Annotated in this window: 50 protein-coding genes and 1 CRISPR repeat array; of the genes, 30 read left to right on the plus strand and 20 right to left on the minus strand. The window is 43.5% G+C overall.

Annotated features, from left to right (window positions below; translation table 11 throughout):
- The first annotated feature begins 566 nt into the window (after positions 1–566).
- From PSI22_RS12110 to PSI22_RS12125, 4 genes are all read left to right on the plus strand, one after another.
- Positions 567–1,340 (plus strand): protein bax, encoded by a 774-nt coding sequence (locus PSI22_RS12110; protein WP_273579973.1) that lies wholly within the window; start codon positions 567–569, stop codon positions 1,338–1,340.
- Positions 1,341–1,705: 365 nt separating this feature from the next.
- Entirely contained in the window at positions 1,706–3,127 is a 1,422-nt protein-coding gene (locus PSI22_RS12115) for an MBOAT family O-acyltransferase (protein ID WP_273579974.1), read from the plus strand.
- Positions 3,114–4,250, plus strand: a complete 1,137-nt coding sequence (locus PSI22_RS12120) for an SGNH/GDSL hydrolase family protein (protein WP_273579976.1) — start codon at positions 3,114–3,116, stop codon at positions 4,248–4,250. The genes PSI22_RS12115 and PSI22_RS12120 overlap by 14 nt, the downstream gene beginning before the upstream one ends.
- Entirely contained in the window at positions 4,237–5,448 is a 1,212-nt protein-coding gene (locus PSI22_RS12125) for an SGNH/GDSL hydrolase family protein (protein ID WP_273579978.1), read from the plus strand. Before PSI22_RS12120 ends, PSI22_RS12125 begins: the two co-directional genes overlap by 14 nt.
- Before the next feature lie 34 nt (positions 5,449–5,482).
- Here the strand turns inward: PSI22_RS12125 and PSI22_RS12130 are convergent, their stop codons facing one another.
- From PSI22_RS12130 to PSI22_RS12175, 10 genes are all read right to left on the minus strand, one after another.
- Complete coding sequence (locus PSI22_RS12130; RefSeq protein WP_273579980.1) at positions 5,483–5,884, minus strand: type II toxin-antitoxin system VapC family toxin; 402 nt, start codon at positions 5,882–5,884, stop codon at positions 5,483–5,485.
- A gap of 2 nt (positions 5,885–5,886) precedes the next feature.
- Entirely contained in the window at positions 5,887–6,150 is a 264-nt protein-coding gene (locus tag PSI22_RS12135; RefSeq protein WP_038185326.1) for an antitoxin, read from the minus strand.
- 100 nt (positions 6,151–6,250) lie between these two features.
- Positions 6,251–6,828: direct repeats of the CRISPR family, unit length 29 nt; unit sequence CGGTTTATCCCCGTACCTACGGGGAACAC.
- 227 nt (positions 6,829–7,055) lie between these two features.
- A complete protein-coding gene (gntU, locus tag PSI22_RS12140) occupies positions 7,056–8,396 on the minus strand; it encodes a gluconate transporter (protein ID WP_273579983.1) in 1,341 nt (446 codons plus the stop codon).
- On the minus strand, positions 8,393–8,932 hold the full coding sequence (gene gntK / locus PSI22_RS12145) for a gluconokinase (protein ID WP_273579985.1): 540 nt from the start codon (positions 8,930–8,932) through the stop codon (positions 8,393–8,395). The genes gntU and gntK overlap by 4 nt, the downstream gene beginning before the upstream one ends.
- A 221-nt stretch (positions 8,933–9,153) precedes the next feature.
- Positions 9,154–10,149: a gluconate operon transcriptional repressor GntR gene (gntR, locus tag PSI22_RS12150; protein ID WP_273579986.1), complete on the minus strand. Its 996-nt coding sequence runs from the start codon at positions 10,147–10,149 to the stop codon at positions 9,154–9,156.
- 146 nt (positions 10,150–10,295) lie between these two features.
- A complete protein-coding gene (locus tag PSI22_RS12155; protein ID WP_273579987.1) occupies positions 10,296–11,267 on the minus strand; it encodes a LacI family DNA-binding transcriptional regulator in 972 nt (323 codons plus the stop codon).
- 46 nt (positions 11,268–11,313) lie between these two features.
- Complete coding sequence (locus tag PSI22_RS12160; protein ID WP_273579988.1) at positions 11,314–12,624, minus strand: 6-phospho-beta-glucosidase; 1,311 nt, start codon at positions 12,622–12,624, stop codon at positions 11,314–11,316.
- A gap of 12 nt (positions 12,625–12,636) precedes the next feature.
- Positions 12,637–12,984 carry a PTS lactose/cellobiose transporter subunit IIA gene (locus PSI22_RS12165; protein WP_273579990.1) on the minus strand — a complete coding sequence of 116 codons (348 nt, stop codon included), beginning with the start codon at positions 12,982–12,984 and terminating at the stop codon, positions 12,637–12,639.
- A gap of 23 nt (positions 12,985–13,007) precedes the next feature.
- On the minus strand, positions 13,008–14,318 hold the full coding sequence (locus tag PSI22_RS12170) for a PTS sugar transporter subunit IIC (RefSeq protein WP_273579991.1): 1,311 nt from the start codon (positions 14,316–14,318) through the stop codon (positions 13,008–13,010).
- A gap of 27 nt (positions 14,319–14,345) precedes the next feature.
- Positions 14,346–14,651, minus strand: a complete 306-nt coding sequence (locus PSI22_RS12175; protein ID WP_273579993.1) for a PTS sugar transporter subunit IIB — start codon at positions 14,649–14,651, stop codon at positions 14,346–14,348.
- Positions 14,652–15,177: 526 nt separating this feature from the next.
- Between PSI22_RS12175 and PSI22_RS12180 the strand changes: the two genes are divergently transcribed.
- From PSI22_RS12180 to PSI22_RS12250, 15 genes are all read left to right on the plus strand, one after another.
- The gene (locus PSI22_RS12180) at positions 15,178–16,233 is read left to right on the plus strand and encodes a cupin domain-containing protein (RefSeq protein WP_273579995.1); all 1,056 of its coding nucleotides are present in this window, start codon (positions 15,178–15,180) and stop codon (positions 16,231–16,233) included.
- 109 nt (positions 16,234–16,342) lie between these two features.
- On the plus strand, positions 16,343–17,368 hold the full coding sequence (locus PSI22_RS12185; protein WP_273579997.1) for a pyridoxal phosphate-dependent aminotransferase: 1,026 nt from the start codon (positions 16,343–16,345) through the stop codon (positions 17,366–17,368).
- The gene (locus PSI22_RS12190; protein ID WP_273579998.1) at positions 17,352–18,251 is read left to right on the plus strand and encodes a hypothetical protein; all 900 of its coding nucleotides are present in this window, start codon (positions 17,352–17,354) and stop codon (positions 18,249–18,251) included. Before PSI22_RS12185 ends, PSI22_RS12190 begins: the two co-directional genes overlap by 17 nt.
- Before the next feature lie 5 nt (positions 18,252–18,256).
- Positions 18,257–19,132, plus strand: coding sequence for a hypothetical protein (locus PSI22_RS12195; protein WP_273579999.1), 876 nt, complete (start codon positions 18,257–18,259; stop codon positions 19,130–19,132).
- Between the two features lie 646 nt (positions 19,133–19,778).
- Positions 19,779–20,117 carry a helix-turn-helix domain-containing protein gene (locus PSI22_RS12200; protein WP_273580000.1) on the plus strand — a complete coding sequence of 113 codons (339 nt, stop codon included), beginning with the start codon at positions 19,779–19,781 and terminating at the stop codon, positions 20,115–20,117.
- A gap of 170 nt (positions 20,118–20,287) precedes the next feature.
- A complete protein-coding gene (locus PSI22_RS12205; protein WP_273580041.1) occupies positions 20,288–20,674 on the plus strand; it encodes a bleomycin resistance protein in 387 nt (128 codons plus the stop codon).
- Positions 20,675–20,744: 70 nt separating this feature from the next.
- A complete protein-coding gene (cas3, locus tag PSI22_RS12210; RefSeq protein WP_273580002.1) occupies positions 20,745–23,483 on the plus strand; it encodes a CRISPR-associated helicase Cas3' in 2,739 nt (912 codons plus the stop codon).
- Positions 23,483–25,084, plus strand: coding sequence for a type I-E CRISPR-associated protein Cse1/CasA (gene casA, locus PSI22_RS12215; RefSeq protein ID WP_273580003.1), 1,602 nt, complete (start codon positions 23,483–23,485; stop codon positions 25,082–25,084). The genes cas3 and casA overlap by 1 nt, the downstream gene beginning before the upstream one ends.
- Positions 25,077–25,628 carry a type I-E CRISPR-associated protein Cse2/CasB gene (gene casB, locus PSI22_RS12220; RefSeq protein WP_273580004.1) on the plus strand — a complete coding sequence of 184 codons (552 nt, stop codon included), beginning with the start codon at positions 25,077–25,079 and terminating at the stop codon, positions 25,626–25,628. Before casA ends, casB begins: the two co-directional genes overlap by 8 nt.
- Positions 25,629–25,655: 27 nt before the next feature.
- Positions 25,656–26,693, plus strand: coding sequence for a type I-E CRISPR-associated protein Cas7/Cse4/CasC (cas7e, locus tag PSI22_RS12225; RefSeq protein WP_273580005.1), 1,038 nt, complete (start codon positions 25,656–25,658; stop codon positions 26,691–26,693).
- 12 nt (positions 26,694–26,705) lie between these two features.
- Positions 26,706–27,458, plus strand: a complete 753-nt coding sequence (cas5e, locus tag PSI22_RS12230; protein WP_273580006.1) for a type I-E CRISPR-associated protein Cas5/CasD — start codon at positions 26,706–26,708, stop codon at positions 27,456–27,458.
- Positions 27,445–28,119 (plus strand): type I-E CRISPR-associated protein Cas6/Cse3/CasE, encoded by a 675-nt coding sequence (gene cas6e, locus PSI22_RS12235; protein ID WP_273580007.1) that lies wholly within the window; start codon positions 27,445–27,447, stop codon positions 28,117–28,119. Before cas5e ends, cas6e begins: the two co-directional genes overlap by 14 nt.
- A 364-nt stretch (positions 28,120–28,483) precedes the next feature.
- Entirely contained in the window at positions 28,484–29,503 is a 1,020-nt protein-coding gene (locus PSI22_RS12240; protein WP_273580008.1) for a hypothetical protein, read from the plus strand.
- Positions 29,503–30,654: a BamA/TamA family outer membrane protein gene (locus PSI22_RS12245; RefSeq protein WP_370689024.1), complete on the plus strand. Its 1,152-nt coding sequence runs from the start codon at positions 29,503–29,505 to the stop codon at positions 30,652–30,654. Before PSI22_RS12240 ends, PSI22_RS12245 begins: the two co-directional genes overlap by 1 nt.
- Before the next feature lie 8 nt (positions 30,655–30,662).
- Positions 30,663–31,790 (plus strand): DUF4056 domain-containing protein, encoded by a 1,128-nt coding sequence (locus tag PSI22_RS12250; protein WP_273580042.1) that lies wholly within the window; start codon positions 30,663–30,665, stop codon positions 31,788–31,790.
- Positions 31,791–31,857: 67 nt separating this feature from the next.
- Here PSI22_RS12250 and PSI22_RS12255 read toward each other — a convergent pair whose 3' ends face one another.
- Positions 31,858–32,331, minus strand: a complete 474-nt coding sequence (locus PSI22_RS12255) for a MarR family winged helix-turn-helix transcriptional regulator (protein WP_038197215.1) — start codon at positions 32,329–32,331, stop codon at positions 31,858–31,860.
- A gap of 342 nt (positions 32,332–32,673) precedes the next feature.
- Entirely contained in the window at positions 32,674–33,861 is a 1,188-nt protein-coding gene (locus PSI22_RS12260) for an MFS transporter (RefSeq protein ID WP_273580010.1), read from the minus strand.
- Positions 33,862–34,060: 199 nt separating this feature from the next.
- Between PSI22_RS12260 and PSI22_RS12265 the strand changes: the two genes are divergently transcribed.
- Positions 34,061–34,951 (plus strand): LysR family transcriptional regulator, encoded by an 891-nt coding sequence (locus PSI22_RS12265; protein ID WP_273580011.1) that lies wholly within the window; start codon positions 34,061–34,063, stop codon positions 34,949–34,951.
- A gap of 301 nt (positions 34,952–35,252) precedes the next feature.
- Here the strand turns inward: PSI22_RS12265 and PSI22_RS12270 are convergent, their stop codons facing one another.
- Complete coding sequence (locus tag PSI22_RS12270; protein WP_273580043.1) at positions 35,253–35,996, minus strand: ATP-binding cassette domain-containing protein; 744 nt, start codon at positions 35,994–35,996, stop codon at positions 35,253–35,255.
- Positions 35,997–36,732: 736 nt separating this feature from the next.
- On the opposite strand from PSI22_RS12270, the gene PSI22_RS12275 reads away from it, so the two are divergent.
- From PSI22_RS12275 to PSI22_RS12290, 4 genes are all read left to right on the plus strand, one after another.
- Positions 36,733–38,007, plus strand: coding sequence for a bifunctional O-acetylhomoserine aminocarboxypropyltransferase/cysteine synthase (locus PSI22_RS12275; protein WP_273580012.1), 1,275 nt, complete (start codon positions 36,733–36,735; stop codon positions 38,005–38,007).
- A gap of 327 nt (positions 38,008–38,334) precedes the next feature.
- Entirely contained in the window at positions 38,335–38,676 is a 342-nt protein-coding gene (locus PSI22_RS12280; protein ID WP_273580013.1) for a phytanoyl-CoA dioxygenase family protein, read from the plus strand.
- Positions 38,677–38,690: 14 nt separating this feature from the next.
- Positions 38,691–39,374 (plus strand): alanyl-tRNA editing protein, encoded by a 684-nt coding sequence (locus PSI22_RS12285; RefSeq protein WP_273580014.1) that lies wholly within the window; start codon positions 38,691–38,693, stop codon positions 39,372–39,374.
- Positions 39,364–40,281, plus strand: a complete 918-nt coding sequence (locus tag PSI22_RS12290; protein WP_273580015.1) for a DMT family transporter — start codon at positions 39,364–39,366, stop codon at positions 40,279–40,281. Before PSI22_RS12285 ends, PSI22_RS12290 begins: the two co-directional genes overlap by 11 nt.
- A 74-nt stretch (positions 40,282–40,355) precedes the next feature.
- On the opposite strand, the gene PSI22_RS12295 is transcribed toward PSI22_RS12290, so the two are convergent.
- Together PSI22_RS12295 and PSI22_RS12300 are read right to left on the minus strand one after the other, a co-directional pair.
- Positions 40,356–40,928, minus strand: a complete 573-nt coding sequence (locus PSI22_RS12295) for a helix-turn-helix domain-containing protein (protein ID WP_273580016.1) — start codon at positions 40,926–40,928, stop codon at positions 40,356–40,358.
- A gap of 998 nt (positions 40,929–41,926) precedes the next feature.
- Positions 41,927–43,327, minus strand: coding sequence for an RtcB family protein (locus tag PSI22_RS12300; protein WP_273580017.1), 1,401 nt, complete (start codon positions 43,325–43,327; stop codon positions 41,927–41,929).
- Between the two features lie 421 nt (positions 43,328–43,748).
- On the opposite strand from PSI22_RS12300, the gene PSI22_RS12305 reads away from it, so the two are divergent.
- Both PSI22_RS12305 and PSI22_RS12310 read left to right on the plus strand, forming a co-directional pair.
- Positions 43,749–45,173 (plus strand): hypothetical protein, encoded by a 1,425-nt coding sequence (locus PSI22_RS12305; RefSeq protein ID WP_273580018.1) that lies wholly within the window; start codon positions 43,749–43,751, stop codon positions 45,171–45,173.
- A 188-nt stretch (positions 45,174–45,361) separates the two neighbouring features.
- Complete coding sequence (locus PSI22_RS12310; protein ID WP_273580044.1) at positions 45,362–46,234, plus strand: phosphorothioated DNA-binding restriction endonuclease; 873 nt, start codon at positions 45,362–45,364, stop codon at positions 46,232–46,234.
- A 57-nt stretch (positions 46,235–46,291) separates the two neighbouring features.
- On the opposite strand, the gene potD is transcribed toward PSI22_RS12310, so the two are convergent.
- The 5 genes from potD to PSI22_RS12335 form a co-directional block, all read right to left on the minus strand.
- Positions 46,292–47,344 (minus strand): spermidine/putrescine ABC transporter substrate-binding protein PotD, encoded by a 1,053-nt coding sequence (gene potD, locus PSI22_RS12315; RefSeq protein WP_273580019.1) that lies wholly within the window; start codon positions 47,342–47,344, stop codon positions 46,292–46,294.
- 220 nt (positions 47,345–47,564) lie between these two features.
- Entirely contained in the window at positions 47,565–48,344 is a 780-nt protein-coding gene (gene potC / locus PSI22_RS12320; protein WP_273580020.1) for a spermidine/putrescine ABC transporter permease PotC, read from the minus strand.
- A complete protein-coding gene (gene potB / locus PSI22_RS12325; RefSeq protein ID WP_273580021.1) occupies positions 48,341–49,201 on the minus strand; it encodes a spermidine/putrescine ABC transporter permease PotB in 861 nt (286 codons plus the stop codon). Before potB ends, potC begins: the two co-directional genes overlap by 4 nt.
- Positions 49,185–50,300, minus strand: a complete 1,116-nt coding sequence (gene potA, locus PSI22_RS12330; RefSeq protein WP_273580022.1) for a spermidine/putrescine ABC transporter ATP-binding protein PotA — start codon at positions 50,298–50,300, stop codon at positions 49,185–49,187. The genes potB and potA overlap by 17 nt, the downstream gene beginning before the upstream one ends.
- A gap of 60 nt (positions 50,301–50,360) precedes the next feature.
- The gene (locus tag PSI22_RS12335; protein ID WP_273580023.1) at positions 50,361–50,525 is read right to left on the minus strand and encodes a hypothetical protein; all 165 of its coding nucleotides are present in this window, start codon (positions 50,523–50,525) and stop codon (positions 50,361–50,363) included.
- 645 nt (positions 50,526–51,170) lie between these two features.
- Between PSI22_RS12335 and fruB the strand changes: the two genes are divergently transcribed.
- The 4 genes from fruB (at position 51,171) to PSI22_RS12355 (ending at position 57,533) form a co-directional block, all read left to right on the plus strand.
- Positions 51,171–52,301: a fused PTS fructose transporter subunit IIA/HPr protein gene (gene fruB / locus PSI22_RS12340; RefSeq protein WP_273580024.1), complete on the plus strand. Its 1,131-nt coding sequence runs from the start codon at positions 51,171–51,173 to the stop codon at positions 52,299–52,301.
- Entirely contained in the window at positions 52,298–53,257 is a 960-nt protein-coding gene (fruK, locus tag PSI22_RS12345) for a 1-phosphofructokinase (RefSeq protein ID WP_273580025.1), read from the plus strand. The genes fruB and fruK overlap by 4 nt, the downstream gene beginning before the upstream one ends.
- 44 nt (positions 53,258–53,301) lie before the next feature.
- Positions 53,302–54,990 (plus strand): PTS fructose transporter subunit IIBC, encoded by a 1,689-nt coding sequence (gene fruA, locus PSI22_RS12350; protein ID WP_273580026.1) that lies wholly within the window; start codon positions 53,302–53,304, stop codon positions 54,988–54,990.
- A gap of 1,127 nt (positions 54,991–56,117) precedes the next feature.
- A complete protein-coding gene (locus PSI22_RS12355; protein ID WP_273580027.1) occupies positions 56,118–57,533 on the plus strand; it encodes a ParB/Srx family N-terminal domain-containing protein in 1,416 nt (471 codons plus the stop codon).
- Positions 57,534–57,671 lie beyond the last annotated feature (138 nt).

Consider the following 57,671-nt stretch of genomic DNA (forward strand, 5'->3'; position numbering starts at 1 on the left):
AATAAAATTTACAAACTGTATTTGCACCGTGCAAATACAGTTGATGATTATTCATTAATTGCTATTTTTATCATTCCTCATTTTTACATTGATTAAATTAATAAATTCCGTTACAAAAAATTTTACTTTATAGAAATACTATTCTGAATAGATGATTATCTGGGAATATCTTATTAAAATTGTCTTAATAGACTATGTTAATCATAATATTAATTTAATAATACCATTAGCTTAATAGAAGTAATAGACGATTAAACATAAATAAAAGCTCCTTTTCTAAAAATTAGACTTCAATCACAATAATGATCTATACAGCAAAAACCGCGTATTTACGCTGCTAATCCTATAAAAACATTAAATCAACAACACGATTAACCGGATAAAATCCTAATAATCATTACACTAATTTACTGAATAAAATGAAAAATATAGGTTATTGTCAGTAATGTGCTAGCATTCGTTATAGAAACGAACTTTATGAATGGTGAATAACGGTAGCCAGATATTGATTGTTCTGCTAATATTCGTATGTTTTTTATCCAGAGCAATAAAACGAGGAGAAGCAAATGCCCTCTTTAATCATGAGGACAACTGCCGTCTTCGCTTTCTTTCTCTCATTAATCTTTACCGGTCTGAGTTATGCTTCGACCAGTACCTCAAAAATGAAAGAATATTCTCACAATGGCATTCAGGAGAGTTTGCCGGATTTGCGACAATATCCTTCAGGTACACCCCGGAAGAAAGCGTTTTTAAACATTGTTGTCCCTGTCATTGATGAGCATAATCAACAGATTATGCAAGACCGAAAATGGCTGCTGTCACACCAGAAAACTCGTCACTGGTCTGTACAGGATATCAGTCGATTGCAGAAGATCTGCGCAAGTTACAAAATGGCCTGCACATCACCGAAACAGGTCAATTGGAATAAACTGCTAAGTCGAGTTGACATTATACCGACCCATTTTGTCGCTACTCAGGCAGCCGCAGAATCGGGCTGGGGAACATCAGAACTTGCCAAGAAAAACAATAACCTGTTTGGTATGCGTTGCAACTCATGCAGCAAAACCAAAGGAAAAATCAAAGGTTATTCGGTTTATCGCAATGTTGATGATTCCGTCATCGCCTACATGAAGAATATGAATACACACCGTGCTTACGAATCACTTCGTACTTCACGGGCAAAACAGAGGACAACACAAACGCCTCTGAATACCAGTAAATTGATCGATAACCTGAACGGTTATTCCGAGCTGGGAGCTCACTATAATCGCTATTTGCATCAGGTATTTAATGGCAATAAAAAGCTGATTTCACAGGCACAGGAACTGACAGACCCATAGAGACGGGTAAATTTATACCCTGCATCTCATTCTTTCAAGTTGCTGCTTTTGTTAGCTACGATCACTTACCACCGCACTGTAACTTGAAATCTATTGGGTATAGATTAACGTGCCAGAAATAATCACCTACGTATTCGTAATGCCTTTCGTATTGTTTAATGTTCAATCATTATTAAATAAAAAGGCAATGAACCTGCCTATACGGCAGGCTCCCAATAATCCGCTATGTATTAATTACACAGCGGATTATTTTTTTATGATTTCTCTGCCTGCTAACTATTGTAAATACAGGTAAATTCCATACTATAATAAACCTCAGAATCACTTCCTTTCTCTCAATGATAGATGGTTAGCCAGAGCCTAATATGAATTTCTTTTCTTTTGAGTTTCTTGGTTCGTTTGTTATTCTGTTTCTTGCCTATTGGCTTTTACAAAAAGCCCCTAAGCTACAGAATGGCTTATTAATTTTAGTTAGTTATTTATTTATCTTCTCTTTCGCAGCAAAATTTGCCTATATTCTATTCGCCTATACCCTGTTCATTTACTTTTTGGCGAATATTCTCAGTCGTTATTTGTCCAATAAGGCCATATTCACGCTCCTGATTTTCGGTATTGTGGGTTGTTTTACCGCCTTCAAATATTATTCTTTCTTTCAAGAGGCGATTCAGCAATCATTAGCCAATTTAGGAATTTCTGTCGAATTGCCCATACTTGAGCTGCTGATGCCATTAGGCTTGTCATTTTATGCCTTTCACTCCGTCAGTTACGTGATGTCGGTTTGCAAGAAAGAACTGCCTCCCGCTCCGCTGCTTGATGTTATTTTGTATCTCTGCTTTTTTCCAAGCATCGTGGCCGGGCCAATCAATAGAGCCAAAGATTTCCTGCCGCAGATCCAAGCTTCATCCAGAGTGATGCTGGAGCCATTCAAAGCGCTATTATTGATTGCACTGGCCATCGCAAAGCTGTTTCTGCTCAGTTCGACGCTCTCTGAAAATTTTGTTAATCCAGTCTTTGATGACCCCACTGGCTATCATGCGGGACAAGTCCTTGTCGCGATTTATGCTTATGCGTGGAATATTTATTTCAACTTTTCAGGTTATACCGACCTCGTGACGGGTATTGCCCTGCTGTTAGGTTTTAAAGTGCCACAGAACTTTAATGCCCCTTATCTTGCTGAGAATTTACAAGAATTTTGGCGGCGCTGGCACATCAGCCTATCGACGTTTATCCGCGATTACGTTTACATTCCACTGGGTGGTAATAAAAAAAGCACTATCCGTAAGAATATAAATCTATTCTCTGCAATGGTCATTTCCGGTCTATGGCATGGTGCCGGATTGAGCTTTATTATTTGGGGTGCCATTCATGGGCTAGGATTAATTCTCCACAATATTAAAAACTCACTGTTTCCCTCCGCTGGAAATCGCAATGAGATGCGAAGAAAAAACCCGATTTCATTATTTTTATCACGCGTGATGACATTCCATTTTGTCTGTTTTGCATGGGTATTCTTCCGCAGCCCAACATTTAATGATGCTCTGACTGTATTAAACCAACTATGCTCAGGAGATGTGTTGACGGCACTGTTATCCAGTAGCACTTTATTAATCGCTTTTTGGGGATTCTTTATTATCTACCCTTGGCTAGTGGATATCAGAAACACTATTGAAAAGAACCATAGCCTAATGTCATGGGTTTATTACCCAATTCCCTTAGCCCTGATCCTCACTTTGGTATTTATGCTGTCACCTTCTGGAATGCCGGGATTTATCTATGCCAATTTCTGAATTTATACCTAATCTTAAAAAAGTCGGACAGGTGATTTTTATTGTCACTTTAACCAGCCTGCTACTGATCTGGCTGAATCAACGTTCGCTGGATAATTTCTGGCAGCAGAAGTATCACCGTAATAGTCCGTGGACAACCTTTAAGGGAGAGCCAATATGGGATTTGGGCAGCAATATGCAGCAAGGTGCCATTGCCGCCAGTGAAACATTTATGGCATATGCAAGGGGGATTCATCAGGATAATAAGCTACAGGCCATAAATATTGATGCTACTCCAAGCGTGATTCTTCCTGATTTTCAGGTTGGTTTGCGTTTTCTGGAGGGATATGCGTACTCGCTCGAGAGCCGCTATTTGACGTTCCCTGATTTGCTGCAAAAAGATATCCGGCACGCTCAATCATCCTTATTACGAAATCATTCGCCATCAAACGCGGTTATCGAAATTACCCCAAAAACCAATGTCAGTCTGAGGAAAAAAGATCAGGTACTGTTTGCAGGGGATTCGATGATGCAAGGCGTTGCTCCGCATTTAAAACGCCGTCTTTACCAGGAACATGGCATCGCCAGTATTAATTTGAGCAAGCAGAGCACAGGGTTGGCCTATCCCGGTTTCTTTGATTGGCCCAAAACAATCGGCGATACACTAAGAAAAAATCCGGATATTAAATTGGTTGTGGTGTTTTTAGGCCCCAATGATCCGTGGGATATGCCGACAAAACGCGGGGGAACCTATTTGAAATTTGCGAGTGAAGATTGGGAAAACCTTTATCGTCAGCGAATCGAAACGATTTTAAATGATGCTCACCAGCATAAGGTGGATGTGATTTGGGTTGGCCCACCCAACATGCGGCAGAAAAAACTTTCCGGCGGCGTGGCTTATCTCAATAAATTGTATCAGGCAGAGGTGGCAAAAATGGGTGAGATCTATGTTTCAGTTAATGATATGTTCAAATATCGGTCGGAGAATTATTCAGACTATATTGGTGATGGCAGCAGTGCAATCAAACTCCGAAGTGGTGACGGTATTCATTTCAGTTTGAATGGGCAGCAGACCATCGCGAACGCTATTTTTTCATTGATGACATTTATTCAGGAGCCAGTTAAAGAAGATGCAACCATTTAGACAGCTCCGTTGGTTTTACCGGATAATGGGTGCAGGTCTGGTTATCGCGCTCTCTGTGAGCCTATTATCATGCCACGGCAAAAAATCCAAACCCTCATCTGAATTGCAGATGACACAAATACATCGTCAACAGCAACTGACGAATTTTGGCGATCCCAATTTACCATTACTGGCGGATAAACTGCGTTATAGCAATTCGCGTCAACTCCATTTCGTGCAACTGGGCGATTCACACACCGCTGCCGATTTTTTTACCGGCAAGCTGCGTAGTTTATTGCAGAATCGCTATGGTGATGCTGGCCCGGGTTTTATCAGCCCGATCAGCATCCCCGGCCAGCGCACCGCTACCATTAAATTCACGGATGATAAAAAAAACTGGTGGCTTTCGAGCAGCCGGAAAGATAACCGTGCTGATTATCCGCTGGGCGGTTTTATTGCCACACCAGAAAATGTCAGCAGCACAATACAGATGGATTTATCACCCTCTACTTTTGAGAAGTACGGGATAAGCGCGCTTTATCAATCCCATGAGGCAAGCCAAATCAGGACGCAGTTTAGCCAGTGGGATCTGCCGGCCACACAAAGCGAATGGCAGTTTTCGCAACAACACAGTGTTTCTTTCCCACTCAGGGTCAATGCACAGGATACGCATTTGAAAATCGGCGGCTGGCTGATCAAACGCCAGAGCTCCGGTATTATGTTATCCGCGTTGGGGATTAATGGCGCCACCATCAGTATGTTGGATAAATGGCAGCCACAGTGGATCAATACACTGGTTCAACTGAAACCAGATATGGTGATCCTTGCTTATGGCACCAATGAAGCCTTCAACGATTCACTGGATCTTGTTGCCTATCAGAAGGAATTAACGTCAAAAGTGCAGGAAATTCGCAGGGCGATGCCAGAAGTGGTTATCTTGCTGGTTGGGCCGAGTGATTCGCTGAAAAACAAAACCGCCGCAAGCTGTGCCGAACAACAACCCGCGCTGCTCAACGGCATAATTCAGGTTCAGCAGGTAGTTGCCAAACAGCAGCACACCCTGTTCTGGAATTGGCAGGAGTTTATGGGTGGGTCATGTTCAATCAGAAGTTGGCAGCAGCAGAACCTTGCCCGTCCCGACTATGTTCATCTCTCCGCCGCAGGGTATGAACGCAGTGCCGAAGCGCTTTATAGCCAGATGATTGGTTTGATTGAGTAGTGAAATATGATGGCAAAGGAAGCATATTGAGGAACTATCTATATGCTTCTTTTGTCCAATCCTCAACTAATAAGCCATTAACCATTACAAAAGCAGCATCATTAGTGACAATTACCAACCCTTTGCTGACAGCATGCGCAGCTATCAATTGATCCATTGTTCCCATGACACGACCCGTTTTTTCCATGTCGGCACGGAGTTCACCATAAATTTTTGCAACCTCGCTATCCCACTCATAAACAGTGACGGACTCAATAAAAGTATTGACCATTTTTTCCAGCGCTTTATTTTGGCGTTTGGCTATACCATAGCGCAACTCTGCTTCAGTAATACTGGAAATACATATTTTTGAGGGTGGCACAGTTTTTAATTTCGCTAGCACTGTGGGATTCTGGCGAAAGATATAGCTAACAGTATTAGTATCAAGCATATACATTGTTACTTGATTCCTTCAAATGGGTCACGTACCGAAACATCTTGATTTCGATCATCAACATCCAAAAAATCAGCTGGAATAGCTGTATTTTTGAGTAGTCCGAAAAACGGCTCCCAGCTATCACTCTTTTCTTTATTTTTAGAGAGAATAACATCACCATTCTCGTCTTGACGGATGTAAACTCGGTCAGTGTCAAACTCAAATTGAACAGGAAGTCTTACTGCTTGGTTGCGTCCATTTCTGAATAATTTTACGACTCTTTCCATCATTTTTCCCCTTGGATAAAATGGGTTATGTATATGAACAAAACATATGCAAAGATTAGGCATATGTCAAGGCATATGAATGATGATAGTGTATGCAAAAAAAAATATCCCCGTACCTACGGGGAACACTAAGCATAGTTGTAACTATGAACCGCTCACGGCGGTTTATCCCCGTACCTACGGGGAACACTTGTTCAGATCGGCTACGGTGAGGCGCGTCCCCGGTTTATCCCCGTACCTACGGGGAACACCTATCACTATGGGATGGTGTGCCAGAAGATGTCGGTTTATCCCCGTACCTACGGGGAACACATCATTGAAATGTCGACGGCATCACTAAATGACGGTTTATCCCCGTACCTACGGGGAACACGGTTTATACCTAAACCCTCGATATCTAGTCACCGGTTTATCCCCGTACCTACGGGGAACACTCCGTTGTCCGCTGCCAGCGCTCTACATAGGGCGGTTTATCCCCGTACCTACGGGGAACACGGCTCCCTCAAATGAATTTCTTCATAAATGATCGGTTTATCCCCGTACCTACGGGGAACACATATCTAAATTAGTCAGTACGCCAACGGGTTTCGGTTTATCCCCGTACCTACGGGGAACACCTTACGCTCACTGAGGGCTTTTTCTCCCCGGTCGGTTTATCCCCGTACCTACGGGGAACACTCTAAATATAACCGTCTGTTTTAAATATATTTTATTAGACGTAAAAATTCTACCACGTTAAATCACAAAATTAACCGAGGGAAATTCTGTGATTTTTACTCAACACACCTCGCCATCCCCACAGCGAACACCCATCGGATTTTTTATTGAAAAGCCCGAAAATAAATATAAAAAAACGGCATTTTAATCAATCAGTAAAATGCCGTTAGCTATGTTGCAGGGAAAACTTAACTCAGCATGGCAAAATAGATCATGCCGATAATGGCGCCCGTAGTACCCAAAATGGTTTCCATAATGGTCCATGTTTTCAGTGTCTGTACTTCTGTCGCACCGGTAAACTTACCGAACAGCCAGAAGCCCGAATCGTTTACGTGGCTGAGTATCAACGAACCACCAGCAATACACACTGACAACGCCGCCATTTGCGCACCGGAATAACCCAGTTCGCCAATGACTGGCAGTACCAGACCCACAGTAGTCAGACACGCTACAGTAGCCGAACCTTGAATCACGCGCACCGCCCCTGCCAGAATAAAACATGCCAGTGCGATTGGCAGACCAGCCCCCACCAAAGCATTACCGAGCGCTGGCCCGACACCGGAATCCACCAGCACTTGCTTGAACACGCCACCCGCCCCCGTGACCAGCAGGATGATCCCGGCAGGCTGAATCGCCGCAGAGCACACTTCCATAACTCTGTCTTTACTCATACCACGGCGAATCGCCAAGCCATAAATCGCTACCAGACAGGCAATTAAAATCGCGGTGAAAGGATGACCGACAAACTCCAGCCATTGATACAACGTTGATTGCTGATCGACGAAACGTGCAGCAATAGTCTTCAAACCCACCAATACCAGCGGGAATAATACCAGTGCCAGGCTGAAACCAAAGGAAGGCATCTGACTTTTGCCAATGCTCGGTGTATTCAGATCCTCTGGTAATTCCAGTGTCACATGTTTACTGATGAAATTGCCGTACATCGGGCCGGCCAGCAACATGCTAGGGATCGCAGCACTCAGGCCAATCAGGATCATCCAGCCAAAATCGGCTCCCATCTGGGAAGCCAGCAACATCGGCGTCGGCCCCGGAACCAGAAACGCCGCGGCGGCTGCAACACCGGCAAACAGTGGGATTGCCAGTTTCACCACATTACCGCCAGTACGACGTGCAACGGCAAATACCACGCCAATCAACAACACAACCGCCACATCAAAAAACAGTGGTAAGGCACAGATAAGCCCCGCGATGCCCAATGCATAATTCGCGCGTTTCTCACCAAAACCACCCAGTAATTTCACGGCAATCTGGTCAAGTGCCCCGGTTTCATGCAGGATCTTGCCAAACATGGCACCCAACGCCACCACAACAGCCAGGAAGCCCAAAGTGCCTGACATCCCGTTTTGCATAGTCTGGGTAATTTTTTCCAATGGCATACCAGAGAAAATTCCCGCTCCCATTGAAACCAACATCAGGGCGATAAAAGCGTGCATTCTGGCTTTCATCACCAAAAATAATAGCAGGAGAACAGAGCCGACGGCCGTCAGCACCAACGTCAGTGTAGTCATGAATATCCCTCGGTAATGCGGTCAATTGTTGTCATTGTGTTTTTGATTACTTCATCAAGGTCTGGCCTGATATCAATGTGATGGACATCTTTTTCATCGTCAGTCGGCTCTTCCAATGCCTCAAACTGCGAGATCAGCATTTGGGGTTTGAAGAAGTGTCCCTTGCGAGCTTTCAGACGGCTTTCAATTAAATCAAAATCCCCCTGCATATACAGAAATGACAGGTTTTTGTTGCCATTACGCAGCATATCCCGATAGCTTTTTTTCAGGGCAGAGCACACGAGCAAAGAGACATTATTTGTACGCTGCATGGCAAAAATGGCATCGTTGAGTGCTTTTAACCACGGCTGACGATCATCGTCATTCAAAGCGTGGCCTTGTGCCATCTTGGTAATATTAGCGCGGGGATGAAGAAAGTCACCATCCAGAAACGCCGCGCCCAACTTACGGGCAACCCCAGTGGCAACCGCAGATTTACCACTGCCGGATACCCCCATCAATACAAAAACATGATTTGGCTGTTGGGTATTGCTCATATCAAACTCCTTTGTGCAGATCTTGTTACTTGGCTATCTCTGTGACGTATCTGCAAAATTTTCTCTATGAAATATTATCTACAAAATGTTACCGGTAACTTATTGTCCGTAACATTACCAGCAGCACAGGATCGTGAGCAATTAATCAGGATCGGCAAAAAATGGAAATGTGAGGCTTATCGCAATTGAAGATAGAAAAGCATCATTTTGATCTACAAAAATTAAACACTTTCTCCCAATGAAAGCGTAAATCCAACATCAATAAGGGTTTTTTCTAGTTTTTCTCCCTTCAAACGAACAAACAGGGCTTCCGCCGCCCTGCGTCCGATCAGATCACGCGGAGTCAATACACTGGCCAATTTTGGCATCATCACCTGACCGACATCATGGCCGTGGAATCCAGCGACAGCGATCTGTTCCGGGACTTTGATCCCCTGTCGTTGACACTCAAAAATCGCACCAATAGCGATATCATCATTGGTGCAAAACAGACCATCAACATCAGGGTATTTCTGGCAGGTTTCCCGCAAAAGCTGAGCGCCCAGTGAATAGGACGAACTGGCAGGCGTCATCACGTTCCCCGGCTGCAACCCTGCGCTGCGCATCGCCATTTCGTACCCATCCAAGCGGATCAGCGTTCGTTCATCCTGCCGCGCGCCGAGGTAGATCACGTTTTGGCAGCCACGTTCGATCATAGCCACAGTCATCTGCCGCGCCGCCTCAAAATTATCGATCCCGACAGCAATATCAAGGCAGGGAGAGACGCTATCCATCAGTTCCACAACCGGAATGCCTGCCGTCTCCAGTACCTTCAAGGTCTTGGGCGTATGCGTCCGCTCTGCCAGGATCAGGCCATCAATATTGTAAGAAAGCAGGGAAAGCAGGCGCTCTTCTTCTTTCTGAGCGGAATAACCATAGTGGGCGAGCATCGTCTGATAACCATTGCGATCAGTTACCTGCTCGATCCCACGAATGACTTCGGCAAATACCTGATTGGTCAGTGAAGGAAGTAGAACCCCTATCGTTCGGCTAGTCGCGTTGGAAAGAATATCTGGCACACGGTTGGGAATGTAACCCAGTTGATCCAACGTTTCAGCGATCCGTTTTCCCAATGCTGCCGAGACCTGATCCGGATTACGCAAGAAACGGCTGACCGTCATTTTTGTGACCCCAACGAGGTCTGCGACATCTTGTAAAACTGGGCGTTTTTTCTTCATTTTCAATGTAATGCAATCAGCTATCTATATTCAGACTAATAAAAAGCGGTTTTAACACATTTATACACCACAACAATACGATTTTTAGCCAAAAATGCTGGCTCACTCTCACCTCACATAGCTATCGTTATGAGAACTGTGATCGCTTACCCTTGTCTGAGAGAATTCCGATAAATAATTTGGGGTGTAAATTCTGGGGGAGGTGTATCAGGTTCGATCAATAAACGCGTCGCGAAACACGCCATGTCAGTGATGGGAAAATGGACGCTAGTCAGCGCAGGATAGACAAATGCCGCTCGCTCTCCGCTGTCATAACAGATGATAGAGATATCCTCTGGTACACACAGTCCCAGCTCTGTAATCGCCAGCAATGCGCCGAGCGCCATCTCTTCACTACAGAAAAACAGGGCATCAGGCCGTGATTTTGCCAGAATGGTTCGAGTTTGCCGGTAGCCACTTTGCAGATCATACTCCCCTTCCAGACAAGCAACAGGATTCAATCCCGCATCCTGCATGGCATCCAAGAACCCTTGACGACGCTGTTGGCTTGGATTGCGTGACAAAGGGCCACTCACGCAGGCAATGCGAGTATGTCCATGCTCGACCAAGGTTTGCGTGGCGAGATAGCTGGCCTTGTGGTGATCAAACACAACACAGCGCGGCTCCAGCCCTGCCACCAGACGATCCAGCAACACAAACGAACGGCCACTTTGAGCGAGTTGCCTCAGCTTATCATCACTGATGGCACGCACATGTAAAATCATCCCGCCGCAGCGCAGGCTATGCAGATGCGTAATAGCCTGCCATTCGTTTTCAGCACGATTTCTCCCCTGCATGACCAGAAGCTGTTTGCTATGTGATTCAGCTTCCGTCTGGATGCTATCCATCAAGGCACCAAAGAAGCCGCCACGATAGGAAGTGGTCACCAACCCCAGCGTATTGCTCTGATTTGAAGCCAGTTCACGCGCTGCCAGATTGGGGCTGTAACCCAATTCTACGATGGCGTTCTCAACTTTGGCACGGGTTGCTGCCTTCACTTTTTTGTCACCATTAACAACGCGTGACACCGTGGCGCGCGAGACGCCAGAATAACTCGCCACATCTTCCAGTGTTATCATGCTTTTTCCTTGTTAACTCCGTGCTCCTATTCCTGCTCGACACAACTTACCGTTTAAACTGGGGTAAATACATGCGATTAATCTCTAAGATTTCATTCAATAATGTCGAATCCAACGCCACATCACCAATCAACGGATGAGTGACCAGCGCCAGCAGTGCGACCTTGCGATCACCATGAACGGCGGCTTCGATGGTCAAGCGCTCAAATGCTTTCACTTGCTGCGTCAGGGCTGACATACTGTCCGGCAGGTGACCAAACGCCAGTGGGTGCGCCCCTTGAGCATCAACAATGCAGTTGGCTTCGATCACCGCATCATCTGGCAGGCCGATGATAGCTCCCCGATTCGCCGTATTGACGACCAATTGCGTACCGAGATTATTATGAATAGCCGAGATCAATTCCAACGCCACTTCAGAATAGAAAGATCCGCCACGAAAACTGAGCTGAGCGGGTTTGTGATCCAGTTTAGGATCGACATACAACTCGAACAGCTCCCGCTCCACTTGCATTACCTGCTCTGCCCGTGTCCCTTTGCTCGCCGCGCTTTCTTTCTCTTCCTGTAACATCTTACCGGTTTGATAGAAGTAGCGATGATACGGACAGGGAATTGCGCCTAATGCCTGCAAAAACTCCGGCGGCCACGGCTCTTCTTTGATATTGTTCATCGTCAGCTCTGCACCACTGCACAGTAATTCCAATACCTGCTCGGTTTCATCCCTGCCATTCACTAATACCTGATGTACCCAGACCATATGGTTAAGACCAGCAAAACGTAATTGCACGTCCTGATATGGACGTTGCAGCATATTGGCGATCATATGGTGCATTGAGATTGGCACATTGCACAGCCCGATGATCTTGGCTTTGCTATAGCGGGAAACCGCTTCCGTGACAACGCCGGCGGGATTGCTGAAATTGATGATCCATGCCTCCGGCGCGAGCCGTTCAACTTTATGAGCGATATCCAGTAACACAGGAATGGTACGCAATGCTTTGGCAAACCCGCCTACGCCCGTTGTTTCCTGCCCGAGCAACCCATATTTCAACCCCAGACACTCATCAGCGGCACGGGCAGGAAGTTGACCAACGCGCAGTTGAGTGAGTACGAAACTGGCTCCCTTAATCGCTTCATCCGGTGAATAATGCACCGTGGTAACAACGTGCTTCAGATCATGACGATCCAGCATACGGCGAGTCAGCGCAGCGATGATTTCCAGCTTGTGCCGCCCGGCTTCCACATCCACCAGCGCCAGCTCAGAAAGCGGGATAGTTTGGCTACGCTGAATAATTCCTTCCACCAATTCCGGTGTATAACTGCTCCCGCCTCCAATAACGGCAATTTTGATCGGTTTCATGTCATCCCCCTGTTATTCTGGCTGACGATCTTGTGGTGGCAAGCGCTGATAAAGATCGATCATATTACCGGCAAGATCTTGAATCACCATCGCATTCATTAAGTGATCCTGAGCATGAACAGTAATCAGATTGATCGGTAATTTCCCGCATCCTTCATCTAATCCGATCAGCTTGGTCTGAATGGCATGAGCGGCACGCGTTTCCTGTCGTGCTTCTTCCATCAACATTTCTGCTTGCTGAAAATCCCCCGCCTTCGCCTGTTGCAAAGCCATTAACGCATTGCTGCGCGCACTGCCCGCATGTACCAGCAATTCAACGATCTGCTGTTCAAAATCCTGCTGTTCAAAACTAATATTCACACTGTATCCTCCGGAGGTTATCGCTACGCCTGAGCGTCAGCGAGACTTTTGGCCTGCTGTTGCTCTTCTGCTAAAAGCTGTTTTTCATATACTTTGAAGAAGGGATACCAAATCAGCAGATCAATCACCATCAACAGCCCAACCAACACGACCGCACGGTAATCCCAAGCGGCGGAAATCAGCGCACCCATCGGCGCGGGTGCTGTCCACGGTGCAATCGCGATCATCTTCTGCACCAGATCCAGATGCAGTGCACCATAGGCCAAAACAGCATTAACCAGCGGCACAACCAGCAACGGGATCAATAACGTCGGGTTCATTACCACCGGAGATCCAAACAGCAACGGTTCATTGATATTGAACATGGCGGGCACAACACTGAGTTTCCCAATGGTTTTCAGGTGAATGGAGCGGCTGCGCAGATAAAGGAACGCCAATACCAGCGTAGAGCCAGAGCCGCCGATACAGACGTAAAAAGACCAATAAGGCGCGGTCAGGATTTGAGTCGTTGCCATGCCCTGTGTCATCAAGGCGGCATTGGCGGCGATATTGGCCATAAATATCGGGTTCAGCAGCCCAGTGACGATATTGTCGCCGTGAATACCGGCAAACCACAGCAAATTAGCAATCAGCACCACCAGCATAACAGCGGGCAGCGTATCCCCGATCGCAATCAGGGGTTCGAATATCTGCATGACAGCCGCAGGCAACAGCAAATTAAATTCGCTTTGCAACAACAGGCTGATGGGATAAACCGTCAGTAAAATGCCAATCACGGGGTACAGCAGTTCAAAAGAGCGGGCAATGGCAGGTGGAACCTGTGATGGCATCTTGATAGAAATGTTGTACTTTTTCAGCAACCGAATTAATTCCACCGACCAAATCGCACAGATCAGCGCCGTAAATACCCCGGTTCCACCCAGAAAATCGAGCGGCATTTTGTTATCAACCTGCGGAGCCGCCGCCAGCAGAAATGCCATCAATGACAGTAAGGCCGATGTCAGTCCATCCAGTCCATAAGATTTCGCCAGACTATAAGCCGTACCGATGGAGACAAACACACTCATCAGTCCCATCGTCATAAAGAAAGGCATGGTGATGGTTTTCCAATGCGCTTTGGCGAATTCCAGCCAAGCCTGACCAAAGGAAGAGGAGGTTTGGGCATCAAATGGCGGATTTGCCACAATCAACATGATACTGCCAATAATCAGAAAGGGCATGGCCGAGATAAAGCCATCACGTATCGCAATAATGTGCCGTTGGCTACCGATCCGTCCGGCAATGGGCGCAATATGATTTTCTACAATACGCGTCAAGGAAGTATAAAAACTCATAATCCACTCCATCTGATGATGAAAAGGTTATTCCAGCAGGCTTAAGGCGCGATCCAATACTTTGTCACCACGCAGTGCACCGTAATCCATCATCTCAATCAAGCTGATGGGTTTACCCAGTGGCTCGGCAAGAGCGGTAAATCGAGGCAGTTCATACTTGATTTGCGGCCCCAGTAAAATCACATCAGCTTCATTGATATACATTTCCAACTCCAATGCAGGCACTGCCTTAATGGCGACTTCCAGCCCTCTTATTTCCGCTTCCGCCTGCATACGCTGCACCAACATGCTGGTAGACATCCCCGCCGCACAACACAATAGAATGGTTTTCATGATTTTGTTCTCTTTGTTGTTCCATTATGATTTCGTCTAATTCGAAAATGAGAGCGCTCTCATTTTGATTAAGGCTAACAGGTTATTTTTCCGTTGCTGCGATGAGGTTCGCATAATAGATAAGCAATAGCTTAGAAAATGGGCAAAATGCGATCAATGTTGCCTATGCCCTTTAGGGATTTTTTCCTTTGCTGTCGCGCTGCATCTTAAAATCTATCCTTATAGATCATAGTGCATTTCTTGTGGCGGGAAAGAGGCTTACTAAAGCAACTGACTCCCTTTCTGAAAAACTGCATTTATTAGTCGACCCCGCCCAAACATATTTAAATTCCATTCCCTTTGTGGGATAAAAGTTAACCATTTTTTGTTAGTGAATTTTTATATATTAGTTTTTTCGATATGTAATGTGACTTGAATCACGATAATACATTCTGTGAAATTGGTAATATATTTGTTAATCACATGTGATTATTTTTTAAAGTATTGTGAAGAAATTAGTATATAAAAATAAATAAAGGACCAATAAATGAGCAGTACAGAAGTGGAAACACTAAATGAAGTCAAACCATTTGTTATTTCAAGAAACAACATGCCAACACTGACTCATGTAGAAAAAAATGGTGAGTTATTTCATTTAGGCCAATTAAAAGACTTCCGCAAGATTGATTCAATTAAAAGATTTATGCCAAATACGGGGCGTAGTTCATTAAGCTGGGTTTCTCTAAACTCGGGTGATGAGCTTAAGGTTCATGAGCACCCTATCGAATCAATGATTATAATTACTGCTGGTCAAGCTGAGTTAACAGGTGATACTCACTGCATCGTTAATGAAGGTGATATTATATGTGTTCCTAGTAATACAAAACATGGATTTATTGGTCGCGGCACAACGGGCTTTTGGGGAATCTCTATTCAATTTGAAGAGCGTGGATTATATGAAGATCCCTTAAAAGCTTTGGTTAAATTTGATGTTCAAGAGAGTTTCCATCAAAAGATATTAAATCGACAGGAAGAATGGAAAAAAACGATTGCTTCACATTCATTATTCAATCTAGTCCATTCTTTGGAAGATAAAACACCTTTCTTAATTGTACTGAAAAATTGGTCTGATGCATTCCAAGAGCTCGTTTTGTTACGAAGTGTCATGGTTTCTGATGCTAAATTTCATCAGGTTACCAGTGAGCACTTAGTCGAAGAATTTGGTCACAATAAGGCATTTAATCACCTTGTACCAACCCCACCCTCATTGAGGATGCAGGCTGTATGTAGCTGGTTTAATCAAAAAATGCTGAAGCTTGATGACAAGCATCGTTTAGTATTAATGAACTTAGCTATCGAAGGCTCTGCGACAGTTTTTTATGATAATCTTTATAGTTTATTCGTTAAAACGAAAGAAGCTGATCATTTTGAAGAGCATAATGAACTTGATCACACCCATGAAGGTATGGGATTTGATTTGATCAACATAAATAATGAAAATGAATTCTTAGGATTATTGAAAACCCTGAATGATACGTGGGGTATGATCTCGGAACTTTACACAGTACTGGAAGAAGATTGCAAAAAATTATTAACAAAATAATCACTGCAACTTAAAATTTCTTGTGTATGTGAAATGGTAAGCAGGTTTCTATTCTAAGGAATAGGAACTTGTTTATATATATAACTAAATAAAAGGATTACTAATTATAATGAAACACGCATTTGATATCAATCGTCCATATTTACCTGAGTGGATTAGACTTGATCAAAGTGAAAATCCCTATGGTTTTTCATTCAACCGTTATCCATCAAAGGATAATGAACAAAAACTTTATGAAGCTTATATACAATATATTAACCGCGATTTGAATTTAAATAGCCATTTATCTGCAGATAATTTACTTTTTACACGAGGTGCTGCTGATGCTATCGATTTAATACTTAGAACTTTCGCGAGAGGAGCAGATGAAGAAATATTGGTTTCTGATCCAACATTTTTTCCCATTAAACATTGGGCAAAAATTTATAATATTCCTTTGGTTGATGAGAAACTCACAGGAGATACACTTAACAATATAAATGTAGATAATGTTATTAGTTCAAAAGCAACAATTTGTTTTCTCATTCATCCAAATAATCCAACTTCAACTTGTTTAGACTCAACTTGTTTAAGGAGTATTATTGAAAATTTTAATGGATTAGTTGTTGTTGATGAAGCGTATATAGATTTTTGTCATGACAGAAGCATTGTAGAGCTTGTACACCAAAAATCAAATCTGATTGTATTGAGATCTATGTCTAAAGCTTGGGGATGTGCGGGTCTTAGAGCTGGTTTTATTATTGCAAATGATAAATTGATCACGTCATTGCAATTTATACAACCCCCTTTTATGTGCGATTCCTTTACCTGTGACCATCTTTCTTTCCTACTTAATGAACGCTATACCGAGTTTTGTAATTATAGAGAGTTGATAATTACAAGCCGAGATGATTTTCTGTCTACTTTTAATGGTCTTGATGGGTTTGAGACATTGCCAAGCGATACGAATTTTATTCTGATTCGTTGTGCAAAAATACCCTCATTAGAAAAAGTGCTTATGAGCCACAACATTGTAACTAAGTCATTAAAAATTAATGATGTAGAGTACGTCCGGATCGGAGTTGGTAACCAATTAGAAATGAAGGTACTCAAACAAATATTGATTGATGAGGCTAATTGTGATCCAAAATATTGAGTATCGAGAAGTACAGAATTTTGTTCTCGGAAAAAATGAGCATGTTAACCTTAATGAGCTTCCATATTGGCCATTTAGAATGGTATTTCCAATATGTACACAAAAAAAGGGGTTAATTCCTATTGGAACATTTTATTTGCCGTTCAATACAATTTCTGATTTTGAATTCAAAATAATAGAAGAAAATATCTCTGATTTATCAAGCGAAGAAATTATTTTTATTCCCCACATTCGTAAAGATGATGAGGAAACTTTACAAAAACTTAGAGAGTTAGGTTTTTATTTAATTGATATCGAAGGTGAATCTATAGTTAAATATATAGGAATTGATAGTGATGAATATCTTAGGGAGAAGATAGGAAGTAAAAGATTTAGGGAGCATAATCGAATAGTAAGGAAATCTCAGGAGTATATTGTCATGACATATACTCTCGAAGAGGTTTTACATGATTCTACTTTATTTGAAGGATGGTCAAATTTATTTAATATCCATGAGAAAAAATATAATAACTCGATAAGTGTATATGGTTCTGATTTTCTAAACAAGTTTTCAATACTTAAAAATCATGGGGAGTATCAGTTTAATTTTAGATTTTCAGGTGATCAGATAATACAAGTTTATCTAACAAGAATAACAAGTGATACTCTTTATCTTATTGCTGCTGCCTCTAATCCTCATTATATTGAAAATGGTATTAACTTGTATACGACACTAATGATGGATAATATCAAGGAAAAAAATAGATTGAATATTGAATTTTTGCATCTTGGTCGTGGAGGTAAAGAAAGAAAGTTGATGTATGGTGCAAATATTTATATTCCACACATTCATGCTATCTATACAAAAAGTCAAGATGCGTCACATGAAATTGATAATGGATGAAATTAATGACTATGTGGTACCTAAAGCTAGCAACATCATTCTTGATCTGTGCAACGGCTCTTGCATTCAAAGACTTAATAATCAAGTATTTGTTTAATCAAAATGTTATGTTTAGTCAGTTGTTTTTTTACACAGGCTTTTTTAGTTTAACGTTATCAGTGATAATCTCTAAGTTAAATAAGCATGCATTTGCCATAAGTAATAAAAAATACCAAGTAAGACGTGTATTTATTGTTTGTATTAGTACAAGTTTAGCTTTTCTCTCGTTTAAGCTATTATCACCGACTGTAGTTAATATTGGATCAAAAATTACATTGCCATTAATGATACTTTTATCTTCATTTCTAGTTTTGCCCTATGCGAAAAAAGAAAAACTTTTGGCAGGTATAACTATGATTATCATGTTGATATTTTTTTATCAATCATTGTCTATTGACAAAGCGTCATTACTTGGTATTGGTATTCTTTTACTCTCTGCTTTTTTTATGATTGCGGAGTATATGACTTTAAGTCATACCGTTAAATATGAAAGCCAAGCCTTAGTTTGTTTGGTTCCTAGTGTATCACTTATATTATTGGGTATTATCTTTTCTATCATTTTTAATGAATCCTTGTTTTACATATCAGGAAAATTAATAACAGGATTGTCAATATGTGGTATTTTATATTTTATTGCATATTATAGTGGTGTAATTCGATATAAATTGTTACCACCTGGTTTGGCTGAATATCCATCTTTGATGACAATATTAATTGTTTGGCCTGTTGATGTGTTGTTTTTTAATGGAAATATGTCATTTAACACTATTATATTTGGTATATTGGCACTTATTTTATTGGGTATTATTATTAGAGAGCATAGAAAATCTAAGCTAAAATAGAGTTATCTATTATCTCAGTAACTGTTCCAGATATAATTGGACACTGATGGAGGACTCAATCCGAATAGGACTATCTGATTAATCGCTAAACTAACATAATCATCCATCGGATTGAGTTATATCTATCATTATATACTGGTGTGATGGACGTCCCCTTTCTCAGTAGCAAACAGTGCCATCTTTTACAAAGTGCACTGAATTTCGGGAAAACATCTCATGAATACGATCAAAGTGGTGGGCAGCCAGCACCTCAATGGGTGTTCCCTGTGAGTGCAGAGATACCGCAGAAAAACGGGTAAACCCTTAATAAGCTATATTTACCAACTTATTTTCATGTAGTTATACATCCGTTTAGAAATAAAGTAGTATAATCTTATCACTAATAAATCACTATTGTATGTTCTCTGCCAATGCAGAGATAAGCCGTTGTTATTTTTATTTTAATTGGTTATCAAATCATGTTCCCCGTAGATACGGGGATAAACGACCGATTGATTAGATATTACAGCTTATTATAGCTGCTATAGTAATAAGGTTGTTCTTTTTCTTTTATTGTCACAATAAAAAATATGATTAATTTTCTGTAAAAACAAACCAGCTTTTACAAAAGCTATCACAAAGAAAAATCTCTATAGGAGTTAAGCCAATGAAACGTTATCCACTCAAACTCAAACGAGCTATCCAAAAAATATTACTTCACCCCTACAACCTAAGCGTCAGCTTGTTAGCTAAAATAACATGTATATCTGAAACTACTCTGTACAGGTGGCGTAACGAAGCACTTGTTTTGAATAGTGCAAATGTTCTAGAACAGCTTCAGCAGGAAAATAAAGACTTGAAACGAAAATCAACTCATAGAGAAACCGCGACCAGACAGGTGTTACAGGACAATAAGAAAACAAATAATCCACATTTAAAACATAACCCTATAAACTTTTCACTGTTATCCCTTCATATAGTTCTAAATGTGAGCGTCATTCCATAATCTAATTGAATTAATAAAAACAACACAAAAAAGGTGGTGAATTTTTCTATTACTTGATTAATATAAAATATCTGTTCATCCACTGCCCAAAACTCTTTTTTCTCAAATATCACAATCAGGAAAATAAGTTGGCTATCAATACAACAACAGAAACAACTTACTGGAATCCCATGGTGCCGGAACTCACAGTGACAGATTTTTCGGTGTCCCTAGATTTCTATGTACAAATATTAGGATTCAACATAATGATACGGCGAAAAGATCCCGATTTTGCCTATCTTCATTTAGGGAAAGCTCAACTGATGCTGGAAGCGTTTCACGAAACAGGCTGGAATACGGCAGAGCTTAATAAGCCGCTGGGACGTGGCATTAATTTGCAAATAGAAGTGGATGATATCAACTCTATTCTTAATCGCCTGCAAATCAACAAGATAAAACTTTACCGTCCATTGAAGGATAATGACTACGCCATAGGCGATACCCACATCTGTCAGCGAGAATTTCTTGTTCAAGATCCTGATGGTTATTTGCTGAGGTTCAGTCAATACATAGAGTAAAAACAGAGCCTTCCTCAATCAATGAATAAAACTCGGTTTAAACTTTATTTCATCGTGGGAACCTATGTCTATGTTAATAAATAATTTTGGTTATATCATACGATATTGGGGCAAAGCCCAGAAAAATATCTATTCTGATGCCGATTATCATCTTCTAGCTTATCACTGCCTAGATGTTGCGGCAGTTGGCAAATATCTACTGGCTCCCCACAAAAAAATTACCGCCGATATTGCGGATTTTCTGGAATTATCAAAAGAAGAATTACAAAACCTATTTGTATTTTTTTTGCTCCTGCATGATATCGGTAAATTTGCTTCCGCATTCCAGCAATTATATTCCCCAAAACAGCACACTGAACTGCTAAAAATCCAGCATTGCAAACCCTACGATGGCAAACATTTTCGGCATGATCGTTTAGGGCTGTTTTTCTGGAAGCAGATCCAGGACGATGTGCTGTTTGCTTTGGTGGGAGACAACAACCTGCACTGTCGTGATAAAGATCGGGCGCAGGATACATTGATGGTTTTAATGCAGTGTATGCTCGGTCATCACGGCAAACCGATTGATAATAACGACTGGCACACGATTGGCGATTTTACCGAAGCCCAAAATGTAATTGATGCAAAAGCCTTCACAAATGATCTCATTGCTCTGTTCCAGCCTCGCCTGTCACTGGAAAAATTACTTTCCAAAGAATGGAAAGATAACCTGAAGCAAATAAGTTGGCAGTTGGCTGGCATCGTTGTCATGGCCGACTGGATAGGCTCTGACAGTGCACGCTTTCGCTATCAAACCAGCCCCATGCCATTGGCAGAGTACTGGCAAACCGCCGAACGGCAGGCGCAAATTGCCCTGAATGCCATTAATATGCAATACACACCAGCTATATCGCCGTATAAATCTATCCAGCATTATTATGGTTTTTCACCAACGCCATTACAGCAATGGGCAGAAGAAGTATCGATTGATGATTCTCCCCAGCTTTTCATTCTGGAAGATGTAACCGGTGCCGGAAAAACCGAAGCCGCTCTCACTTTAACCCATCGCTTGATGCAGGCCGGAGTCGCAGAAGGTTTCTATTTTGGCCTGCCGACGATGGCAACATCTAACGCCATGTTTAGCCGCGTCGCCAAACACTATCGTGAGATGTTCAATACCGGCGGCAAGCCACCGAGCATCGTTCTGGCACATGGCGCCAGTAAGATGAACGATGCTTTCAATGACATTATTCTGACCTCTGAAAACAGCGATAACGATTACACCAAAGACGAGATCACAGCGACAGCACAATGCCATCAATGGCTGGCGGACTCGCGCAAAAAAGCACTACTGGCACCCGTTGGCGTAGGGACGATCGATCAAGCGCTGCTTGCCGTCTTGCCCCGAAAATATCAGTCGCTGCGTTTGATTGGCTTGAATCGTAAGATCCTGATTTTTGATGAAGTCCATGCTGCGGATGAATACATGTTTGCCCTGCTGGAAAATCTGCTGAACCTGCATCTTCATCAAGGGGGATCGGTGATATTACTTACTGCCACACTTTCCCTGAAACAACGCCAGAAACTGGCGGATATCTGGCTATCTTCCGCAGGCCAAGCGCCACAGAAACTGCGGCAAACGGCCTTTCCTTTGGCAACCAAAATTACGCTCACTCCTGAAAATCCGATTATTGAACAACCCCTGCACAGCCGCTCAGATGTCAGCCGTGAAGTCATCGTAAAAACACTAAACTCTCTGGATGCTTGTGTGCAAACCGCCCTGAGCGCCGCCAAAAAAGGGCAATGCGTGGTTTGGGTACGCAACTCCGTTGATGATGCTTTACACGCTTTCCGATTGATTCAGTCACAGATGGATAATCCAGAAGATTGCCTGTTGTTTCACAGCCTCTTTATTTTGCACGATCGCAAGAAGATCGAAGATCTTGTACTAGAGATATTTGGCAAAAATAGCATCCAACTGCATCGGCAAGGCAAGATTCTGATTACCACCCAAGTTTTTCAGGAAAGTCTGGATGCTGATGCTGACGAGATGATTGCCGATATCTGCCCAATCGATGATTTGATCCAGCGGACAGGCCGCCTGCACCGTCATACCCGCAATGCTGAAGGAATTTATCAGCAAGGTATTAGCGATGGTCGTCCTGCCCCTGTGTTGTATCTCCACGCCCCGAAATGGGACGATCAACCACAAGCAGACTGGTTGAGTAAAGATTTCCGCAATACCCAATATGTTTATCGTTCACCGGGGCGCCTGTGGCTGGGGTTGCGTGAACTGCGGCGATTGGGCGCCATCAGAATGCCTGCCGAAGCCAGAACTTTAATCGAAGCGGTTTACAGTGACGATGCGTATGAAGAAATACCTGATACCTTAAGACATAAGGAAAATGAATTTATTGGAGAAGGCCACAGCAAAGAGGCCAAAGCGGAATCACAGACCTTGCGATGGAAACATGGATATTGCAATCACAGTGCCAGCGGATGGTATGACGATGATAGCGATATCAGCACCCGATTCAGTGATATCGAAACGGTTGAGGTTCTGCTTGTTAAACTGACTGACAAAGATGCATTAATACCGTGGGCGAACGAGGGAGAATTTGCCGTTCAACTCAGTACCCTCAGGCTACCAAAAAACAAATTTGCCGATAAACTGCTGGCGATTCCAGAGTCACTCTCCTACGCTGTAGAGCAGCTACAGGGCAGATTCAAATCCGCTAAATACCTGCAAATCTGGCTGCCCGAACTCGACCCCAATTTCAGTTACGACCCTACTATCGGTTTTTATGAAATCCACCAGCAGGAGGCATGATGAACCTTGTTAAAGACGCATGGCTGACCTTTAAAATGCGGGATGGTAGTCAAAAGAAACTGCCACTGGCGGCTATCCGAGATCCCAACGTCATGGATTTTGCCCTGCCACGAGCAGATTTTCAGGGCGCCGCCTATCAGTTAGCCATCGGCTTGCTGCAAACAGTGTTTGCTCCCGTAGATAAGTTTCAATGGCATGATTTTTATGAGGCTCCCCCAACACAAGCAGATTTACAGACAGCCTTTGACCGCGTGGAACATGCCTTTAATCTGTCAGGTAACGGGCCACTATTTATGCAGGATTTTGATTCGCTGGATAGCGTCAAATCAACGGCGATTTCTGGGTTACTTATTGAAGCGCCTGGAGCGAATACGCTCAAACTTAACACCGACCATTTTATTAAACGCGGCCAATGTGAAATCGTCTCGCCTGAAATGGCGGCTATCGCACTTTTCACCTTACAGATTAATGCGCCTGCCGGTGGTGTCGGGCATCGTGTCGGCTTGCGGGGCGGTGGCCCTCTGACCACTCTGGTTCAACCCCAAACGCTGGATACCCCACTCTGGCACAAACTCTGGCTTAATATTGTCAATCAAGAATACTGCGGCTATCCCGAAGCAGACCTCCACAGCCCCAGTGTCTTTCCGTGGCTAGACCAAACCAAACTCAGCCAACCCGTCGGTACGGAAATTTACGCTTCTGATGTTCATGAACTCTATATGTATTGGGCGATGCCACGGCGTATCCGTCTGCAAATCGACGATAAACCCGCAATTTGCCAACTAACCGGACAACCCACCGAACAATCTGTTACCCGCTACCGAACCCAAAACTATGGCAACAACTATGCCGGAAATTGGCAACATCCACTCACGCCTTATAAATGGAATCCGAAAAAAGCCAATGACGATCACCTTTCTATCAAAGGACAACCGGGAGGGATCACTTATAAGCTATGGAATAGTTTGGCGTTTTCCATAAATAACGAGGGGCAAAAAGCCGCTCTGGTCGTCGATCATTTCCACCAGATTTGTGATTATTTTGCAGAGGAACACAGCGCAACACCCCGGTTATGGGTCTTTGGCTATGATATGGACAATATGAAAGCCAGAGGCTGGTATTCCACTACACTTCCCCTGTTTTCCATCGCCGTTGAAAAGCAGGATGTCATTTTCCGGCGAGCCAGAAATTTACAGACCCTTTCTGCCAATGCCCTGAGCCAATGCCGTTCCCAAATCAAAAGTGGATGGTTCAATCGCCCAAATGATGTGAAAGGCGATATGTCATTTATTGATGCTGCGTTCTATCAACGTACTCAAACGGCTTTTTTTAAAGCGGTACAACAGATTATCAGCAGCCAGCAGGCGTCTTCTTATTTCTCGCCAGAAGAGGCCAAAAGCTGGCTCTACCAACTGAGAAATACCTGTTTCGATCTGTTTGATGAATATGTGCTGTCAGAAAGCGTCGATCCGAAAACGCTGCCGAAAAAAGTCAAGGCAAGGCATTTTTTGACTCAGTGGTTATTTAGTGCCAAAGAGATCAAATCATTTATGACTGAATACCAAATCGAACGCCAACAGAAAGAGGTGATCAATGAATAAGTTGAGCGAAAGTACCTTGCTGCGCTGGTGGGAAAGCATGTTTCTATCACCATCAGAACTGAAAGCTAAAGGCAGATACCCCGCCCCAACGGTGTATAAAGCGCAGCTAAAACGCTGCCAGAATATCGACGCAGCCATGTTAACCGGAGGCTTTCGCACCTTGTGGCTGAGTTTGCAAGAAAGAAACGCTGAAACCGTCGATGAAAAAACCATCATAAAATGGGCAATGATTGCCATGACGGTCGTGCATGTGAAACGCAATGTAACCACAACATTGGCAACCGCAGCCGGCACCAAAACAGAAAACGATAAACCGGTCGTCAGTGAACTCCGTTTTGCCCAATTACAGGGTGCCAAGACCCCCGACGAATTTGTTACCCGCTTACGACGCACCTTGCAGCTCATTGATGGGAAAGTTTCCATGCTGGATCTGGCAAAAGATATTGAGCAATGGGCTCGCGAATGCCACCAGCAAAGACCCCGTCGAGCAAATCAGCGTCTCAGCGTGCAATGGGCGCTGGAGTATTACAAAGCAGCAAAATAATCACTTTTAACCTTTGAGGTATCCTAAATGAGCCAATTTATTCAATTACATCTGCTAACCTCCTACCCGCCAGCCAACCTGAACCGCGATGATATAGGGCGTCCTAAAACGGCCAGAATGGGGGGGGTTGATCGATTAAGAATCAGCTCCCAAAGCCTGAAACGCCACTGGCGAGTCTCAGATCTGTTTCAGGCAGCACTTGCGGGACACCTTGGATTTCGGACAAAACGCTTTGGCCTCGAAATTTATCAACAATTGATCGAAGCGGACGTTAAAGAAAAGCAGGCGGCAGAGTGGGCTTCTGCCATTGCGGGGGTATTTGGCAAAAATAAAAAAGACACGCCACTGGAAATAGAACAACTGGCCCATATCAGCCCTACGGAAAAAGCCGCCACAATCTCCCTGGCAAAACAACTGGCCGACGAAAACCGGACGCCAACCAAGGAAGAACTAAGTCTGTTGAGCAAAGAAAGAATGGCTGTGGATATCGCCCTGTTTGGCCGCATGCTCGCTTCCAGCCCTGCCTATAATATTGAGGCCGCTTGTCAGGTTGCCCATGCCATCAGCGTACATGATGTAATGATTGAAGATGATTATTTTACCGCAGTAGATGATCTGAACGACGGCAAAAGCGATACAGGTTCAGCGCATATTGGGGAAAACGGATTTGCAGCAGCCCTGTTCTACAGCTATATCTGTATCAACAAAACCCTGCTGATGGAAAATCTGGCAGGCAATGAAACTCTGGTCAATCAAGCCATTGCCGCCCTGACCGAAGCCGCTGTCAAAATCTCCCCTTCCGGCAAGCAAAACAGTTTTGGCTCCCGCGCCTATGCCAGTTATGTTCTGGCGGAAAAAGGGGAATATCAGCCCCGCTCTTTGTCGGTCGCGTTTTTGAAACCCATTAACGATGAAGATCAGGCTGCATCTGCCATTGTCGCATTGGAAAAACAGGTGAAAAACTTCGATAACGTTTATGGTGACTGTGCTGACGTCCGCCATAGCATCAATACCCTCACCGGAGAAGGCAGTTTTGCCGAACTGATTAAATTCGTCACGAATTAAAAGGAGGCCGGAATGCAAACCTATTTGGTTTTTCGATTATATGGTGTGCTGGCCAGTTGGGGCGTAGAAGCCGTCGGTGAAAGCCGCCCCACCAGCCTGCATCCGACTCGTTCAGCGATTTTGGGGCTATTGGGCGCAGCACTGGGCATCCGGCGTGATGATGAAATACGCCTTGCTGAATTACAGCAAAGTGTCAACATCGCCATCAAACAAATCGTGGCCGGTTCATTGATGAGAGATTATCACACGAGTCAAGTTCCCTCCCAAAACAACAAACAGCCACACTTCACCCGTAAAAGTGAGTTGAGTGAATCTGAACTGAATACGATTTTATCCTCACGGGATTACCGCAGTGATGGGCTGTGGATCATCGCAATTTCACTGACCGACCAAGCCCATCTGACGCTGACAACCTTGCGTGATGCGCTGTTAAAACCGGTTTTCACCTTGAGCCTTGGGCGCAAATCCTGCCCTCTGTGCATTCCTATGATGCCGCAAATAACCCAACCTCCCTGTTTGAAAGCGGCTCTGGATACGGAATTTCCGCCTTTAACACAGTCGGAGAAAGCCGATCACTATTGGCTGGGCGACAACGGTATCGTGAGCTATTTCTGGGAAGGGGATAAAAACGAGATTGAGATCCCCGATGTGGCGGTATTGACCAGCCAATTGTGGGACGAACCGCTTTCACGAACCCGCTGGCAGTTCACTCAACGTACTATGCACCAATTATCACTGATGGAGAAGGCACATGTACCTGTCTAAAGTCACCTTACGACCTTCTGCCTATCGGGAACAGTTTTTGTCAAAAATGGCGAAAAACAGTGTTTATTCTTCCCACCAGCTATTATGGCAACTGTTTACGGAACAGGCAGAACGCAATTTTCTGTTCAGGGAAGATATGAGCATCAACGGTACACCCGAGTTCTTCGTACTGTCCCATACAGCGCCAATACCCAACTCGGCGATGTTCCAGATTCAGAGCAAGGCATTTACCCCGCAATTACGCAGCGGACAGAAACTGGCGTTTAAACTCCGGCTAAATCCCACCATCTGCATCACAGATAAGGATTCCGGCAAACAGCGGCGTCATGATGTACTGATGAATGCCAAACGTCAGGCACAGTTGGCGGGTGTTAGTACTGACGAAATCCAGCCGCTGATGATGCAAGCTGTACAGGCTTGGATACAGGATGAAAAACGACTGACTCACTGGGGTATCCAGTTTGATTTCGATCCTGATGTTGAACGCTATACCCAACATCGCTGTCGCAAGCCTTCCGGCCAGAAAGTGGAATTTTCGAGCGTTGATTTTCAGGGCGTGCTCACCCTTTCAGATCATGAACTTTTTCTGGCGCAATACGCGAAGGGCTTTGGTCGAGCGAAATCCTTCGGCTGTGGGATGATGCTGATAAGGACTCTGTAATGGCGTTTATTCCACTGAAACCGTGTTCCCCGTAGGTACGGGGATAAACCGAAATTAACCGCCTTACTAAACTCTGCGAATTGGCTTATCCCCGTAAGTACAGGGATAAGCCGATGTAAATAAAGCCAATACGATTGAATCTCAAGTGTTCCCCGTACCTACGGAGATAAACCAACAGCAAAACATATCTTCCCACAATAACAGGACTCACCATGATTCAAACTCTCCATAGAGAAATTGTTTTCATTAAAGTCACAAACCGAAATATTCAACTTTAGTTACTCATTTGCCAGCATTATTCGTTAACAGACTTCATATAACCTATGATAATCTACTGCGTCCTTCATTTTCCTTTGAGTTTATTATGACCTTAACTAACTTCAGCAAATTGTTAGCCGCTACACTTTGTCTTGCGACTTCATACAGCTATGCAGATAGTGAGCGCCCACTTTTTTCATTGACGATGGCAGAATCTGGTGTATCGCAGACGAATAGCGATGGGAGTTTATCTCATTCTACAAAATCAGAATCCCGCATTCTGCCGATTTGGGGTAATGAAGCGCGAGCTAAAGGCTACGATCTACCTGAGCCATTTGGCGCAAGTTATGGTTATATGAATCTGCGTCAAGATATCATTATAGACAGCATTAAATTTCAATTTACCAATCCGCTTGTAGATAAGAGCTTTCGAAATCTGATTGCAGTCAATGCAGGTGATACCCGAGAAAAAAATGAATCTCATATGCTTAAACTGGATACTTGGGTTCTGCCTTTTATAAATGTATACGGTGTATATGGGAAAACCAAAGGTACATCAAAAACTAATCTTGATAGTATTTACTTTATGGACATGGAAGACCCCTGGCTTAAAAACATTCCTTTTGAATTAAATTTCGAAGGAAAAACCTATGGTGGAGGGGCAACTTTTGCCGGTAGTTATAACCAATTTTTTGCTACATTAGATGCTAACTACACGCGTACCACTCTAGATATTTTAGATGGGGATATCAGTGCCCTTGTCATTACGCCTCGCGTTGGTTATGAATTTGTCTTCGAACCATTATTCACTGGTCAGGGAAACACCAAAGTTCAGGTATGGGTAGGTGCTATGTACCAAGATATCACCCAGCGTTTTAAAGGTGATGTAAGCAAACTCAATTTACCATCCGACCTAGCTGATTTGTTTGGTTCACTTACAAATAATACAGCGGATAACGGCAAATATAAATCAGACATCAAATTCGACGTCGAGCAGCACCTTGCCCATAAATGGAATAACACCGTGGGTGCGCGTTTCGAAATCACTCGTAACTTCAATATCCTATCTGAAGTGGGTTTCGGCAACCGAAACAGCCTCTTTGTTTCCGGTGAGTTTCGTTTCTAATGTTCCGACGCATGACAATCAAGAGGCTGGTGATATCCAGCCTTCTTATTTTTACCGCATCATCAGCACAGGCTGATATATTGCCCGATCGGCAAAAGATCGATGGTTGGCTCAGCGAATTAGGCGGCAGTAATCAATTCGATGCCAGCAAGAAAGTTGACTGGGGCGTGCTGCCCGGCCCTTTTTACACCCCTGAAATGGGAATGGGCATTGGGGTCGCTGTAGTCGGGCTTTACCGTCCCAATAACTCAGACCACACCAGCCAGACCTCCTCACTGGGTCTCAGCGGTTTTGGTTCATCTACCGGCGCATTTGGCCTGAATTTTACCAATTATAATTTTCTGGCTCGTGATCAGTGGCGGTTATTTGTTTCCGGGACGCTAAATAACACGCCGACTTACTATTGGGGCAAGGGTTATGACGCCGGTAAAAATAATGGCAATAAAGAGAAATATCGAGCACAGGAGTTTGATATTCGCCCTCGCCTGCTCTATCGCGTGACAGATGCTACGTATATGGGATTAGGCTGGCATTTCTCATCCCTCAACGCCAGTGATCCGGATATCGGTGCCGCAAAATATTTCGCGCAGTCCGTCGGTGGACGCTCCGTCATCAGTTCCGGTGTAAGTGCATATTTCAGTTATGACACGCGGGATTTCCTGCCTAATGCAAAACACGGGCAAGCATTTGAAATCGTTTATACCCATTTTTCCCCAGAATTAGGGGGAGATAATCGTTTCAATACCACACAGTTACAGTTTTCGACCTATCACCAGCTATCCGAAAAATCCGTGCTGGCTTTCGATAACTATGCCCGTTTCAGCTCTGGCGATGTGCCGTGGAATCAATTATCCCTGCTGGGCAGTAGTCAACGGATGCGCGGGTACTATGAAGGGCGCTATCGCGATACCAATATCTTCACGTCACAATTAGAATTAAGACATAAACTTGACTGGCGCCATGGTATTGTCGGCTGGATAGGCACAGGCACATTAAGTGATTCCCCTTCAAAGCTAGGTGCAAAGCACTGGCTTCCTTCTATTGGTGTGGGCTATCGTTTCGAGTTTAAGCCACGCATGAATGTCAGATTAGATTTTGGTGTTGGTAAAAACAGCACTGGATTCTACTTTCAGGTCGGAGAAGCATTTTGAAGTCATTGATGACGCTATTATTCAGCTTCCTGCTCATGGCATGTCAGGGTAAATCTGCTCCCGTCATGCCTGTAGAGCCTGTACTCGTCAGTGACACTCAAGAACAGCCAGAGATCGACTGGCCAGCGTTGACCCCTATTGAGCCACCTGAAGGCTTAAGAGCCTGCTGCGCATTCGGTTACGATCTTAAAACCGAGGTGGCAGGGGTTCCGGTTCCTTTCTATGATATCGACAATATCGTGGAGGCCGAGAAACTGGGCGAACATCACTATAACGACAGTGCTCTGGGTGCCAGTGCCGCTTTATTGGGGATAAGCAATGAAAAAATTGGCCTGTTATATACCCAGAAAGGCGGGTTTATTGATATCTCCCATGTGAGAGATACCGCAGACTATACGCTGTATCTCTTTAGCCAGATTTACGCTCACCTGGGTCAGGAGCGGGAATTAAGCCTAAGTAATGAGCTTGCGGCGCGTAAAATTCACTTTTTTGCCTTTACTCCGCCGGTAGATCCCGTTGAGCGCTATACCTTAAGCGCTTATTTAGCGGCAAAACTGGCATTTCAGTTGGCGGCTTGGCACGAAATCGCCCAATGGTATGGCTATCAATCAGTCCCAGGGTTCCCCGAGGGCATTTCCGCGTTTTCCCCGGAAGACCTCTATTCCAATCTCTTGGGAGCAAGACTGGCTCTGACTCTGATCCTGCAAGGTCACGCTTCTTCGGTGACTCAATTTACTACCTCAATGGCAGCCATATTGCCTTCTGCTTTGCATAAACTCGAACCTTATTCCAAATCAGACACAAAAAAGATGTTTAATCAGGTCGACGGGCTATGGTGGAATAGTCATGAACGTATTCCGCAAAAGTTTTTAGTCCTGCGCAGGAATTATGAAACCCAAGACAATCGTTATCCATTAATGCCTTCAGGCAAAGAGAAGTTTGCGCTGCGTCTGTCCCTACCTGATGAATTTAAGCCGTTTTCGCTGGATAAATTGGCTGAACTACAGTTATGGCCAACCGAACAGATGAAAAACTTACCTGTTCCCAATTCCTATTGGACAATGAAAGACTTTAACATGCTGGCAGAACATGCCCAGCATGAAGATGCGCGACAGTTGTTATTGAGTAGCAAATAAATACCGTAGCCAGTGACTCGGCAAAGCCTTTCGATTAAATTCGCAAGGAGATAGCTCCACTATCTCCTTACTCTTTCCCGAATCTCCCCAACGCCCTGCGCATCGGCGTATGCCGCTTAATCAATTCCTGCAAAACCTCTTTCAGTAACTGACTTTTACCGCTTCCCAGCGGCTCCAGTATGCTTTTCTCATGGGATTCCGCTTCTGCCAGTAATCCGACCACCACTTGCCGGCCGCTGTCGGTAAGATGCACTAACGTGATACGGCGATCTCCCCCACCATTGGAAAAACGAGTGACGTGCCCCTGCAATTCAAGACGCTGCAATACTCGGGTAATTGTCGGTTGTTTACTGACTGTTTTTTGCGCCAGCAGACTAATACCAATCGGGCCACTTCCAGCCAGCGCCGATAAAACACGCCACTCCAGCACGGACAACCCCCGTGCCTCAACGATGTCATGAAACTCAGAAGAAACCAGCATCCATGCTTGCCCAAGCAAAGCAGGCAAGTAATTATCAACAAACACTTTTGAATCTGGCATAGTTTCAACAACCTTTCTATTTCGGGAAGTTTCGTCTTCCGATTCTAAAAGGTTCATCCGTGAAAAACACGCTCACAATAGTCACCCCATCAATGTTTTCCTGATAACAGTGAGCCAAATCTCGGAACGTATGTATGCAGCCTAAGTTGTTTCAATATCATGCAGGCTGTCGTAATAGATGAGGAGATAACGGGCGTGGAACGCTTCAGCGCAGGATCCAAAGCCCGTCATGGCGAAATGCCGAGTGAAAGTTTATGACGGGGATGATGTGATTAATTTATATGACAAAATTTAACGCAGCCCATCGTTATCGCGTGGGCTACGTTAGACATAACATTAATCTCATTGCCGCGTGGCAGGGAAACCATGTTTTTTAGCTCCCCAAGCGATTATCAATCCCACCACAAGCAATCCAAGCAAAACCCAAGGGAAGATCTGAACACCCTGAGTGTCTAACAATATGCCTCCCAACATACCGCCAGCAGCTATCGACAAATTCCAGACAGTAACCAAGATTGATTGAGCGACATCTGCACCGGAACCCGCAGCATCCGCAGAGGCCGTCTGCAATAGCGCGGCTGCTCCGCCAAAAGTTAGCCCCCATATCGCCATAGAGATATAAATTACAGCAGGCAAAATACCAGCAAGCCCCAATGCCAATGCGACCAAAGCAAATAATCCGATGCTTATCAAAACAAGCGACCGCAAATATCTATCGATCAATACCCCAACCAACCATATGCCAAGAACTGAAGCAACCCCGAAGATTAGCAAAATTATGTCAACTCGATGGGAAAGACCCGCAGGAGCAAGAAATGGCATGATGTAGGTATACAGAATACTATGCGCCAGCACCCAGAAAATAAGGACCGTTAATACTGGCCAAACACCGGGAGTGGCAAATACCGATCTTATCGATAAACGTTTTTCTGATGATTGGCCAGGATAATCCGGCACCCGTAGACGAATCCAAACCATGACCGCTAAAGTCAACAATGAAAGTAGGCCAAACGTCATGCGCCACCCAATTAGTGAGCCAAGAAATGCCCCTAAAGGAACGCCCAATGAAAGTGCCAGTGGTGCTCCTACCCCGGCAATGGCAAGCGCTCTCCCTTTTAGTGGTTCTGATGCCATCCGGCGCGCATAACCCGCCAACATACCCCAAATCAAACCTCCGGCCATCCCTGCAAATAATCGGGCAATCAGCGCAAAAGTATAATTAGATGTCAATATAGTCAGTGTATTAAAAACAAACAACGCGCCTAAAACCACCAATAAAAGCGGACGGCGTCGCCAGCTTTGAGTTGCTGTCGTTAATGGGATAGCCGCAATCACAGAGCCAATGGCGTACAATGTGACAAATTGTCCTGCCATCGATTCCGAAATATTCAATCCCATACTAATTTGCGCCAACATTCCCGCAGGGACAGTTTCTGTCATCAGCGCCAAAAAGCCCGTCATTGCCAATGCGAGCAATGACGCTAATGGCAAAGCATTTGTTTCACCCGTGTGACTTGTGGTTGATCTCACTTAACTGCCCTCCTGTAAAATTCTTTATCTGAAAATACATAAGAGCGATTTAAATTATACGCACCCTATGAAGTTCACAGAATATGTGGATTGCTAGATCGGCTCATAGGTACACAGTATGAAGGCGCATATTAGTATTAAAAATAGGCTATAGTTCAAAATATATATGACAAATATGTCATCAATAGGAAAACGAGTAATGGATAACTTTAGCGTCCTTGAAGTGTTTGTTCGAGTCAGTGAAGTACGGAGTTTCACGGCAGCAGGCAATCAACTCGGCGTGTCATCCTCCGCTATAAGCAAGGCAATAAGTCGCCTCGAAGAAAAGCTACGCGTACGACTTTTCCACCGTTCCACACGCACAGTGACCCTAACTCCAGAAGGTACACTTTTTCTCAAACGCTGCCGCCGCATTCTGAATGAAATAGAAGCCGCAGAAAATGAACTTTCCCAGTCACAATCTGTACCGTCTGGAAAGTTAAAAGTGAGTATGCCATCAATTGGCGTACTCTTTATGCCCAAGTTTGCCGAGTTCAGTCAGCAGTACCCAGAAATTGAATTAGAAATAGACAGCACTGACGGCTTAGTTGACTTAATTGAAGAAGGATTCGATGCCGTAATACGCACCGGAGAACCTGCTGATTCACGATTAATGGCGCGTGTGCTAGGCTCTTACAAAAGAGTTATCGTCGGTTCTCCCACCTACTTTCAAAAATTTGAAATACCTAAAAAACCAGAAGAACTGATTAATCATTCCTGCATGATGTACCGTTATAAGAGCACAGGCAAGCTGGATATTTGGCCAATAAGTCAAGATAACCCAACTTTACAGCTAGAATGGCCTACCAGAATGGTAACTAACACACTTGACCCTCTCGTGTCTTTTGCAGAAAATAGTCTTGGAATTACTTGTATTCCTGATTTAGCCATCAAAGAACAGTTGAAAACAGGAAAGCTGATAACAATTCTGAATGATTTCAATAATGACATAACGACATGCAGGATACTTTGGCCTTCAAGCAAATATTTATCTCCTAAGCTAAGAGTATTTGTCAATTTCATGGTTGAAAATCTATTTAAGAATGAGTGAATTATGAGTGTCTAGTATTCAATATGATACTGGACACTCAATTAATTTTAATACTAAATAATTCCAAGGGTTCTGCATTGAGATAATAAACTCTTCAAAGGAAGATTTGGATTAGATAAAAGGAGTCTATCCAAACTAATTATATGATCAGCCATTCTCTTTAAATCAGAATTTTCAATATGTGATGAATTAGATATCCAACGAAAAGCCCCCTTAACCGGATCAATTTGCATTGTCAGAGAAGCATTGTTTTTTTCATATAATTGAGAGACTGCTGGTTTAATTTCTGAGTTTATGAAATCTATAATGCTAACTCTAACATCCCATATAACTTTTCAATCTCCTGGCGCCAAAATTCTTGATTTTTAGGCTTTTGATGCTTAGGTTTTCTTGCCAAATCATCCGCCAGATTTTTTTCCAATTCCGTAATCCGGTAAAGAATTTCATGTTCATCAGATAACGCGATAACATCATCATGAATCTTCTCATTACTCTTAATCAGCGTTTTTTCATTAAGTGAGTTATAATATTCATTGCTGGATGAAACTTCCTCCAGCCTACCGTTTTTAATTAGCAGAAAACGATTGGCGACGTTATCGATAAACGCCCTGTCATGAGAGGTAATTAATATCGTCAATTCATTATCAATCAGCTCATTTTCCAATTCCATTTTACCGAAAATATCCAGATGGTTTGTCGGTTCATCAAGGATCAGAAAATTAGGTTTATTTAATTTCAGTATCAAAAACATCAATCTGGAGCGTTCACCACCGCTTAATCTGCCGACAAGTTTATTAAAATCCGCATATTCAAACCCCGTCGCAATCAGTTGCTGCTTACAGGATATGTCATCAAGATTCGGTGTATTATTTCTCACGACATCGAAAATCGATTCATTCAGCGGGATTTTTTCCAGTTCCTGATCGAGATATCCCATATTACACTGCGGTGATAAGTTAATATTCTCGGTATCATAAGCGGGTTCTCCTAACTCTTCCCCATCGGTATTTTTTGACTTTTGATAAGCTTCAACAATGAGGCTAATAAAAGTAGTTTTGAATTAACACTAAAGCTAATTCTATTACAACTAATCAGCGTCGACATTTATGATGCCCTTATCGAAAAACCGTGATTAAACCCACTATATATTTTTACATTTAGCAATAGAGTGTGAGTTTATATATTTAAAGAGAGAGTAGGTCAAGCATACAACCCACTAACTCAGGGTAATAATGCTATTTGATAGGTATTGCGATTATCACTTAATAAATTAATAACCTTACTAAATAATAAATAATTAAAACAGTGAGTAAGGAATAAAAAAACAAAGCGTACTCAATATTAAAATCACGCCTTGCTTTTATATATATTTAATACTGGATTATTAATATTTTAGCTTAATTATTTACTTATCATTATATTTCACTGAAAAAACTAAAATGAACCTTGACTAAAATTCGATATCTAATTGTTCTATTTTAATATTTATTTTTGGCACACGCCAATAACCTCTGTTATTTTGTCAATCAGTAATAAATTTTATTGTAATTTAATTAGTTAACAAAAGGATAAATCAACGTCATGACATTGATGTTTTTCTCTATATGAAATATTTTCATGATGTCCTCTGATTCAGAAAAGCGTCAAACTGCTTTTCCCAGATATTCAATTAAAAGGAGCCCTTGCATCAGTGTAGATAAAATCGCCGCTACTTTTGATTGGCAGTCTCTAACGTAAATACGAATTCACTTAACGATTTCAATTAATTACAGGAAATAACAATGAAATTAGAAACTCTATCCATTCATGCCGGTTATTCGCCAGATCCTGCCACCAAAGCAGTTGCCGTTCCCATCTACCAGACAACGTCTTACGCCTTCGATGATACCCAGCATGGGGCTGATTTATTTGATTTAAAAGTTGAAGGTAACATTTACTCCCGCATGATGAACCCAACCAATGATGTGTTGGAAAAGCGCATTGCGGCCTTGGAAGGTGGCATTGGTGCGCTGTCTGTTGCTTCAGGTATGGCAGCCGTCACCTATGCTATCCAAACCATTGCCCAAGCGGGAGATAACATCGTTTCCGTGGCAAAACTTTATGGTGGAACCTATAACGTGATGGCGCACACTTTCCCAAGCATGGGGATTGAGACCCGTTTCGTTGATCACAACGATATTGCAGCCATCGAAGCATTGATTGATGAGAAAACCAAAGCCGTGTATTGCGAATCCATCACCAATCCCGGTGGTCATATCATTGATATCCAAGCAATGGCAGATGTTGCCCATAAATATGGTATCCCGCTGATTGTCGATAATACCGTCGCAACCCCCTACTTATGCCGTCCGTTTGAACATGGTGCAGATATCGTCATCCACTCTCTGACCAAATACATCGGCGGTCATGGCACCACTATTGGCGGTATTATCGTCGATTCAGGCAAATTCCCGTGGGCAGAACATCAAGATCGTTTTGCTATTCTCAGCACACCGGATGCGTCGTATCACGGAATTATCTATACCGAACATTTTGGTGCAGCCGCCTATATCGCCCGCTGCCGTGTTGGGCCACTGCGCAGTACTGGTGCCACACTTTCGGCATTCAGTGCATTCCTGATCCTGCAAGGGCTTGAAACATTAGCGCTTCGCATGGAACGCCATACTGAAAATGCCTTGAAAGTCGCACAATACTTGAATGAGCATCCTCAAGTATCTTGGGTTAAATACGCCGGATTGCCTGAACACCCAGAGCATGAACTGGCGGTACGCTACATGGGGGGGAAACCTTCGTCTGTGCTGTCCTTCGGCATCAAGGGAGAAGAAGAAGCCGGCACACGTTTCATTGATGCACTGGAACTGATCGTACGTCTGGTCAACATCGGCGATGCCAAATCTCTGGCCTGCCATCCGGCATCAACCACACACCGCCAGTTAAACGATGAAGAAATGGTAAAAGCGGGTGTATCACGAGATTTGATTCGTCTTTCCATTGGAATAGAGCACAGCGACGATATTATTGCCGATCTTTCACAAGCGTTGGACGCGGCAAAATAGTCATTAATTTATTATTCAAATAGATAATAAAACACCGGTACCAACAGATGTTGATACCGGTGAGATGATAAAAAATATAAAATCAGATTTTATCAATATTAGATAACAGAATACATTATTAACTATTAGAAACAATTCCCACACAATCTTATTAAGATCATCTCTATACGGCAAAAAGCCCACAATAAAATTAGTTCAGAATACTGATTGTTAAGTTAAATTATATTAACAAAATAAAATAATTCATCTTTTTATTAACATATAAAAAACATTTGTTCGTTTTACTTATCTATTGTATTTTAATTACGAACAATCAAGGAGGAAACCGTGGCTTTTTTGGTTATGATTATCGAAATCTGCAAGTCGATCCTGAGTGGAAACCAAGCTGTATCACTCGTGATGAAAGCGGGTCAATGTGTGATCTTCTGGTCAACCTTGATGCATGCTTCTTATCCTAATACTTCTGAGAAACACTACCGTATGGGATTTGCTACCCGCTATGCACCAAGCTATGTCGATATTTATCCCAATACTGATCATGTCTACGAATATGGTGGCAATATCCCGCTTGATAAATTTGGCTGCGTGATCGTGTCAGGCCAGAGCCGTAACACCAACAACCGGATTGCTTCTCATAACTTACTTGATCAACCCTTTATACCGCTATGAAGGAAGATGTTCTGATGACTCAAATTCAGTGCTATCTCAACAATACATACTGTTTCCTCTCCACTGGCGAAGTTATCGCCAGTGGTTCCGATGAATGGGGACAATGGATTGCTTTAAATAACAACCTATTTCATCCACAAGGCGGGGGGCAACCCGCCGATATTGGCTGGGTGAATAACGTCCCCGTGAAGGTTAGAAAGCAGGCTACAGGGCAGATAGTCGTGTATCCGGAATCCGCACTTCATGCCCCACTGGGTACACAATTGAACTCAAAACTATCAGAAGAGGCCCGCATATGTCATGCAGCACTACACACTGCTGGTCACCTGCTGAACTGGGAAATGCGTCAATATGGCTGGATGGCAATCAGTGGCCACCACTTTCCCGGAGAGTCACGCGTTGAGTTCTCTCCTATCGGCTCCAGTGCCATCCCCTCCGATCAGCTATCTTTACAAAATATCGAAACGACTATCAACACTAAACTACGTGATGGCGGGCAAGTAACAACTTGGTATGAAGCGGATACCCGACTGTGTTTAATTGCAGGCACTGAACCCATGCCTTGCGCGGGCACACATGTCGATAATTTGAACAAAATCAATGAATTTACCATTAAGTCGATCAAGTTCAAAAAGGGAACTCTACGTATCAGCTACGACGCCAGCCATATTATTTTAAGGACTGACAATGTCTCATGATGCATTACCTCTATCCCGTAGACGGCTTTATCTGCTAGATCTGGGACTACTGGCTGTTGCCCTTTCTTGGGGCGCCAGCTATTCGCTGATGCAATTGATCATTCAAGCCGGGCTGACTGTACCGTTATTTTTGATGCTGCGCTTTGCTCTATCTGTACCTTTTATGTTTCTTGGCACTCGGGTACGCCTGCGTAACATCAAACCAGGGGAAATTATTAATGGCCTTATATTCGGCTGCCTGCTGTACGCCATCCTGACCTTTGAAACCTTGGGAGTAAAGTACACTACAGCATCCAATGCTGGGTTCCTTATCGCCTTGTCTGTCGTTATCGTCCCCTTTTTTGAGCGTATATTTGGCAAACGTAAGCAAAGTAAGTTTATTTACTTTACCTGTTTTATTTCTTTAGCCGGAGGTGGAATATTAAGTTTTTCCAATACAGGCAACTTTGGCTTTAATAACGGTGACTGGTTGATCCTGCTTGCAGCGCTGATCCGCGGTTTCCAAATTTTTATGTTTGGTAAGCAGACATCCGGTAAATCCTACTCATTGGTTAATATCACACTGGTTGAATTAGTGACAGTCTCCGTACTTGGGTTAGCCTTTGTTTTAATGACTGATTCAGCATCACTGCTCCTCATTCCAACCATTACATTCGATGTTTGGGGATATATTCTGTTTCTGAGCTTGCTGGCAACTGCTTTTGCTTTTCTGATGCAACTCTATGCAGCAAAAACCACCAGTCCTACTCGGGTTGGCCTGATCTTGTCGTTGGAACCCGCGTTTGCAGCCCTGTTTGCTGTCGCGATTATGGGAGAAACTATCGGTATTTTGCAGGGCATTGGCGGAGCCATTATTGTCTGTGCCGCTCTGCTAGGGCGTATCGTAGAAGGAAAACGCTATGAGTAATCAACGTCCTCATATCGATAGTAAGCAGCTATAATTATGTTGACATGATGGGGGCCGTCTTCCCCCCATGATTATTAACTTTGAATTGAATAAGACATGACTACTGTTGCACTAACTGCAACATCAATACATATATAGGAATGTATGATATCACCAGAGAATGCATAAAAGTCACCGGGATTTAATATCACACTTTCATCGTTTGAAAGTCGTAACATTAAGACACCATCATGAACCATAATGTGTTCATGAGTCCCTACTGTATGAGCGGGACTACTAATAATAACCCCTGGATTCATTTGTAAATGCCATATTTCAGCAACACTCCCCAAGCCGATACGAAACTTCATCACTTGGGAATATGTATCCTCCATTGGAATATTTTTTTCCAGATAGGGGTAGCGCTCATTATTGCTGCCAAATAAATCTCCCAGCGGAAGACGTAGCGCAATTGCAATAGCATCTAATGTATCAATTCGAGGGTTAGAGTTGCCAGATTCCAATTGAGATAGTGCGGCCTTAGATACACCAGACAACTTAGAAAGTTCGTTTAAAGAAATATTTCTAGCTAAACGCAATCGTTTTACCTTGTTACCGATATCTATACAATTTTTTTTAACTCTATCTTGTTGTTGAGTATTATTCATAACCAAATCAATTTTTTAGTGAGAATTAATAAAGACTAACAGAAATAGATGGAAACATCTTCAAAAATAAGTAATTAATATAACTCCCCATTTAATTCATGTTATGAATCAAATGGGGAGTTATATTTTATTGATTATTAAAGAGGGCAATAAAATGCTTCAGATAAACGATTGCTTCAAGATAATTTATACCAGTGCCCTATTACTTATAATGCCAGGCCCAACAAATACCTTACTACTCTGTTCAGGATTCTCTCAAGGGATAATAAAAAGCCTTAAATTAATTCTTGCCGAATGTATAGGTTATTTACTATCAATAAGTAGTTGGGGACTATTAATTATTGTTCTGGCAAAGCATAGCCCCCTTCTCTTACTCACAATAAAACTAATTTCTGCTCTCTATGTCGCTTATCTGGCAGTAAAAATATGGCATTTTTCCCTACAGGGGTATGATTACCATGTGACTACAATGACAATATTATTCACTACCCTGCTCAACCCCAAGTCTTTTATATTTTCTGCTTTTATTATCCCAACATCTGCATTCCTCAATCAGCATGATTATTATTTTGCCATACTAAGTATACTCTTTGCTCTTCTACCTATTTCCCTGCTATGGACTGTCTGCGGTGCCAGTATGCCTTTGTGGAACACTGGACGATTGTTCAAGCCAACACTGTTGTATCGTGTCGCATCTCTGACTATGTTCATTTTTTCTATTTCCATGTTATATAACTCAGTTTCTATCATCGTATCCCAGTAAATTTTTACAGGAAATCGTTAATAAGGCTTCAGGTGCATATCGACTATGCGCCTGTATTGCCTGAAATATAGTTTTTTTATTTCAATCATTATTTTATTAACTAAAAATGAAACAAACACCCATGACAATAAAACGACAAAATAACCAAAAAATAGATAAATCATAAACAAATAAACCTATTATTCATATTATGCAAAAGCTGGTAAAAACCAGCCTTTGCATTTTCAATCAGATATCAAGCTTTGAACGTGATCCATGGCCTGACCCTTGCCACGGGCTGAATTAACCCAGCCTGTTCTTGGATCTCAATCACCGGCGTAATTGGCTTGTAAGCCTCAGGCGCTTCTTCACGCAGGCGATCGCTTTTCAAAGTGATGCACTGCCACGGCAATCGACTATTTTTTTGTAGATCAGGCACTTTATTCCGCATTGCCTGACGGCGTACCGAACGCCCGGCTCCGTGTGAACACGACCACAACCAGTCTTCATTGCCTTTCCCCAATACAAGGTAAGAATAATCCCCCATTGAGCCGGGAATTAACGCCAACTCCCCTGCCCGTGCAGGTGTAGCGCCTTTGCGATGGAGATTCATACCCTGCTCAGGAAAGATAATATTATGCGAGAGATCCACAATCAGCTTACTTTTATCCTGCCCAAAAACCTGTTTCCAAGCCGCGCGCACCAGTTCCGTCAAAACAATGCGATTCGCCCACGCATAACGCGCCGCACAGCCCATCGCCAGAAAATATCCCTGAGCGTGTTCATCTGTCAGACCAAATAGGCCAGAAGATGGATATTTTGCCGTAGCCGGCCATAAAGCCCTCGCTTTATCCATCCAACGCTGGCCGATGTAAAAACCCACATCCCGTGAGCCAGTGTGGATCATCATCAATACCTCACCTTCATGCAGGCCTGCCGCGTAAGCCGCGTGCCTGTCCAGAATGGTATCGACGATTTGCAGTTCAACAAAGTGGTTGCCTGAACCCACCGTACCCAAGCTTGCCGGACGGATGATTTCACGTTGCTCGAAAAAGGCTTCAGGTGCGTATCGGCTATGCGCCTGTACTGCCTGAGTACTCAGTATCGCGTTTAATTCGGCATGCATGCGCTTGAAATCGGCCTGTTGCCAGACCCCCTGTTGAGGTAATTCCTGTAACCATGCCGCCAGCCCTTCGTCAAACAGGGCACTGAATGAGGTTGGTGTGACGGGTACATCACGTTGATCCAGCAATAGGGTATTTTTTAACTGCTGAATCAAGGCTTCTTTTTGGCTATACGCTTCCGCATAGCTCAAACCCGTTGTCAGCAGGCGCATACCGCAGTTGATGTCTGTCCCAATGGCAGCAGGGATCACCAGATCCGTTGTCGTTGCCACAATGCTGCCCACTGGTGCCACCGCTCCCGGATGAAAATCCGGTGTCGCTCTGGTACGACACACTTTCGCGTCGCTGCCGGGTACGTGAACAGAAGCAAGGTTAAGTAATTGCTGTACGGCCTTTTCTTCCAATGGCAAGGATTCAGGCAGTAGAACTTCAGCTTCAATTTGCTCTTTATTGAAACGATAGATATTATTTTCGTACTGGGTTTCGATTCCCTGACGGGATAAACGTTTTTGTAAACGAGTAAACGTAGACATGTTGGCTACCTAGAAAAACAAAAAATTGCTTCTTCCGTTTTCATGGGGAAGAAGTGTTGTTTTTCCTGCAGCAGCTCAATTCAGGAAGATTTTAGCGGCGTTACTCTATCCATGAATTCTGAGATTGTAAAGGCCTTTCTGATACCGACAAAAAATCACCTTAAAACCCCCAAATTATGTATTTCGTTTAATAAGGTAAATTGCCACCAGAATGACTCTAGCAGACAGATTCACATTTTATTTAATGGTTGAATCGTATGTGTTGATTAAGCAGAAACAGACTCAGAATTAATGGGTGTTTTTTAATATCTTGAATTAACGAGATTAGATCGCTTAAAATTCAAATAAATTTAATGAATAATATTAACATCATTTTATTATTAGTGTTAAATACAATTCGGGATTAAAATAGGTAGGAAAAATGAAAAGGTTTTGTTTAGTGTTTGTACTTACGTTATTTTTGTCAGGTTGTGGTGATGCTGACGAAGGCTATTATCTTATCAAAAATATTGACGTCATTTTTGATGAAGACGAAGGGATTGAGGATTTCAAGGAATTAATTGCAAAGAAAATCAAAGGAGAAAAAGATTATATGTATTTTTTTCTGACTCCTGATGAGGCCAGCTACTTTACCGGTGTTAAACCAGAAAAAACAGCGATCAAGGATAACAGGCTTGAGATTGGCCATGACATGCTTACTCTGAAAAACACGTTTTCAGGTGTCAAACTAGTTGGTGATAAAAAGAGAATCTGTGGTTTTTACAATTGTATAATTACCTTTGAATTAGATAAAGTTAAACAAAATGATAAAAGACTTCTTGATATACAAAATAAATTCAAAGAGTCAGAAATTAAAAAACAAAAATTATATGCTGCACAGAAAGAAAAACTGGCTGAACTTGTTTTTAAGGATTTCTTTGGTCAGTTAACCTATTTAGACGATTTTAGTATTAAACTCGAGCCGATAGAATCAGGCTCTTTAAATGAAATTAATTCTGGTATATATTTTCGTAACATGGGTGGATTACGTATTGATTTGGAGAGTAAAGATAATACAATTTATAATTTCAAAAATCAAAACAGTCAACTTATTGGTGAATTATTTATTATTAAATCCCTCAAAGATAAATTCGATTATTCATCATGGTTAGAGATACAAGATGAAATATTATATCAAGATAAACAGGGCGCTATTTACTACAATATGCACGGTGAACTGGAAGCAGTTTATTATCAATATGATGAAAAATCCCAACATTATTTTATCGGTCTTGCTAACGCACCTAAATTAGAAACCATAAAAAAAGCCTATATTATGCTACGTACTATGGATGAGCAATACCGAGGAGAAATCGCCAATATACAGGATGTTTCACTATCTCAAACTGACTTTGAAAAAAAATACGGAATAAAAATATCCGATAGTTTTGACAGTCAAGAAATCCATAAGGTTCTTATCAAAAAAATGAATGATAAGTTGGCTGATACTAAAGATTTTTCCAAAGATAAAGATTGGTTCAATTCCATATTGGTAAGGTTCCCATCAGAATCATTTAGCTCCAAAATTTATTTTTATTTTCATCCAAAACCTATGAAAAAAGTTATTTCTGAATTTAAGAATAAATACCCTAGAGGAAAATGGATTGAGAATGTTTTTGTTTACAATATTTCTCCATCTTCCGAAAGCGGCTATAGTTATTTTATTAACCATAATGGTATGGTTTATGAGATATTTGTGGCCACTGATATTCATAGCACCGTCGAACGAATGGCTTTCCTCAGCGTATTACGTCATTTAGATCCTACTAAGCTGCAAGGGTACTCACCTTCAAAGCTGCGACCTTAAGGCAAACTGATAGTATTATCATCTGGTCTTAATACCGGAACAAGATGATGACGCATGGGTATTGATAAAACCTTATTTGCCTCCTGCCCATTCAGAGCGGGTAGGACGTCTACATGTTGAACACCTTGCCCTCTCCCCGTTTTGCGAGCATGATCGCAATACCTTTACCCGTTAGTCAGAAAACCCACATGCTTACGATCAAGAAACTGCAAACCGCTATCTCAAGCCTTTCGGTATGGCGCAAGGGGGATCAACGTGCGCCACATAAGCCGTTATTACTGCTGTATGTACTTTCTCAATACCAAAAAAAGCATGGGCGACTCTTTAACTACGGGGAAGAGCTCCACCAGCCATTACTGGAGTTACTCAACAATTTTGGCCCAAAGCGCAAGCATCATTACCCAACCATGCCATTCTGGCGGTTACGCGGCGATGGGTTCTGGGAGTTGCAGAATACCGAACGCTGCACACTCCAAAAAGGCAATAAAGAACCACCAAAGCGCGAGTTGATTGAATATGGCGTGATAGGAGGATTCGATCAGGCAAGCTACCAATTACTGCAAACTAAGCCTGAGCTCATTGATAAACTGGCACAGCAGATTCTCAGTGAACATTTCCCTGAAAGCGTACAGGAGCTAATCGCCAATCAATTGGATTTCTCCTTAGGTGATATCCGCAAGTTACGCGATCCACATTTTCGTCAGAATATATTGCGTGCCTATAACTATCAGTGTGCCGTGTGTGGCTACAATCTACGCCATGACAATACCCCTGTCGGGCTGGAAGCGGCACACATCAAATGGAAGCAATATGGTGGCCCCTGCACTGTCACCAACGGGCTTGCACTGTGCTCGCTGCATCATTCTGCATTCGATATGGGTTCAATTGGTCTTGACGATAGTATGCATTTAATCGTTTCAAAAGGTATTAATGGCGGCCAGATGGTGGAGCAGCTTTTCTGGAATTTTGCCGATCAGCCAATCCTGCTCCCTCAGCAAAAAGAATATTATCCGCTGGAAGAGTTCGTCACTTGGCACCGTAGCCAAGTCTTTAAGCAATAATCCGCACAGATTAAAAAGGGGAGCCATCCGCTCCCCTGCTATTCAGACTGTTACCGATTATTGACCCGCTTTCAGTTTCTGGAAATAATTTTCGTACAGGATATTGGCGTTGCCAACATCGCTCTGCCATTCCCCTTTCTGGATAATGGCTTCATCAGGATACAATGACGGGTCTCCCGTGATTTCTGCCGGCAGTAGTTTTTTCGCCGCCAGATTCGGCGTCGGATAACCGATTTTCTGCGCAACCTGTGCCGCAATCTCAGGGCGTAGCAGGAAGTTAATCAACTTCATCGCACCATCGACATTCTTGGCATTGGCAGGGATCGCCAGGCTATCCATCCAGAAAATTCCGCCTTCCTTCGGCCAGATAATATCAACCGGTGTTTCCGACTGACGTGCTACATAGGCAGAACCCGTCCACACCATGCCCAAATCAACCTCACCTTCCATAAATGGATTGGCTGGGTTATCAGAGTTGAATGCCAGTACGTTTGGCATCAGTTTTTGCAGTTCCTGATAAGCCGCTTCAATCTCTTTCGGATTGGTCGTATTGCCGGAATAACCCAGCTTCAGCAATGCCATCTGGAAGACTTCACGGGCATCATCAGTCAGCACCAGAGCGCTTTGATACTGAGGCTTCCAAAAATCGGCCCAAGAGCTGATGGTTTTTGGATCAATATTATCGCTGTTGACGCCAATAGCCGTCGCTCCCCAGATATAGGGAATAGAATATTCGTTATTCGGGTCAAAAGACTTATGCAGCAGATTCGGATCAAGATTTTTGAAATTGCTGAGTTTGCTCGTATCAATCTTTTGCAGCATCCCCTCTTTACTCATTTTTGAGACAAAGTAAGTGGATGGCACAACTAAATCATAAGCGCCGTCTTTATAAGTTTTCAGCTTGGTATACATGCTCTCATTGGATTCATAGGTGGAGTAAATCACCTTAATCCCAGTTTCGTTAGTGAACTGGTTGAGCAAACCAGGCGGAACGTATTCAGTCCAGTTGTAGAAATACAGCGTTTTGCCATCATCAGCGGCAGCGGCATTCACCGAACCAATGCTAAATGCCATCATCCCAGCGGCTAGCAGATAGAACCACTTTTTCATGCAGTGTTTCCCTCACAGTTGGTGCGTTAGTCTTGTATAGGCTCGGAGTGAACCTATCCTTAGAAAAGCGGCTATTATAGAAACGACATTTCATGGGGTAAAGCCACTTATTCCATGTTTTATTGACGTTTTGGCAAGAAATTCTGATTTTTCAGGGTAAAAAGCGATGTTGCAAATAACGCGAAAGCGTGACCAGCCTGTGGCCACGCTTAAATCAACGTTAAACTTTGTCAGTACGATCACGCATAATAAACTGGCTGAACAGTACCAATATCAGTGACATTACCAGCAAAATAGTCGCTAATGCATTAACTTCCGGCGAAACGCCCACTTTTACCATCGAATAAATCTTGAGTGGCAGGATTTCATAGCTTGGCCCCGTCACGAATGAGGAAACAACCACATCATCCATCGACAGGGTAAAACTGAGCAGCCAACCTGCCATCACTGCTGGCATCGCCAATGGCAGGATGATTTTACGCAGAATGGTCAACTCACCCGCCCCTAAATCCCGCGCCGCTTCCAGCATTTTGACGTCAAAATCTTTCAGACGGGAATAAACCGTCACAACCACGAATGGCAGACAGAACGTGATATGCGAAAACAGCAGTGACCAGAATCCCAGTGAGACGCCCAGCAGCATAAACAGCACCAGCAATGAAATCGCCATGACAATATCCGGCGACATCATCACCACGAACAGCATACCGCTCACGAACTTTTTGCCACGGAACGAATAACGGTACAGAGCAACCGCCGTCAGTGAACCAATTAGAGTGGCAAACGTGGCGGAAGTGACCGCCATCGTCAGGGAGTGTCCCGCCGCTTGAAGCAAGCTGTCATTGTTGAACAGCAGGCTGTACCATTCAGTGGTAAAACCCTGCCAGCTAATGCCGAACCGTGACTGGTTAAACGAACTTACGATCAGGATCACGATCGGGATATACAGATAAGCATAAACGAGGGTCATGAAACCACCGCGCAACAGGCGTCCGATCATTCCAGTTCCACCTTCTTGTTCAGCAGCTTAGCCGCACGATAGTAAACCAGCAGCATCAGCCCCATCACCAGCGTCAGGCATATGCTGGTTGCCGCCCCAAACGGCCAGTCGCGAATATTAAGGAACTGGCTTTTTATCACGTTACCGATCAGCAGGTTTTTCGCCCCGCCCATCAGGTCAGCCACGTAGAACAGCCCCATTGCCGGCAACAGTACCAACAGGCAACCCGCAATAATACCCGGCATCGTCAAAGGAATAATGATGCGGATAAACGTCTGCAATTTTCCCGCGCCCAGATCACGCGCGGCTTCCAGACAGGGTTTATCCAACTTCTCAATACTGGAATAGAGTGGCATCACCATAAACGGCAACAGGATATAAACCAGCCCCAGCACGACGGCTTCGGAGGTATACATAATGCGCAGCGGTTTATCGACGATCCCCAGCCACAGCAGGAAATCATTCAGATAGCCACGGGTGCTGAGGAACATCTTCAAACCATAAATGCGGATTAAAGAGTTCGTCCAAAACGGGACGATCAACAGGAACAGCATCAGCGGACGCAGCTTCTCCGGCATACGAGCCAAGAAAAAGGCGAACGGGTAGCCGATCACCAGACAACATAACGTCGCGATGATGGCCATATCCAGCGAGTGTATCAATACTTCGGCATACAGCGGATCGAACAAGCGGGTATAGTTGTCCAGTGAAAATACCATCTGTACCAGATTGGCATCATCGCGGGTCAGAAAGCTGGTTCCGATGATCATCAGGTTCGGCATAAAGACGAACAGCATCAGCCAAGACACTATGCCCGTGATGACGATATTCTGGAATAGTTTACGCGTCTTCTTCATCGACCAGCACAACCTCCCAGCTTTCTACCCAAGTGACCGCGATCTTCTGGTTCAGGGAGTGGTCAACATCGGGATCGTCTTCGTTAAAGAATTCGCTCACCATAACCATTTTGCCATTTTCCATTTCGACCACCGAATCCAGCGTCATGCCCTTGTAGTTACGTTCACGCACATAACCAACCAGACCCGACACCTGCTCGCCATGATTGATCTCTTCGACCCGCAGATCTTCCGGGCGCAGCAGCACTTTCAGTATTTGCCCGGCGGTGACTGGCAACGAAGTGAAAATATCGCATTCGTGGCCTTCGACGTCAGCGCGTATCCGCTGCTCATCAATGCGATGCAGCACCTTGGCATCAAAGATATTGATTTCGCCGATAAAGCGGGCAACGAACAGGTTTTTCGGCTCCTCGTAGATCTCACGTGGCGTACCATCTTGCTCGATGTGCCCATCACGCATGACCACGATACGGTCTGACATCACCAGCGCTTCTTCCTGATCATGGGTCACGAAGATAAAGGTAATGCCGAGCTTGCGCTGAAGAGCCTTCAACTCATTTTGCATCTGCTTACGCAGCTTATAGTCGAGTGCCGACAGCGATTCATCCAGCAGCAAAACTTTCGGCTTGTTCACAACCGCACGGGCAATCGCCACGCGCTGCTGCTGACCGCCAGAAAGCTGAGCCGGACGCCGTTGGGCAAACTCTTCAAGCTGCACCATACGCAACGCTTCTTCAACACGCGGGGCAATCTCCTTTGCCGGTGTTTTCTGCATGCGTAATCCAAAAGCGACGTTTTCAAATACGGTCATATGGGGGAATAGCGCGTAACTTTGGAACACCGTATTAACGTGACGGTGCTCGGCGGGAATATCAGTGATATCCTGCCCTTCCAGTAAAATTTTGCCGCTATCCGCATCTTCCAGCCCGGCAATCAGACGGAGTACAGTGGTCTTGCCGCAACCGGATGGCCCAAGAATGGTCAGGAACTCGCCATCATTGATAATCAGATCGAGCTGTGAAATAACTTGTTTGCCGTCGAAACCCTTGCTCAGGGTGTTTAGTTCAACGAGTGGTGTCAGAGAGGTATTCTCAGTCATTTATGCTATCATCTATCCCTTGAAATAATGCAGATAGAACCGCCACGGGAAAAGACTGTGTCAGCCAGCAGGAGTCATTGTTTCTCCGCTGAAGCTCAAACCAGTGGCGCCGGTTGAAATTACGAAGCGCGCATAATAAACGCAGTAAGCTGAAATTGAAAGCCGAAACAATAACAATATGTCATTTTTTGTTATCATTTCATAAATGATAACATCACGCTCCATGTTGTCCCCAGTCTACACACCTGGAAATAATTTCCTATCGGGTATTTTGCAATCACTTTTAATTTTCTTTACTTTCAATGAAATCCTTCAAACACGAAAACCCGCTCTTCCCTCCATTAAAACTCACTTGAAAACACTGTTCATGCGACTTTGCCGCACTTCCGGCGTTATACAGACCCTGCTATCTTTCCTTTCCCCCTCGACAAAAACGCGCCATCCGATTCTTTTTTTGAAATCAATAAAATTATTCGAATTATTTTTTATTGTTTTAATAACAAAATTTATAATTCATTGTTTTTAATAAAATTTAAATAAGTAAGATCGTTATCACCCTTTAGGAAAATAATCCGAACCCCCTACTTTACACCCCAACTTTTTGACGATATGTTCGCATTGTTGCCGATAATTAACATTGACTATCTGCACAAATAAAAACAAATAAATAGCCCTATTCAGGTAATAAGGATCGCATCACCTCCTCACCTCCAAAAGGTGAGTTCATTTGAATATTGATGCGATATGAAGAGAATGAATAAAGATTATTTTTACTTATTCGACAATAAAAATAACGTAAATTAATTCATCGTCATTTTTTTTACCTCATTAGCTGAATCGTTTCATTTGATTATAAGAAGGTATAAATAGATGTTTCATCTATCGTTAAAAGATATCCATCTAGCGGCTTACGCTGACAATAAAGAAAGCGCCATTCGACAAGTTGCCGCTGCACTGGCCGCATCAGGCTATGTCAGTGAAAGATACATTGAAGGAATGCTGGAGCGTGAAATTCAGTCCTCAACCTATCTTGGCAACGGCATTGCCATTCCACATGGGACAACAGCAACCCGCGACCAAGTGCTGCACACTGGCGTACAGGTCTTGCAATTCCCTAACGGCGTAGCATGGGGAAATAACCAGACCGTCCATATTGTCATCGGCATCGCGGCCAAATCTGACGAACACCTTACCCTGCTGCATCAACTGACTCGTATTATCAGTGATGAAAACCTCGCCAGCCAGATGGCAAAAACCGCTTCGGCGGACGAACTCTATCGCTTATTAATGAGCACACCCTCCTCCCATTTTCTGGATGCGTCAACGATCACACTGGATATCGATGCTCATGACCTGACAACCTTGCAGGCCCTGAATATCGCCCGCCTGCAACAGGCCAAAGCGGTGAATGCTGCATTCATTGCCGATGTTCTAGCCAGACCGCCAATTCATCTCGGCCAAGGGCTTTGGTTGAGTGACAGCGCGACAGGCAACCTGCGCAATGCCGTTGCGATTACCAGACCCAAAACGCCATTCACAATGGACGGGCAGCCAGTTGGAGTACTGATGACCATCGCCTATGCGGATGATCAACTGCAAAGCCTGCTGAGCCCTATCAGCACCCTGCTGCAACAAAACAAGGCCGAACGCCTGTACTCCGCACCCGATGCCGCAGCCATCATCGCACTGCTGACAACAGCGACACCGCAGGAAGCGACGGCACTGAGCGCAGATTTTATCCTGCCCAATGAACATGGGTTGCATACTCGTCCCAGCTCACTACTGGTCAATACCATCAAACAATTCAACAGCCAGATCACCATCGCCCACCTTGATGGCTCAGGTGTTCCCGTTGATGGCCGCAAACTGATGCAAGTTGCGGGTCTGGGCGTCAAAAAAGGCGAACGCATTCGCTTCACCGCGGTTGGCTCAGACGCAGAACAAGCACTGACAGCGATCACAGCCTTGATTGAGCAGAACATGGGTGGGGAAATCGCATGAGCAAAAGAGTGGCAACCATCACCCTTAACCCTGCTTATGATTTAGTCGGGTTGACCACGGATATCAGCATCGGTGAGGTAAACCGCGTCCAGACCGCTGGATTATTCCCTGCCGGCAAAGGCATCAACGTGGGTAAAATCCTCAAAAACCTCGGTATTGACGTTACCGTTGGCGGTTTTCTGGGAAAAGATAATCAGGACAGCTTCCAGAACACCTTCACCGAACTGGGCATGAACAATCAATTCCAGCTTGTGGAAGGTCGGACACGCATCAACGTCAAACTCACCGAACAGAGCGGCATCGTCACTGATTTCAACTTCTCAGGGTTCAGCGTCAGCAAAGAAGAATGGCAACAATTCGCCAACCGCTCCCTCCAATGGCTCCGTGAGTTCAGTATGGTCTGCGTCAGCGGCAGCCTGCCCGCAGGTGTCGATTTGGATGACTTCACCCATTGGATGCAGCGCCTGCGCGAAGAGTGCATGTGCGTGGTGTTTGATAGCAGCCGGGAAGCCTTCGTTGCCGGGCTTAAAGCCCTGCCCTGGATGGTCAAACCGAATCGCCATGAACTGGAGATCTGGGCTGGCCGACCACTGCCGACACAAGAAGATATTGTCACCGCAGCCCATCAACTGCGCGCCCAAGGCGTCTCTCATGTCGTGATATCACTGGGAGATGAAGGTGCCATTTTGGTCAACGCCTCTGGCACATGGCTCGCCAAACCACCGCACTGTGAAATCGTCAGCACCGTTGGCGCAGGGGATGCGATGGTCGGTGGACTGATTTACGGCCTGATGATGGGGCAACCCAGCGAGCATACTCTACGCCTCGCCACCGCCATATCCGCCCTGACCGTCAGCCAAAGCAGCGTCGGCAGCATTGACCGTCAGCAACTGGCTCGCATGATGGCACGAGTAGAACTCACTCCTCTGCACACTCAATCAGCGAAAAACAATTAGAAAAAATAAAAAAGCAAAAAGGAAAACAGCGAGAAGGAAACCCTATGAATACATTGATTCTTACCGACAATCAGCAGGGACAGGCGCGCGCTTACCTTGCCAAACATACACTGGAGACCATCGCCGCCCAACACGGCCTCTCCCTTGTCACGGACGTGAACAGCGCAGAACTGGTGATTATCATCGGCGATTCTGCGCCTGATAACGTTAATCTGCATGGCAAAAAAACTTTTGCGGGCAGCGCGGAACAGGCGATCCGCGAAGCCGATACCTTTATCAGTCATGCCAAAAACCAGGCCAGCGTTTATCAATCCCAATATAGCCATCACTCGCCGGATAACACGGTTCAGCACAACACAATGAACATCGTAGCGATCACCGCCTGCCCGACAGGCGTGGCTCATACCTTTATGGCAGCGAAGGCGCTGGAGACCGAAGCACAAAAACGCGGCTGGCAGATCAAAGTAGAGACCCGTGGCTCCGTGGGAACCAACAACGCCATCACAAGCGCAGAAATCGTGGCAGCGGACGTGGTGATTGTGGCAGCAGATATCGACGTTGACCTTACCCCATTTTCCGGCAAGCGCCTCTACCGCACCTCCACAGGCGCGGCCTTGAAAAAAACCGCCCAAGAATTGGATAAAGCACTGACCACCGCCGGGATTTATAGCGCCAAGCGTGAAATTTCTGTCTCCAATAACCCCAAACCCGCAGGCACAGGCGCTTACCAGCATTTAATGACCGGCGTTTCCTACATGCTGCCGATGGTCGTCGCGGGGGGTTTGTGCATCGCCCTGTCATTTGTCTTCGGCATAGAAGCATTTAAAGAATCCGGTACACTGGCCGCAGCCCTGATGCAAATCGGCGGCGGCTCCGCACTTTCGCTGATGGTGCCAGTGCTCTCCGGTTACATCGCCTACTCCATCGCAGGACGCACCGGACTCGCTCCCGGACTGGTGGGCGGCATGCTCGCCGTCAGTACCGGCGCCGGGTTCCTCGGCGGGATCATTTCCGGCTTTCTTGCGGGTTACATTGCCATGCTGCTCACCACCCGACTGCGCTTACCGCAAAGTATGGAAGCCTTGAAACCCATTTTGATTATCCCGCTGGTCGCCACGCTGGTGACAGGGCTAACCATGATTTACGTCGTCGGTAATCCCGTCGCGTCAATGATGGAATGGCTGACCCATTGGCTGAAATCAATGGGAACCACCAATGCGGTGATCCTCGGTGCCATTCTGGGCGGGATGATGTGCACGGATATGGGCGGGCCAGTGAATAAAGCGGCTTATGCGTTTGGCGTCGGTTTGTTGAGCGCCCAGACTTACGGCCCGATGGCCGCGATTATGGCGGCGGGGATGGTTCCGCCATTGGCAATGTGGCTGGCGACGGTGATTGCGCGGAATAAATTTGACCAAAGTGAACGCGAAGGCGGAAAAGCGGCACTGGTGCTGGGGCTGTGCTTTATCTCAGAAGGGGCGATTCCATTTGCGGCGAAAGATCCGGTGCGGGTACTGCCGAGTTGTATTCTGGGCGGTGCAGTGACGGGGGCGCTTTCGATGTATTTTGGCGTGCAGCTGATGGCTCCGCATGGTGGGTTGTTTGTGTTACTGATACCGGGAGCGATTACGCCGGTGATGAATTATTTGGGGGCGATTGTGATCGGGACGGTGTTGACGGCTGGGGTTTATGGGGTGGTTAAGAAGAAGGCTGAGGTGGAGGTTAATGGTTGAGGAAGTTTTTGTAGGTTAGTAAATTTTGTGGAAGGAGTTGCGGCGATCCTCAACTCCGACAGCCCTTCTACTCTCCAGTTCGATATAACTCTTCACGACATTGACGACAGTAGTGAACTCTCTTGTCAGGAATTTTCCGCCATAAGTAACTGTAAATACGATTTGAACCACAGTAATAACAACGAGTTCCTATACTCGTTCTGGTATCTGGATAATTCGCCCAATATTCTTTTAATATTGGATAGCTCTCACGCCATTCTTTATCATCAACTCGGATAAACCGATACTAGACCAGCCATAATGCAAGCATAGAAAGGATGTATGAGTAATGAACGTTAGTAAGGATGAGGAGTAAGATTACAAGTAGAGTAGGCCAGCGTAACCAAAAGGGAAGACGTCGGAATCAAATTCCTAAACGGTAGCCCAGTTGGTGTGGCCTGTATTTTTTGTCATATAATTTCTTGTTTGGCAAGAGTTTCTTGGTATAAAATCAATATATTATGAGCATAATAATAATTTTTTCCTGCCCGTAGAAGAGCCTCAGAAACTCATTATTTTTATTTGAAAGCTTGACCGAATATAGTTCTAGGCTATATCTCTGTTCTGAAATATAGTTCACTCTGTCCTATAGCTTTTTACTCCAAGGTTCATCACAACAATTTAGTTGTTTATATTCTAGCTAAAATATAACTATTTTTTTCAGAAAAAATTAATTATTCAACATTAATTTATCGGTCAATATTTCCACATTAACACCAAAAAAATCTTAATAATCATTATATTATATATTTACCTTACCAATATATCTTTCAAATTCATGCTCTATCATTGGATAGAATCATGGAATTAATCTAAAGTATTATCCATAATGAAAACTAATGGTCTGAGGATGGCCGCGAACCTCTGGGCGGTAGCGTGACCACAAACATCATCATATTTTTTCTCCATAATAAAAAATTGTATCAATTATTCTTTCTATAAGAACTAGAACTAGAACTAGAATAATATAATTTAATAAAAAACAAAATCACATAGGCAAAGATATATCCAAAATTAGATAATTTATAAAATATCATTTTAAACTAAAATGATAATTAATTCACATAATAAGTTAAGGACTTAATCTAATGAGTAGAAAAGATTTCATACTCCAAAAAAATATTTCTATTAATGATCTCCTTATGGATACTGAAAATGCTAGAATTAGAGCTGGTAGTGATCAAAAAAATTGTATTTCTCGAATATTACGTAAAGAAAAACAAATGTTAATACTTATTGAAGATATAGCAAAAAATGGATTAACAACAATGCCTATTTTAATCACACCAACATATAATGGAAAATGGATTGTTAAGGATGGAAATAGAAGAATTACTGCTTTAAAACTGCTAAACTCCCCTGAAATATGTCCAGAACCTCATCTGAAAAATAAAATAATAAGCATTAGTAATAACTATAAACATAATATAACATCATTTATTGATTGTTTATCAAGCGAAAATAAAGAAGCTATAATTAATGAAATTATAGCCAGGCATTCAGGAACAAGAGATGGGGCAGGTCAATATGATTGGTCCGCTTATATGAAGACAATATTTTTATTAAATAATGAACATCCATCAGACTATAAAAGAGCTGGCCAATATATGTGCTGGGCTGAAAAAGAAGGCCTTGATGTTGAAGATGACTTTCCCATAAGTACAACTGCTCGTTTTTTTAATAAAGAAAATCTTAATCTTCTTGGATTCGAAATAGAAAATGATCAGTTGAAACCTATTTTATCAAAAGAAAAAATCATTAAAATGGCTTCTAAAATAAATAATGACTTCTCAAATAAAATAGTTGATGTAAATGATGTATTTAAGCCAGAGCATGCTACTAATTACTTAAACAGTGTAAGGAATTATGCAGGGATCTTAGATATAGAAACATATGAAGATAACACAATAAAAACTGATGCAGATGAAAAAAACTCACTTCAAAATTTCAGCCATAATTTAAAAGATAATACAAAACAAAAAGACGAAAATACTTATAATAAAAATTGTAATGACGAATTATCAAGAAAATCAATACAAGGTAAAAGAGGAAGAATTCCTAGAAAATCACCAGCAGAACGTAATAAAATTTTTGGAAGAACAAAAATAGGAATAAATATTCCTGAAGATGCAGTGAAAGTAAGAATGATTGTCGCTGAGCTTAGGCTGTTAGATGTTAAGAAAATCACTTTAGCTGTAACAGTGCTATTAAGAGCCTTGCTCGAGTTAAGTGACAGAGAATACAGAGCATTACATCATATAAAAGATAATAATGGACTTGCAAAAAATATCGCAACCAGCGCAGATCATATGTTAAGTAATGAACTTATTAACAAATCAGAACACAATATAATTATTGCATACACTCGCGGAGAACAAGGAATATTACATATAGAAACACTACAAAAATTTCTTCATAGGGAATCACATCATCCAGATTATCATACTATAAATACATTTTGGGACAATATAGGCTGTTTTGTAAGAGCTTGCTGGAAAGATTAAAGCAAAATTATATATTCATTTGAATAATTTCTCTGGTTTTATTTTTATTTATAATACCTCTCATCATTTCAATTATAATAGGTTACTTGATAACATCAGAAATTAACATATCAATTTCATCTAAAAAAAATAAAAAAA

Origin of the sequence: Xenorhabdus aichiensis (assembly GCF_028598775.1) — a bacterium.
Lineage (GTDB): Bacteria > Pseudomonadota > Gammaproteobacteria > Enterobacterales > Enterobacteriaceae > Xenorhabdus > Xenorhabdus bovienii.

What these genes read in the sequence shown, in the direction of transcription:
- PSI22_RS12310 (WP_273580044.1), top strand. Translation starts at nt 45,362, where the DNA reads ATGCTTACGATCAAGAAACTGCAAACCGCTATCTCAAGCCTTTCGGTA.
- cas7e (WP_273580005.1), top strand. Translation starts at nt 25,656, where the DNA reads ATGAGCCAATTTATTCAATTACATCTGCTAACCTCCTACCCGCCAGCC.
- cas5e (WP_273580006.1), top strand. Translation starts at nt 26,706, where the DNA reads ATGCAAACCTATTTGGTTTTTCGATTATATGGTGTGCTGGCCAGTTGG.
- PSI22_RS12170 (WP_273579991.1), bottom strand. Translation starts at nt 14,318, where the DNA reads ATGAGTTTTTATACTTCCTTGACGCGTATTGTAGAAAATCATATTGCG.
- PSI22_RS12200 (WP_273580000.1), top strand. Translation starts at nt 19,779, where the DNA reads ATGAAACGTTATCCACTCAAACTCAAACGAGCTATCCAAAAAATATTA.
- PSI22_RS12255 (WP_038197215.1), bottom strand. Translation starts at nt 32,331, where the DNA reads ATGCCAGATTCAAAAGTGTTTGTTGATAATTACTTGCCTGCTTTGCTT.
- PSI22_RS12130 (WP_273579980.1), bottom strand. Translation starts at nt 5,884, where the DNA reads ATGTATATGCTTGATACTAATACTGTTAGCTATATCTTTCGCCAGAAT.
- potA (WP_273580022.1), bottom strand. Translation starts at nt 50,300, where the DNA reads ATGACTGAGAATACCTCTCTGACACCACTCGTTGAACTAAACACCCTG.
- PSI22_RS12125 (WP_273579978.1), top strand. Translation starts at nt 4,237, where the DNA reads ATGCAACCATTTAGACAGCTCCGTTGGTTTTACCGGATAATGGGTGCA.
- PSI22_RS12355 (WP_273580027.1), top strand. Translation starts at nt 56,118, where the DNA reads ATGAGTAGAAAAGATTTCATACTCCAAAAAAATATTTCTATTAATGAT.
- PSI22_RS12285 (WP_273580014.1), top strand. Translation starts at nt 38,691, where the DNA reads ATGACTCAAATTCAGTGCTATCTCAACAATACATACTGTTTCCTCTCC.
- PSI22_RS12290 (WP_273580015.1), top strand. Translation starts at nt 39,364, where the DNA reads ATGTCTCATGATGCATTACCTCTATCCCGTAGACGGCTTTATCTGCTA.
- cas6e (WP_273580007.1), top strand. Translation starts at nt 27,445, where the DNA reads ATGTACCTGTCTAAAGTCACCTTACGACCTTCTGCCTATCGGGAACAG.
- PSI22_RS12135 (WP_038185326.1), bottom strand. Translation starts at nt 6,150, where the DNA reads ATGGAAAGAGTCGTAAAATTATTCAGAAATGGACGCAACCAAGCAGTA.
- PSI22_RS12195 (WP_273579999.1), top strand. Translation starts at nt 18,257, where the DNA reads ATGACTATGTGGTACCTAAAGCTAGCAACATCATTCTTGATCTGTGCA.
- fruA (WP_273580026.1), top strand. Translation starts at nt 53,302, where the DNA reads ATGAATACATTGATTCTTACCGACAATCAGCAGGGACAGGCGCGCGCT.
- PSI22_RS12155 (WP_273579987.1), bottom strand. Translation starts at nt 11,267, where the DNA reads ATGATAACACTGGAAGATGTGGCGAGTTATTCTGGCGTCTCGCGCGCC.
- PSI22_RS12275 (WP_273580012.1), top strand. Translation starts at nt 36,733, where the DNA reads ATGAAATTAGAAACTCTATCCATTCATGCCGGTTATTCGCCAGATCCT.
- PSI22_RS12205 (WP_273580041.1), top strand. Translation starts at nt 20,288, where the DNA reads ATGGTGCCGGAACTCACAGTGACAGATTTTTCGGTGTCCCTAGATTTC.
- PSI22_RS12300 (WP_273580017.1), bottom strand. Translation starts at nt 43,327, where the DNA reads ATGTCTACGTTTACTCGTTTACAAAAACGTTTATCCCGTCAGGGAATC.
- PSI22_RS12120 (WP_273579976.1), top strand. Translation starts at nt 3,114, where the DNA reads ATGCCAATTTCTGAATTTATACCTAATCTTAAAAAAGTCGGACAGGTG.
- gntU (WP_273579983.1), bottom strand. Translation starts at nt 8,396, where the DNA reads ATGACTACACTGACGTTGGTGCTGACGGCCGTCGGCTCTGTTCTCCTG.
- fruK (WP_273580025.1), top strand. Translation starts at nt 52,298, where the DNA reads ATGAGCAAAAGAGTGGCAACCATCACCCTTAACCCTGCTTATGATTTA.
- PSI22_RS12115 (WP_273579974.1), top strand. Translation starts at nt 1,706, where the DNA reads ATGAATTTCTTTTCTTTTGAGTTTCTTGGTTCGTTTGTTATTCTGTTT.
- casB (WP_273580004.1), top strand. Translation starts at nt 25,077, where the DNA reads ATGAATAAGTTGAGCGAAAGTACCTTGCTGCGCTGGTGGGAAAGCATG.
- PSI22_RS12250 (WP_273580042.1), top strand. Translation starts at nt 30,663, where the DNA reads ATGACGCTATTATTCAGCTTCCTGCTCATGGCATGTCAGGGTAAATCT.
- PSI22_RS12110 (WP_273579973.1), top strand. Translation starts at nt 567, where the DNA reads ATGCCCTCTTTAATCATGAGGACAACTGCCGTCTTCGCTTTCTTTCTC.
- PSI22_RS12305 (WP_273580018.1), top strand. Translation starts at nt 43,749, where the DNA reads ATGAAAAGGTTTTGTTTAGTGTTTGTACTTACGTTATTTTTGTCAGGT.
- PSI22_RS12180 (WP_273579995.1), top strand. Translation starts at nt 15,178, where the DNA reads ATGAGCAGTACAGAAGTGGAAACACTAAATGAAGTCAAACCATTTGTT.
- PSI22_RS12295 (WP_273580016.1), bottom strand. Translation starts at nt 40,928, where the DNA reads ATGAATAATACTCAACAACAAGATAGAGTTAAAAAAAATTGTATAGAT.
- potB (WP_273580021.1), bottom strand. Translation starts at nt 49,201, where the DNA reads ATGAAGAAGACGCGTAAACTATTCCAGAATATCGTCATCACGGGCATA.
- PSI22_RS12185 (WP_273579997.1), top strand. Translation starts at nt 16,343, where the DNA reads ATGAAACACGCATTTGATATCAATCGTCCATATTTACCTGAGTGGATT.
- gntR (WP_273579986.1), bottom strand. Translation starts at nt 10,149, where the DNA reads ATGAAGAAAAAACGCCCAGTTTTACAAGATGTCGCAGACCTCGTTGGG.
- PSI22_RS12240 (WP_273580008.1), top strand. Translation starts at nt 28,484, where the DNA reads ATGACCTTAACTAACTTCAGCAAATTGTTAGCCGCTACACTTTGTCTT.
- casA (WP_273580003.1), top strand. Translation starts at nt 23,483, where the DNA reads ATGAACCTTGTTAAAGACGCATGGCTGACCTTTAAAATGCGGGATGGT.
- cas3 (WP_273580002.1), top strand. Translation starts at nt 20,745, where the DNA reads ATGTTAATAAATAATTTTGGTTATATCATACGATATTGGGGCAAAGCC.
- potC (WP_273580020.1), bottom strand. Translation starts at nt 48,344, where the DNA reads ATGATCGGACGCCTGTTGCGCGGTGGTTTCATGACCCTCGTTTATGCT.
- PSI22_RS12335 (WP_273580023.1), bottom strand. Translation starts at nt 50,525, where the DNA reads ATGGAGCGTGATGTTATCATTTATGAAATGATAACAAAAAATGACATA.
- PSI22_RS12265 (WP_273580011.1), top strand. Translation starts at nt 34,061, where the DNA reads ATGGATAACTTTAGCGTCCTTGAAGTGTTTGTTCGAGTCAGTGAAGTA.
- fruB (WP_273580024.1), top strand. Translation starts at nt 51,171, where the DNA reads ATGTTTCATCTATCGTTAAAAGATATCCATCTAGCGGCTTACGCTGAC.
- gntK (WP_273579985.1), bottom strand. Translation starts at nt 8,932, where the DNA reads ATGAGCAATACCCAACAGCCAAATCATGTTTTTGTATTGATGGGGGTA.
- PSI22_RS12160 (WP_273579988.1), bottom strand. Translation starts at nt 12,624, where the DNA reads ATGAAACCGATCAAAATTGCCGTTATTGGAGGCGGGAGCAGTTATACA.
- PSI22_RS12245 (WP_370689024.1), top strand. Translation starts at nt 29,503, where the DNA reads ATGTTCCGACGCATGACAATCAAGAGGCTGGTGATATCCAGCCTTCTT.
- potD (WP_273580019.1), bottom strand. Translation starts at nt 47,344, where the DNA reads ATGAAAAAGTGGTTCTATCTGCTAGCCGCTGGGATGATGGCATTTAGC.
- PSI22_RS12175 (WP_273579993.1), bottom strand. Translation starts at nt 14,651, where the DNA reads ATGAAAACCATTCTATTGTGTTGTGCGGCGGGGATGTCTACCAGCATG.